49 protein-coding genes and 1 other annotated feature (1 of these 50 cut by a window edge) are annotated in these 57,671 nt (G+C 36.8%); of the genes, 43 read left to right on the top strand and 6 right to left on the bottom strand.

From position 1 onward, the window contains the following. The 3 genes in view from BM305_RS12420 to BM305_RS12410 are tightly spaced (at most 21 nt apart) and all read left to right on the top strand, a layout consistent with a single transcriptional unit that may run on beyond the window. Positions 1-1,189: the 3' portion of an adenylosuccinate synthase gene (locus tag BM305_RS12420; RefSeq protein WP_092561294.1), read on the top strand. The gene continues 89 nt to the left of window position 1, outside the view; 1,189 of the gene's 1,278 nt are visible here — the last part of the coding sequence; its start codon lies beyond the left edge, outside the window; its stop codon occupies positions 1,187-1,189. A gap of 10 nt (positions 1,190-1,199) precedes the next feature. Continuing rightward, positions 1,200-2,456, top strand: coding sequence for an HD-GYP domain-containing protein (locus tag BM305_RS12415; protein WP_092561292.1), 1,257 nt, complete (start codon positions 1,200-1,202; stop codon positions 2,454-2,456). Positions 2,457-2,477: 21 nt separating this feature from the next. Further along, positions 2,478-3,338, top strand: coding sequence for a metallophosphoesterase family protein (locus tag BM305_RS12410; protein WP_092561290.1), 861 nt, complete (start codon positions 2,478-2,480; stop codon positions 3,336-3,338). A gap of 43 nt (positions 3,339-3,381) precedes the next feature. On the opposite strand, the gene BM305_RS12405 is transcribed toward BM305_RS12410, so the two are convergent. Beyond that, complete coding sequence (locus BM305_RS12405) at positions 3,382-4,494, bottom strand: pyridoxal phosphate-dependent aminotransferase (protein WP_092561288.1); 1,113 nt, start codon at positions 4,492-4,494, stop codon at positions 3,382-3,384. A gap of 80 nt (positions 4,495-4,574) precedes the next feature. Here BM305_RS12405 and BM305_RS12400 point away from each other — a divergent pair, with 80 nt between their 5' ends. From BM305_RS12400 to BM305_RS12340, 14 genes are all read left to right on the top strand, one after another. Then, on the top strand, positions 4,575-8,120 hold the full coding sequence (locus BM305_RS12400) for a DUF5717 family protein (protein WP_092561286.1): 3,546 nt from the start codon (positions 4,575-4,577) through the stop codon (positions 8,118-8,120). A gap of 3 nt (positions 8,121-8,123) precedes the next feature. Next, a complete protein-coding gene (locus tag BM305_RS12395) occupies positions 8,124-9,398 on the top strand; it encodes a DUF5716 family protein (RefSeq protein WP_092561284.1) in 1,275 nt (424 codons plus the stop codon). A 19-nt stretch (positions 9,399-9,417) separates the two neighbouring features. Further along, entirely contained in the window at positions 9,418-10,254 is an 837-nt protein-coding gene (locus tag BM305_RS12390) for a hypothetical protein (protein WP_092561282.1), read from the top strand. A 25-nt stretch (positions 10,255-10,279) separates the two neighbouring features. Continuing rightward, positions 10,280-11,455 carry a hypothetical protein gene (locus BM305_RS12385; RefSeq protein ID WP_207649486.1) on the top strand — a complete coding sequence of 392 codons (1,176 nt, stop codon included), beginning with the start codon at positions 10,280-10,282 and terminating at the stop codon, positions 11,453-11,455. Positions 11,456-11,503: 48 nt separating this feature from the next. Next, positions 11,504-11,726 (top strand) — a binding site (T-box leader). 92 nt (positions 11,727-11,818) lie between these two features. Continuing rightward, the gene (locus tag BM305_RS12380; RefSeq protein ID WP_092561278.1) at positions 11,819-14,473 is read left to right on the top strand and encodes a valine--tRNA ligase; all 2,655 of its coding nucleotides are present in this window, start codon (positions 11,819-11,821) and stop codon (positions 14,471-14,473) included. Between the two features lie 165 nt (positions 14,474-14,638). Beyond that, positions 14,639-15,349 carry a polyphosphate polymerase domain-containing protein gene (locus tag BM305_RS12375; protein WP_092561276.1) on the top strand — a complete coding sequence of 237 codons (711 nt, stop codon included), beginning with the start codon at positions 14,639-14,641 and terminating at the stop codon, positions 15,347-15,349. Between the two features lies 1 nt (position 15,350). Further along, complete coding sequence (locus BM305_RS12370; RefSeq protein WP_092561274.1) at positions 15,351-16,025, top strand: DUF4956 domain-containing protein; 675 nt, start codon at positions 15,351-15,353, stop codon at positions 16,023-16,025. Between the two features lie 15 nt (positions 16,026-16,040). Beyond that, positions 16,041-17,960, top strand: a complete 1,920-nt coding sequence (locus BM305_RS12365; RefSeq protein WP_207649485.1) for a carbohydrate-binding domain-containing protein — start codon at positions 16,041-16,043, stop codon at positions 17,958-17,960. Positions 17,961-18,133: 173 nt separating this feature from the next. After that, positions 18,134-18,871 (top strand): HEAT repeat domain-containing protein, encoded by a 738-nt coding sequence (locus tag BM305_RS12360; protein WP_092561270.1) that lies wholly within the window; start codon positions 18,134-18,136, stop codon positions 18,869-18,871. Between the two features lie 200 nt (positions 18,872-19,071). Continuing rightward, positions 19,072-19,848, top strand: coding sequence for an alpha/beta fold hydrolase (locus BM305_RS12355; RefSeq protein ID WP_092561268.1), 777 nt, complete (start codon positions 19,072-19,074; stop codon positions 19,846-19,848). A gap of 1 nt (position 19,849) precedes the next feature. Beyond that, the gene (locus BM305_RS12350; protein WP_092561266.1) at positions 19,850-21,409 is read left to right on the top strand and encodes a UDP-N-acetylmuramoyl-tripeptide--D-alanyl-D-alanine ligase; all 1,560 of its coding nucleotides are present in this window, start codon (positions 19,850-19,852) and stop codon (positions 21,407-21,409) included. 17 nt (positions 21,410-21,426) lie between these two features. Further along, entirely contained in the window at positions 21,427-22,638 is a 1,212-nt protein-coding gene (locus BM305_RS12345) for a D-alanine--D-alanine ligase family protein (RefSeq protein WP_092561264.1), read from the top strand. A gap of 969 nt (positions 22,639-23,607) precedes the next feature. After that, entirely contained in the window at positions 23,608-23,772 is a 165-nt protein-coding gene (locus tag BM305_RS19160; RefSeq protein ID WP_177214713.1) for a cysteine peptidase family C39 domain-containing protein, read from the top strand. A 266-nt stretch (positions 23,773-24,038) separates the two neighbouring features. Next, positions 24,039-24,473, top strand: coding sequence for a hypothetical protein (locus BM305_RS12340; protein ID WP_092561262.1), 435 nt, complete (start codon positions 24,039-24,041; stop codon positions 24,471-24,473). A 222-nt stretch (positions 24,474-24,695) separates the two neighbouring features. On the opposite strand, the gene BM305_RS12335 is transcribed toward BM305_RS12340, so the two are convergent. After that, complete coding sequence (locus tag BM305_RS12335) at positions 24,696-25,235, bottom strand: DUF6512 family protein (RefSeq protein WP_092561260.1); 540 nt, start codon at positions 25,233-25,235, stop codon at positions 24,696-24,698. Between the two features lie 141 nt (positions 25,236-25,376). Between BM305_RS12335 and BM305_RS12330 the strand changes: the two genes are divergently transcribed. From BM305_RS12330 to BM305_RS12320, 3 genes are all read left to right on the top strand, one after another. Next, positions 25,377-25,907, top strand: coding sequence for a cysteine hydrolase family protein (locus tag BM305_RS12330; RefSeq protein ID WP_092561258.1), 531 nt, complete (start codon positions 25,377-25,379; stop codon positions 25,905-25,907). A 40-nt stretch (positions 25,908-25,947) separates the two neighbouring features. Further along, positions 25,948-26,805: an MYG1 family protein gene (locus tag BM305_RS12325; protein WP_092561256.1), complete on the top strand. Its 858-nt coding sequence runs from the start codon at positions 25,948-25,950 to the stop codon at positions 26,803-26,805. A 65-nt stretch (positions 26,806-26,870) separates the two neighbouring features. After that, a complete protein-coding gene (locus BM305_RS12320; RefSeq protein WP_092561254.1) occupies positions 26,871-27,464 on the top strand; it encodes an accessory gene regulator ArgB-like protein in 594 nt (197 codons plus the stop codon). Here BM305_RS12320 and BM305_RS12315 read toward each other — a convergent pair whose 3' ends face one another. The 3 genes from BM305_RS12315 to BM305_RS12305 are packed head-to-tail and all read right to left on the bottom strand — an operon-like array spanning position 27,465 to position 30,040. Next, the gene (locus tag BM305_RS12315; protein ID WP_092561252.1) at positions 27,465-28,199 is read right to left on the bottom strand and encodes an SDR family NAD(P)-dependent oxidoreductase; all 735 of its coding nucleotides are present in this window, start codon (positions 28,197-28,199) and stop codon (positions 27,465-27,467) included. Further along, on the bottom strand, positions 28,177-29,142 hold the full coding sequence (locus tag BM305_RS12310) for an SPL family radical SAM protein (protein ID WP_242940533.1): 966 nt from the start codon (positions 29,140-29,142) through the stop codon (positions 28,177-28,179). The genes BM305_RS12315 and BM305_RS12310 overlap by 23 nt, the downstream gene beginning before the upstream one ends. 52 nt (positions 29,143-29,194) lie before the next feature. Further along, a complete protein-coding gene (locus BM305_RS12305) occupies positions 29,195-30,040 on the bottom strand; it encodes a hypothetical protein (RefSeq protein WP_092561248.1) in 846 nt (281 codons plus the stop codon). Positions 30,041-30,180: 140 nt separating this feature from the next. Here BM305_RS12305 and BM305_RS12300 point away from each other — a divergent pair, with 140 nt between their 5' ends. The 8 genes from BM305_RS12300 (at position 30,181) to BM305_RS12265 (ending at position 36,383) form a co-directional block, all read left to right on the top strand. After that, positions 30,181-31,071, top strand: a complete 891-nt coding sequence (locus BM305_RS12300; protein WP_092561246.1) for a DUF2156 domain-containing protein — start codon at positions 30,181-30,183, stop codon at positions 31,069-31,071. Between the two features lie 5 nt (positions 31,072-31,076). After that, a complete protein-coding gene (locus BM305_RS12295; protein WP_092561244.1) occupies positions 31,077-31,931 on the top strand; it encodes a GNAT family N-acetyltransferase in 855 nt (284 codons plus the stop codon). A gap of 555 nt (positions 31,932-32,486) precedes the next feature. Beyond that, positions 32,487-32,681, top strand: coding sequence for a sulfur carrier protein ThiS (gene thiS / locus BM305_RS12290; protein ID WP_092561242.1), 195 nt, complete (start codon positions 32,487-32,489; stop codon positions 32,679-32,681). 4 nt (positions 32,682-32,685) lie between these two features. Further along, positions 32,686-33,489 carry a sulfur carrier protein ThiS adenylyltransferase ThiF gene (gene thiF, locus BM305_RS12285; protein WP_092561384.1) on the top strand — a complete coding sequence of 268 codons (804 nt, stop codon included), beginning with the start codon at positions 32,686-32,688 and terminating at the stop codon, positions 33,487-33,489. Positions 33,490-33,518: 29 nt separating this feature from the next. Further along, entirely contained in the window at positions 33,519-34,286 is a 768-nt protein-coding gene (locus tag BM305_RS12280) for a thiazole synthase (protein WP_092561240.1), read from the top strand. 59 nt (positions 34,287-34,345) lie between these two features. Next, entirely contained in the window at positions 34,346-35,485 is a 1,140-nt protein-coding gene (gene thiH / locus BM305_RS12275; RefSeq protein WP_334292823.1) for a 2-iminoacetate synthase ThiH, read from the top strand. 6 nt (positions 35,486-35,491) lie between these two features. Continuing rightward, a complete protein-coding gene (locus BM305_RS12270) occupies positions 35,492-36,079 on the top strand; it encodes a thiamine phosphate synthase (RefSeq protein WP_092561238.1) in 588 nt (195 codons plus the stop codon). Positions 36,080-36,143: 64 nt separating this feature from the next. Then, on the top strand, positions 36,144-36,383 hold the full coding sequence (locus BM305_RS12265; RefSeq protein WP_092561236.1) for a hypothetical protein: 240 nt from the start codon (positions 36,144-36,146) through the stop codon (positions 36,381-36,383). 110 nt (positions 36,384-36,493) lie between these two features. Here the strand turns inward: BM305_RS12265 and cysK are convergent, their stop codons facing one another. Then, on the bottom strand, positions 36,494-37,396 hold the full coding sequence (gene cysK, locus BM305_RS12260; RefSeq protein ID WP_092561234.1) for a cysteine synthase A: 903 nt from the start codon (positions 37,394-37,396) through the stop codon (positions 36,494-36,496). A 206-nt stretch (positions 37,397-37,602) separates the two neighbouring features. Here cysK and BM305_RS12255 point away from each other — a divergent pair, with 206 nt between their 5' ends. The 15 genes from BM305_RS12255 to BM305_RS12185 form a co-directional block, all read left to right on the top strand. Further along, entirely contained in the window at positions 37,603-39,441 is a 1,839-nt protein-coding gene (locus BM305_RS12255) for a glycerophosphodiester phosphodiesterase (RefSeq protein ID WP_092561232.1), read from the top strand. A 116-nt stretch (positions 39,442-39,557) separates the two neighbouring features. After that, the gene (locus BM305_RS12250) at positions 39,558-41,342 is read left to right on the top strand and encodes an aryl-sulfate sulfotransferase (RefSeq protein WP_177214711.1); all 1,785 of its coding nucleotides are present in this window, start codon (positions 39,558-39,560) and stop codon (positions 41,340-41,342) included. Between the two features lie 83 nt (positions 41,343-41,425). Then, positions 41,426-42,589 carry a galactokinase gene (locus BM305_RS12245; RefSeq protein ID WP_092561228.1) on the top strand — a complete coding sequence of 388 codons (1,164 nt, stop codon included), beginning with the start codon at positions 41,426-41,428 and terminating at the stop codon, positions 42,587-42,589. A gap of 28 nt (positions 42,590-42,617) precedes the next feature. Next, positions 42,618-43,610 (top strand): UDP-glucose 4-epimerase GalE, encoded by a 993-nt coding sequence (gene galE / locus BM305_RS12240; RefSeq protein ID WP_092561226.1) that lies wholly within the window; start codon positions 42,618-42,620, stop codon positions 43,608-43,610. Positions 43,611-43,747: 137 nt separating this feature from the next. After that, positions 43,748-44,206: a YaiI/YqxD family protein gene (locus BM305_RS12235; RefSeq protein WP_092561224.1), complete on the top strand. Its 459-nt coding sequence runs from the start codon at positions 43,748-43,750 to the stop codon at positions 44,204-44,206. A 95-nt stretch (positions 44,207-44,301) separates the two neighbouring features. Further along, on the top strand, positions 44,302-45,006 hold the full coding sequence (gene pyrH / locus BM305_RS12230) for a UMP kinase (RefSeq protein ID WP_092561222.1): 705 nt from the start codon (positions 44,302-44,304) through the stop codon (positions 45,004-45,006). A 34-nt stretch (positions 45,007-45,040) separates the two neighbouring features. Continuing rightward, positions 45,041-45,595 carry a ribosome recycling factor gene (gene frr, locus BM305_RS12225; RefSeq protein WP_092561220.1) on the top strand — a complete coding sequence of 185 codons (555 nt, stop codon included), beginning with the start codon at positions 45,041-45,043 and terminating at the stop codon, positions 45,593-45,595. Positions 45,596-45,650: 55 nt separating this feature from the next. After that, on the top strand, positions 45,651-46,358 hold the full coding sequence (locus BM305_RS12220; RefSeq protein ID WP_092561218.1) for an isoprenyl transferase: 708 nt from the start codon (positions 45,651-45,653) through the stop codon (positions 46,356-46,358). A 10-nt stretch (positions 46,359-46,368) separates the two neighbouring features. Next, entirely contained in the window at positions 46,369-47,172 is an 804-nt protein-coding gene (locus BM305_RS12215; protein ID WP_092561216.1) for a phosphatidate cytidylyltransferase, read from the top strand. 42 nt (positions 47,173-47,214) lie between these two features. Beyond that, entirely contained in the window at positions 47,215-48,372 is a 1,158-nt protein-coding gene (locus BM305_RS12210; RefSeq protein ID WP_092561214.1) for a 1-deoxy-D-xylulose-5-phosphate reductoisomerase, read from the top strand. A gap of 1 nt (position 48,373) precedes the next feature. Beyond that, positions 48,374-49,480, top strand: a complete 1,107-nt coding sequence (gene rseP / locus BM305_RS12205; RefSeq protein ID WP_092561213.1) for an RIP metalloprotease RseP — start codon at positions 48,374-48,376, stop codon at positions 49,478-49,480. Between the two features lie 30 nt (positions 49,481-49,510). Beyond that, complete coding sequence (gene ispG, locus BM305_RS12200) at positions 49,511-50,563, top strand: flavodoxin-dependent (E)-4-hydroxy-3-methylbut-2-enyl-diphosphate synthase (protein ID WP_092561212.1); 1,053 nt, start codon at positions 49,511-49,513, stop codon at positions 50,561-50,563. Between the two features lie 24 nt (positions 50,564-50,587). Beyond that, positions 50,588-54,961, top strand: coding sequence for a PolC-type DNA polymerase III (locus BM305_RS12195; RefSeq protein WP_092561210.1), 4,374 nt, complete (start codon positions 50,588-50,590; stop codon positions 54,959-54,961). A gap of 23 nt (positions 54,962-54,984) precedes the next feature. Beyond that, on the top strand, positions 54,985-55,746 hold the full coding sequence (locus BM305_RS12190) for a class I SAM-dependent methyltransferase (RefSeq protein WP_092561208.1): 762 nt from the start codon (positions 54,985-54,987) through the stop codon (positions 55,744-55,746). Positions 55,747-56,001: 255 nt separating this feature from the next. After that, a partial coding sequence (locus BM305_RS12185) for an endo-1,4-beta-xylanase (RefSeq protein ID WP_092561206.1) occupies positions 56,002-57,671 on the top strand: 1,670 nt, incomplete at its 3' end.

Here is a 57,671-nt window from a genome sequence, read left to right as displayed (position 1 = left end):
ACGGTTTCAAGGTGGAAGCAATGCAGGTCATACCATAATCAACAATTATGGAAAGTTTGCATTACATTTATTACCATCAGGAGTGTTTTATGAGCATACAACCAGCATTATTGGCAATGGGGTTGCCTTAAATATTCCTTATTTGTTTAATGAAATAAAAAGTATTGTAGAAAAGGGCGTACCAAGTCCAAAGATTTTAGTTTCAGAGAGAGCACAGATTTTGATGCCTTACCATATCCTGTTTGATCAGTATGAAGAGGAAAGATTGGGCGGAAAATCATTCGGGTCAACAAAATCTGGCATTGCACCATTTTATTCTGACAAGTATGCTAAGATTGGCTTTCAGGTTTCCGAATTATTTGCAGATGAGGAAGTGCTTCGTGAAAAAATTAGCCGGGTTTGTGAACAAAAAAATGTTATTTTGGAACATTTATATAAGAAACCTGCAATTGATGAGAATGAATTATATCAGACATTAATGGAATATAAGGAAATGGTAAAACCATATGTTTGCGATGTGGCTGCATTTTTACAGCAGGCAATTAAGGAAGACAAATCAATATTGTTGGAAGGTCAGTTAGGAACATTGAAGGATCCGGATTTCGGAATTTATCCAATGGTTACCTCTTCTTCCACATTGGCCGCTTATGGAGCAATCGGAGCTGGTATTCCGCCATATGAGATTAAGAAAATCGTGTGTGTGGTAAAGGCATATTCCAGTGCAGTGGGAGCTGGTGAGTTTGTTAGTGAAATCTTTGGGGAGGAAGCAGATGAATTAAGAAGACGCGGTGGTGATGGCGGCGAGTACGGTGCTACCACAGGAAGACCAAGACGAATGGGTTGGTTTGATGCAGTTGCTTCACGTTACGGATGTAGAATGCAGGGAGCTACAGAGGTTGCATTTACAGTGTTAGATGTATTAGGCTATTTGGATGAGATTCCTGTCTGCATAGGATACGAAGTGGATGGTAAGGTTACAAAGGATTTTCTAACAACGGTTCAGCTTGCAAAGGCAAAACCAGTGTACGAAGTATTGCCAGGCTGGAAAGAAGAAATCAGAGGAATCAGTAAGTATGAAGATTTACCAGAAAACTGTAGAAAATATATTGAATTTATTGAACGTGAGTTGGAAGTGCCAATCACAATGGTATCAAATGGTCCTGGAAGACATGAAATTATAAAGAGATGATGAGTAAGATATGGGCGTAATCAGTAGTAAAGATGTCAACAATATTATACGCAAGGCGTTAAATATTGTTGACGAAACAATTATGGAGCATGGTTCAATCGTTGGTTACATTTTATATAAAATGTTGGATTTTCAGTATAAGTATTCGTTGCAGGAGTTAATTGATTATACAATGATTGGAATTTTGCATGACATTGGTCTTTTTAAAGAGGGCAGTGATGTAGATATTAAACATAATGAAACAAAGAGTGTATGGAAGCATTCTATTTATGGCTATCTTTTTCTGCGTTACCTGTCGCCAATTGGCGAAAAAGCTGAAATTGTACTATACCATCATTTAGAATACCGCAAATATCATTTAATACGTTCAAAATACATGGAAATAGCAGAATATTTAAGCTTTGCAGATGTATTAGACTGGTATTTGCGAATGAATGATGGAGAAATGAAAGCAGATTTTTTTGTGAAGAACAGTAATATTAAGTTTTCTGAACGGGCAAAAGTACTTTTTTTACGGGCAGAAAAGAAATATAAAATTTTAGAAAAAATAAAAGATGGCAGTTATGAAGCTGAGTTAAACGGGCTTCTTGGTAAAAAACTGTTGTCAGAGGAATATAAACGGGAATTTCTTCAAATGCTTATTTATACCATTGATTTCCGTAGTGAATATACAGTAATACATTCCATGGCAACCACAGCATTTGCCACAGAAATTGCCAGATTAATGAGGGTACCCAATAAGGACATTTATATTTTATATTATGGAGCATTATTACATGATATTGGAAAACTGACAACACCGATAGAAATACTGGAGGCACCTCGAAAGCTGACCGATGAAGAAATGGTGATTATGAAGGCGCATGTCACCAATACAGTTGAAATACTAAAAAATGTTGTAAATGAAGAGGTTCTGGAGATTGCTGCAAGACACCATGAAAAGCTGGATGGTTCTGGATATCCGAGAGGATTAAAGGGAGAGGAACTGACAATTCCCCAGAGAATTGTTGCAGTAGCAGATATTATCAGTGCATTATACGGGAAGAGAAGTTACAAGGATTCATTTGACAAACAGAAGATCATTGACATTTTGGAAAAGGATGCAGAAAGCAATAAGCTTTGTCCCAAAGTGGTAGGCTGTGCGGTTCGGAACATGGATTATTTGTTCAAAAATTTCGAAAAGCAGAAAACGAAAACAATAGGTGTGTATATGACGATTAAAGAACAATATTCTATTATTTATGAAAAATTTAAACAGTTTGAATAGGTTCTAGAAAGAGGGAAAAAGATGAAACTTGCTGTTTTAAGTGATATTCATAGCAATTACATTGCTTTTGAAACATGTATTTCCTATATTGAACATAACCAGGTAGACGGTATACTATTTCTGGGGGATAATATTAGTGATTGTCCCAATCCGGAAAGAACGCTGGGACTTATAAAAGAATTAGATCATAACTATATGACGTTTCACATAAGAGGAAACAGGGAAGAGTATTTTATCGACCATAAGGACGGAAAAAGTGATAATTGGGAATATTCCTCTTACAGAGGAAGCCTGCTATACACTTATGAACATATAACAGCTGCTGACATTGAACATTTCCGGCAGCAGGAAAATTGCAGGGTAATTCAGATTGAAGGGACAGCGCCCATTACGATGGTACATGGTTCGCCTTGTTCTTCCAGAGAACTGCTATATGCGAATTCAGAAAAAACGAGAGAATATATGGAGGAGCTGACAACAGACTATTTGTTATGTGGCCACACTCACAGACAATTTTCTTACCAATATTGTAATAAATTATTGATTAATCCTGGTTCAGTAGGAGTTGCCATAGGATGTCCGGCAACTGCTCACTTTGCAATGCTGGAATGGAAACAGAACAAATGGGAATATCAGCTCATATCACTGCCCTTTGATTTTAAAGAAGTGGAATGTTTTTTTCTCAAAAGTTCTCTCATGGAAAAGGCGTATGTCTGGCCTAAGTGCATTTTGAAATCCATGGAAACGGGAATTAACATGGGACCGTTATGTGCCAAGGCTGCCTATGATATGGCAGTCAGCGACGGTATTAATGCTAAAAACAATAACATACCAGAACTTTATTGGAGAAGAGCAGCAAAAGAACTGGGAATCGTATCATAAAAAAAACACGTTTTATCAAGAATGATAAAGCGTGTTTTTTTCATTAAATCAAATCTAAAAGTAAGGTAGTAAGTTCATCATTTTTTTCAGGTGACATAAAACAAAAACGGATAAACTGGTCATTTAAAAAAGAGAATCCGGAGCAGTCACGTATCATAAGTCCTTTCCTAATGGCAGCATCAAATACGTCCTGTGAAGTAAGGGAGGTGTTAAGAAGCTTTACCAGTACAAAATTGCCATAGGGTTCAAAGACTTTCAAATTAGGATTTTCTCTTAATCTAGTTACAATTCTTGTTCGCTCATTATGAATTAATGTTCTGGTTGCATCAATATACTCCTGATCCTGAAACATAATTTCACCTGCAATTGCTGCTAAGGAATTAATTGTCCAAGGATTTTTCTTTTCATTTATCACGGTCAGAAGCTCAGGGCAGCTACAAACCCCATAGCCAAGACGAAGGCCAGGAGCTGCAAAAAATTTAGATACTCCTCTTAGCACAATCAGATTCTGGAACTGGCTTGTGAGAGGGATAGCAGTAATCGCACTAATATCAGGTGCAAATTCTACATACGTTTCGTCAATCATAACAAAAATACCATGTTCCCTGCATGTTTGTAAAATCAGATACAGCTGCTGGGTAGTTAACACAGAAGAAGTTGGATTGTTAGGATTACATAGAATAAATAAATCAATATCAGAAGTTAAGTGTTCTAGTAATGCATTTAAATCCAATTGAAATTCTTTATCCTCCTGCAAGGGAAAATATTCACAAATCCCATTTTGTAATGTAATCTCACGTTGGTATTCTGAATAAGTAGGACCAAGGATTAGTGTTTGCTTAGGTTTCCTTGACTGAATTAATATGGATATTAATTCAGTGGAACCATTTCCAACGATAATATGCTCTGAAGGGGCATTTACATATTGGCTGATGGAATTCCTGAGACTGGTATATTTTCTGTCAGGATAAGTTGCTATAGCATCAATATGGCTTGTCAGTGTTTCTCTTAAACGGAAGGAAATTCCCAGAGGATTCACATTGGCGGAAAAACTGGTAATAGATTCTTTCTTTATATGATAGATTTGCTCAATTTTTTCCAGGTCACTGCCATGAAAATGCTCTTTATGATTGGTTAATTGATTATGCAATGTCATCACCCTTTTTCTTTTCTTTTTTTTCGTGTAGTGTTATAATTATTATAGCTATTTTTCAAGAAAAAGCAAGGAGACATACCATGAAAGAAAAAATAACTAAAATAGCAAAAGGAATCATTGAATACGAATTGACAAAGGTTACGCTTTCCGAGGAAGCAATTGAATTTAGTATCGAAGCTGGGAAAAAATATAGTGGGTCTATTACGATGAGCAATCGTGATGGAGTTTATATGAAAGGATTAGTTTATAGCTCCAGCTTTTTTATGAAATTAAAAAATACAGCTTTTGCAGGTCAGGTTGTTACGATCGAATATGAGTATGTTGCAGTTAATCTGAATCCTGGTGAAACTCATTCTGGTATCATAACGATAGAAAGTAATTTAGGTGAGTTTGAGATTCCTTTTCTTGCAACGGTAGAAATGCCGTTTTTTGATACAACGATGGGGAAAATTCGTGATCTTTTTCAGTTTGCCAATTTGGCAAAGGCGGATTGGCTCCAGGCAATTAAAGTGTTTAAGGCAGAAGAATTTGAAACTGTTTTTTTAAGCAATGACAGAAAGAACCGGCTAATATATAGAAGCTTGAGCAAAAGCTTGTCAGCAAGCCATGGGTTGGAGGAATTTCTGATTGCAATACATAAAAAGGACAGGATACAGTTTACAATTGATAAGTCTTTTCTGGAATATGAAGAGGTACAGGAGACATTTCAGGATAAGCTTACCATTCGTAAAGACAACTGGGGTTATTCGGAGATTCGCATTACCACAGATTCCGATTTTATTATTCCAGAGCATAAAATTTTGTGGACAGATAATTTTATTGGGAACCAGTATATCCTGGAATATAGAATGGATCCTAGTCATATGCATCCAGGTAAAAATTATGGAAAGCTTTTCTTGAGAACGTCACATCAAAGCTTTACGATTGAGATTGTGGCTTATTGTTATAAAATGGACGGAACAAAAAGAAAAATACGGAATTATCACAGTGCATCCCTGGAGTTTACCAGGAGTTATTTAAATTTCCGTATGAACCGTATAGCGGTGGAACAGTATATGCTGGAGGTAAATCAGAGCATTCAGAACTTTTATGAACTGCATGGGCAGGAATACGAGTTGTTAAAGCTGCATCTGGCTATTATGGAGGAAAACGATGAGAAGGTTCAGACGCTGTTTGGACAGCTTCGGGAAAAAGAAGAACAATGGAAGGAAAGTGCTCCATTTATTTTATGTGCGTATTGGTACTTGAATGCTTTGTATCAAAAGGATCACGGGAGCATCGAAGAAGCAAGGGAGCGGATTGAAAAACAGTACCAGAAGAAAGAAGACTGCTGGCAGCTGTTCTGGTTTTTGTTATATTTAGATCAGAGCTATGAAGAAAATCCTGAAAAAAAGAAAAGGGCAATTTTGCAGAACTTAAAAAAGGGCTCCAAAAGTTCGGTTTTATATTTGGAATTAGCTAATTTGTACCGCATGGATGCTGGACTTTTGCATGAGCTGAACAGGGAAACGATTCAGGTGCTAAACTGGATGGTAAAAGAAAATTATATTACAGATGAAATCATAGAGCGTTATGTGTATCTGGCAGGGAGGATGAAAGGCTTTCATTTGGTTGTATTCCGTAATATGAAGCAGCTTTTTGAACGGGAAGAAAATGATGAAATATTACACACAATTTGTACAATGTTGATTAAGGCTCAAAAGGCAGCAGTTAAATATAACAGATGGTTTGCCCGTGGAGTGGAAAAGCAGCTGCGGATTACCCAGTTATATGAATTTTATATGGACTCTGTAGAGGAGAATTTGTTTTATATTTTTCCACAGGCTGTATTGCTTTATTTTTCTTTTCAAAGTAATTTAAATGAGCGGAAGGCTGCATTTTTATATGCTAATATGATTTATAACAAAGAACAGTATGGGGATATTTATTTACAATACGAGAAGAAGATAAAGGAATTTGCCATATGCCAGCTAGAGAAAAGGGCTGTAAATGAATTCTTAGCAATTATTTATGAAGAATTAATCAATAAAGATACAATATGTAAAGAATATGCGGTGTATCTGCCATATGTGATGTTTCGACATGAAATACAATGTCACAACGCAAATATGGTTGGTGTGGTTGTATGTCATAAGGAGCTGACAGAAGAAATATATGTTCCGTTAGAGGATGGCAAGGCTTATATTCATATTTTTACGGAAAATTCCAATGTATTTTTAGTTGACTCCCGAGAAAACCGATATTGCACAACAGTAGAATTTACGTTAAACAAACTTCTGCATTTGGATGAACTGGCGGATTATTGCATGCCGTATGCGGCTGACAACGGCATGCTTTTGTTGCATTTGTATGAGCAAATGGAAAGTTATCATAAGTACGCACAGAATGCGGTTTCTATGAGAAAAAAACTATTATTGATGGAAGAATTAGAGGATAATTTTAGAAACCATTGCATTGTTAAGCTGGCATCCTATTTCTATGATTCCATGCAGGGCGATGAACTGGACAGCTTGTTACAGACAATTGACTTTCATAAAGTATCCTCACAAGATCGTGTAAAGCTTATGGAATTATGTATGCTGCGTGATATAGACGATAATATGCTGGAACTGTTAGCACAGTATGGATATGAAAATAATTCAATGAAAAAACTGGTGCGTTTTCTGAAAAAATATATTCAGAAACAGGAAGAGCCAAATAAGCTGATTGTGAATATGGCATATGATACAGTGAGAATGGGAAAGCATAACCAGGAAATTGTGGAGTATGCAGCAAAGCATTTCAATGGAACAACGAAGGAAATGAAGCAGCTTTGGGATGCTGGAAGAATCTATTCTGTTGATATGTTACTGCTAGAGGAAATGTATCTAAGCCAGTGTCTGTTTACGGAGAAATGCAAGTCTCAGTCGGTTGATGTTTTTCTTTCCTACTATAAGAAACCGGAAAGGAATAAAATACTGGTGCAAAGCTTTCTAAACTATTTTGCTTACAAATACATGGTAAAGGAGCGGTTAATACCAGATTCCTTGTTTTCTGTTATGGAACAGGAATTGCAGTTTGAGGAAAACCAAATTTTATTAATTGCAGTTTTAAAATATAAGAGTACGTTACATCAGCTTAATAGCCAGGAATTAGAGTTTGTGGATGTCCATTTAAGTGGATTAGCACGAAAAGGCATTGTATTTTCATTTTTTAAGGAGTTTCAAAAAGTTATGCACATTCCTCATTGCATTGCCAATAAATATTTTGTGGAATACCGGACCAATCCTAACAACAAGGTGATGATTCACTATACAATTGAGTCTGACACTTCAGATGGAATGAAGTTCAGGCAAGAAGAAATGAAGGATATGTGCTATGGAATTTTTGTGAAGGAATTCATTTTATTTCATAATGAAAGGCTGATGTATTATATTACTGAGGATGACGGTATGGAGGAAACTATTACCGAAAGCATACATGTGCAGTATGAGCAGGATTTTTCATCAGAAGATAATAAGTTTTCGTTTCTGAATCTAATGCTGATGGCGAGGGAAGTACAGGACAGTAAAACGGTGATGGAGCTGATGAGGCAGTATTTGGAAACAGAAGCAATTGTTGCACAGATGTTCCAGCCATTAGAATAGGGGGTGTTTAAAATCGATAATCAGACGTTATATGTAGGATTTGATCTATGTAATGAGTTTACCCAGATAAGCTGCTATGATGAAAAAGCATTTGAACCTAAGTCCCTTTCACTATATACCGAGAAGGAAGTGTTTCTAATTCCTACTGTACTGGCAGTAAAAAAGGAAACAGGAGAGTGGTTTTATGGTGAAAATGCAATTTCCTATGGTAATCGAGAGGGTGTTCCAGTTTTAACGGACTTTATCCAGAAAATCCAACAGGGAGAAACTATTGTCTATCTAGATAAAACTTTTTCTTACGTAGAAATACTAAATAAATTTTTTCGTAAAAGTTTAAGCCTGTTAAAATTTTATTTTCCATCGGAAGCAATTCATAGAATGGTTATTACTGTTTCTGATATGAATGAAGTGCTTGTAAACGCAATTTATGCTGCACTGGAGGAGTTGGGGATTGGAACGGCTCGGTGCAGGGTAATTAGCCACAGGCAAAGCTACATTTATTATGCTCTCAGTCAAAAAAAGGAGCTTTGGATGAATGATGTAGGGTTATTTGACTATAATGAAAATGGACTAACTTTTTACCGGATTTTCATTAACCGAAGATTTCAGCCACAGACAATTGGCATAGAGGAAAAAAGTTTTCGTGATACCATTAGTTATGAGATGTACCCTGAATTTACAGAGGAGCCAGAGAAAGCCTATATTTTTGAATCCATTGCAAAAAGCGTGCTTCACAAGCGGGTAGTAACTACTATTTATGTAACAGGAAAAGGCTTTGAAGGAAGCTGGGCAAACTGGGTATTAGAAGATTTGTGTGTGGGACGGAGAATTTTTATAGGCCATAATCTATATACGGTTGGAGCTTGCTATGGGGCAAAAGAGATGGATGGGAACGGGAAGCTGAAAAATTATGTTATATTAGGGGAAGAAATGACATATGTGGAGGTTTCAATCCGAGTGTATAAAGATACTAAAATGGAGCGTGTATTACTTGTGGAGGCAGGAATTCCCTGGATGGATGCACATAGAATGATTTCAGTGATTGAAGATGACGAGACAGAGTTGGAAATAGAGGTTTATAGCATGATTGATCATGTGCGGACGAATTATTTTCTTCATATCGATCCAATAGAAGGAAGGCCAAATAGAACGACCAGACTGGAGGTTCAGGTACAGTTTTTAGAAAGAAAGACATTTTTAATAAAAGTAAAGGATAAAGGTTTTGGAGATTTTTATCCGTCCACCAACAGAGTATGGGAAAAAGAAATTCATTTGTAGAGTGATTTGGAGGGAAAATATGGGCAAATTTATATTGTGCAGTGGAGCAGAAGCTGCTGTGCCGTTTCATGTTGAAATGTCGGATATTTATCTTTATACAATAGAAGAGTTGTGTTATTACATGTATGAAAATATATATATTATAGAAGAAGAGTTTTTTAACCAGATGCTTTATGATTGGATTAAGAATCAGTTAGAAATGGACATGCTTGTTAAAAAACTGGAATCGGCGATGGAAGGCAAAATGGACTTAAAAAGTATTGTTGTGACAATTCTTTGCAGTACAGATTATTATACAGAAGGTGAAATAAAGGAACTGATTCTCGTTATGGATCAGCTGGCGGGTTTAACTAGTATAGAAAGAAGAAAAAAGAAAGCAGATCAGTATTTGAAAAATGGAAATTATGCATTTGCAGCAAAGGAGTACGATATTATTTTAAATCAGAAGGAGTCTTCTGTTTTTACGCAGGAGCAGTTGGGAAATTTGCTTCATAATTATGGAATTACCCTGCTGCATATTGCAACCTTTTGTGAGGCTGCCCAGAAGTTTGAACAGGCCTATTGTATGAATCGGAAGGTGGAAACTCTCAAATATTTTATTTTAGCACTTCAGCTTGGTGGATTGAAAGAAAAACTGGATAAAGTCACAGAAACATATCGAGTGGATGAAGGAACGATAAGTACCTATGAACAGGAAATGGAAAAGGTTCGGCAGGATGTTACAAGTCAGCAGGTGTTCGAACCGTATAAGAAACTGGAGGAATTTAAAAGAAATGGTGAAGCTGCTAAGTTTTTTGAGGAAGTGGATCGACTGCTTTTGTCTTGGAAAAACAAGTATAGAAAGGAAGTAAGTTAGTTGTGAAGGTGAAGCTATGAGTATTTTGAAGAGAAAAAAAACAGTAGAGAAAACAGATTTGCCTAAGGAAAACGAGATAGAAGAAAAAACAAGTCTGGATTTAGAGACCAGCACTGTGAATGTGAAATCTAAAAAAGACAGAGCCAGCTTTATAAAAGAGAGCTGTGAGCAAATTGCGGAGGCAGACAGGCAAATAGAGGAAGCAAGGATGGAATATCAGGCGGTCACATCCTATCTAACCGATATTCAGAAAATGGATTTGATGCCAGAAGATAATAGAAAGACACTAGAAGACGCTGCACGGAACATTATCTTGCTGACAAGAGAACGTTCCAAATATCAATCAAGCGAAATGAAATTGTCGGATTTACAATTTCGCAATGTTGCACGATATGAAAAGGACATGATAAAAGAAATAAAACACATGCGTGACAATGAGCAATATCAGTTGAAAATTGAAAACGACATGCGACATTTGGAAAAGGAAAAAAGTTCATGGAAGCGTAAAAAGAATGAGATTATTTATAACCAACAGTATTTAAAGCGTCTGGCGGTGGTAGCTGCTGTACTGCTTCTAATTTTGTTTGGAATGTTCAGCATAATTGCGGGACTGTTTGAACTGGATATGAAAATTCCTTTTATCATGTCAATTGTACTTGGTGTTTTGATTACAATTTATATTATTTACGAGGCAAGAAAAAACCAGTATGAGGTGCTTGTTGTGGGACAGAAGCTTAACAGGGCAATCAGTCTGCTGAACAAGGTGAAAATCAAATGTGTAAATAATACAAATGCATTAGATTATATGTATCAGAAGTTTATGGTTCAAAATTCCATGGAATTACAGCAGCTTTGGGAGCAGTATCTTCTTGCAAAAAAGGCAGAAGAAAAGTATCGGAGCAATACAGATTCTTTGAATTATTATAATACAATATTAATGAGTGAATTAAAGCAGGCAAACCTTCAGGATTGTGAAATTTGGATTTATCAGGCAGCAGCTATTATTGACAGTAAGGAAATGGTTGAAATTAGACATAAGCTAAATGTGAAAAGACAAAAATTAAGGGATAGAATAGATTTTAATTTTAAAGTGAAAAAGGAACAGGTGGATGCCATTATTGAGATTATGAATAAAAATCCAGAGTATAAGGAAGAGATCAGCCAGCTTTTAAAAACCTATGAGGTTGTATTAAAGGAATAAATAAAAATCTTGACAAAAAGGCGCTTTTTGACTAATATTAAGGTATATGTAAATGTATAGATAGAGAGGAGTAGGCATGTAACCTTTTACAGAGAGAATTGTCCCATGGCTGAAAGACAATTTACTGAAGTACACGCTGAAGGTAGCTCTTGAACAGTATTTTTGAACTGCCAGTGCATAGTAGAAAATGACGGGTTGCTTCGTTAACAGCTCTGAGGTAATGAATCATTCATTACGAATAAAGGTGGTACAACGGTTCTTCGTCCTTTGACGAGGGACTTTTTTTTGTGTGATAGATATTGTTCCGTATTTCCTGTCACACACTTTGTAAATGATAAGATATTTTAGGTAAAGGAGATTGCTATGAAAAAGGAACTAGAAAAGACATATAATCCTCATGAGATCGAAGGAAGACTATATGATAAATGGATGGGAAAGAAGTATTTTCATGCAGAGGCAGATCGGAGCAAGAAACCGTTTACTATTGTAATGCCTCCACCAAATGTTACAGGTAAGCTGCATATGGGACATGCACTGGATAATACTCTTCAGGATACATTAATCCGTTATAAGAGAATGCAGGGCTACAATGCACTTTGGATTCCAGGAACGGATCATGCAAGCATTTCAACTGAGGTAAAGGTTACGAATAAATTAAAAGAAGAAGGCATTGATAAGAGGGAGCTGGGAAGAGAAGGCTTTCTAGAAAAGGCATGGGAATGGAAGGAAGAATACGGCGGAACTATTATCAGTCAGTTAAAGAAAATAGGAAGCTCTTGTGACTGGGACAGAGAACATTTCACAATGGATAAGGAATGTTCTAGTGCAGTAGAAGAAGTATTCTTAAAATTATACGAGAAAGGGTATATTTATAAAGGTTCACGTATCATCAACTGGTGTCCAGTATGTCAGACGTCTATTTCAGATGCAGAGGTTGAGCATGAGGAACAGGCAGGGCACTTCTGGCATATAAAATACCCAATAGCAGGAACGGATGATTTTGTTGAGATTGCTACTACAAGACCAGAGACAATGTTAGGTGATACGGCGGTTGCAGTTCATCCTGATGATGAAAGATACCAGCATATTATTGGGAAAAACGTGGTGCTTCCGATTGTTAATAAAGAAATTCCTGTAGTTGCAGATAACTATGTAGAGCGTGAATTTGGAACAGGTGTGGTAAAAATAACACCAGCTCATGATCCGAATGACTTTGAAGTTGGAAAAAGACACAACCTGGAAGAAATCAATGTAATGAATGATAACGCCACAATTAACGAAAAAGGCGGAAAGTATGCAGGATTAGATCGTTATGAAGCACGTAAGCTGATTGTGAAAGAATTGGATGAATTGGGACTTCTTGTTAAGGTAGAGGATCATACTCATAATGTTGGTACTCATGACAGATGTGGTACTACGGTAGAACCTCTCATTAAGCAGCAGTGGTTTGTAAAGATGGAAGAAATGGCAAAACCAGCAATTGAAGCTTTAAAAACAGGAGAGTTGAAATTCGTTCCAGAGCGTTTTAATAAAACCTATTTAAACTGGCTGGAGAATATCAGAGACTGGTGTATTTCAAGACAACTTTGGTGGGGACACCGTATCCCAGTGTATTACTGCAAGGATTGTGGAGAGATTATGGTTGCAAAATCAGAGAATGCTCCAAAAACCTGTACGAAATGCAATTCACAAAATATTGTTCAAGATGAAGATACGTTGGATACCTGGTTTAGTTCCGCATTATGGCCATTCTCTACACTAGGCTGGCCTGAAAAAAATGAAGATTTTGATTATTTTTATCCAACAAACGTTCTTGTTACTGGATATGATATTATTTTCTTCTGGGTAATCCGAATGGTATTCAGTGGAATTGAACAGACAGGAACATGTCCATTTGATACAGTACTGATACATGGTTTGGTACGTGATTCTCAGGGACGTAAAATGAGTAAATCACTGGGTAATGGTATTGATCCATTGGAAGTTATTGATTCCTACGGTGCGGATGCACTAAGACTTACATTGGTGACAGGAAATGCTCCAGGTAATGATATGAGATTTTATTATGAAAGAGTAGAGGCAAGCCGGAATTTTGCTAATAAGGTATGGAATGCATCTAGATTTATTATGATGAATATGGAGAAGGCAGCGATTCCTGAGGAAATTAATCTGGATTCCCTGACTCAGGCAGATAAATGGATTCTTTCCAAAGTAAATTCTCTTTCCAAGGAAGTTACAGAAAACATGGATGGCTATGAGTTAGGGATTGCTGTTCAGAAAATTTATGATTTTATATGGGAAGAATTCTGTGACTGGTATATCGAAATGGTTAAGCCAAGACTATATAATGATTTAGATGAAACAAAAACGGCTGTCCTATGGACGCTGAAAACAGTGCTAATTAACTCCTTAAAGTTACTTCATCCATATATGCCATTTATTACAGAGGAAATTTACTGCACTCTTACCGGGGATGAAGAAGCGTCTATTATGACATCCCAGTGGCCAGAGTTTCAGGAAAAACTTCATTTTGAAGAGGATGAGAAGGCAGTTGAGGTGATAAAATCAGCGGTTAAGGGAATTCGTAATGTTCGTGCAGAAATGAATGTTCCGCCAAGTAAAAAAGCAACTGTTATTGTTGTATCTGAAGATGCTGGAATGCAGAAAATATTTGATACAAGCAGAGTATTTTTTGCAACTTTAGGTTATGCCAGTGAAGTAATGATACAGGGGGACAAAGAAGGTATAGAAGACGATGCTGTTTCCGCAGTTATTCCAGGGGCAACGATATATATTCCTTTTGCTGATTTGGTTGACAAGGATAAAGAAATTGAAAGACTGCAAAAGGAAAAGAACAGGCTGGAAGGCGAATTAAAGCGTGTAAATGGCATGCTAAGTAATGAGAGGTTTATCAGTAAAGCACCAGCAGACAAAATTGAAGAAGAGAAAGAAAAGTTAGCAAAGTATACGAATATGATGGAACAAGTTGTAGAACGTTTAGAAAATTTAATGAAATAAAAAAGAAGAGGCTTTTGCAAAATAGATGCGTAATCTATGGAGCAAGAGCCTTTTTCGTTCCTGTAAATGAGAGAGTAAAAAGACAAAGATTTTTCACAGGTAAATCACTAGTTAATCACAATTAATCTGTATACTAAAGAAAACAAAGCAATGGAGGAGAAAACAATGGCAGCAGAAAAGGCAAATGCGGTTTTTCAAAGAGTTGAGAAAAAATATCTACTGACAGAACAAAAGTACAAGGATTTTTGCGATAGAATTTCTCCTTATATGGAAATTGACCAGTATGGTAAACATACAATTTGTAATATTTATTACGATACAGATACTTATTGGCTCATACGCAATTCCATAGAAAAACCAAAATATAAGGAAAAGATAAGACTTAGGAGCTATGGAGTACCAAATGAAAGTTCGAAAGTCTTTCTGGAAATTAAAAAGAAATCCAAAGGAATTGTTTACAAGCGGAGAATCCAACTGACCTTAAAGGAGGCAGAGAATTATCTAGAAAGGGGAATAAAGCCTGGTGAAGATAGTCAGATCTTTCGGGAAATCGATTATTTTGTGAAATTTTATCATCCTGAAAAAAAGCTATATCTTGCCTATGATAGAATTGCCATGTTTGGCAAAGAGGATCCAGAAATTCGATTAACAGTGGATCAGAACATCCGGAGCAGACAGTATGATTTATCCTTATCAAAAGGAGATTATGGCGATAAATTGATGGAAGAAAATGCTTACCTTCTGGAAATCAAAGTAGCCAATGCATTTCCAATGTGGCTGGCAACTATTTTATCCGAGTTAGAGATTTATCCTAGTTCGTTTTCAAAGTATGGAAATATTTATAAAAAATCAATTATAAAAGAAGGAGTTGTTTAATATGTTTGAAAGTATTTTACAGGAGGCAGCAGCAAGTTTGGCTGTTACAGATGCACTTATATGCACAGGAGTATCGTTAGTATTGGGATTGGCAATTGCCTTTATCTATATGTTAAATAGTAACTATTCAAAGAATTTTGTAATCACACTGGCGCTATTACCAGCATTGGTTCAGATTATAATTGCACTGGTAAATGGTAATTTAGGAACAGGTGTTGCGGTAATGGGAGCCTTTAGCCTAGTAAGATTTCGTTCTGTTCCAGGCAGCTCAAAGGAAATTACAAGCATTTTCTTTGCAATGGCAATTGGCTTAGCAACAGGAATGGGATTTCTAACATTTGCAGTATTAATTACAGTTATCATTGGTGCCGTTTTCTTGGTTTTATCAAAATCAAGCTTTGGCGAAGGAAAAACACAAGAAAAAGATTTAAAGATTACGATTCCTGAAAATCTGGATTATACTAATATCTTTGATGATATTTTTGAAAAATATGCAAAAAAAGCTAGTTTGGAAAGAGCAAAAACAACTAATTTAGGAAGTATGTATGAATTATGTTATCGCATTACATTGAAGGATGCATTAAAGGAAAAAGAAATGATCGATGAAATCAGATGCAGAAATGGAAACTTAACCATTATTTGTGGCAGGCCACAAGTACAAAAAGATGAATTGTAGAAGGGGAAAATGGCTATGAGGATAAAAAAGAAGTTAATGATTATAGTATGTGTGTTATCCTTTTTATTAACAGCTTGTGGAACAAATGGTACAGTCAGCCAGCAATCAGAAACCCAGGTAGAAATGACAACAAAATCAACAGATACAACGGATACAGCTGAAGAAACAGAAGGCAGTGGAGTAACAGAAACCAGCAGTAGTGATACAGCAGCGGTATCTATCCCTGAGGTTTCTTTTGATGATGAAGATTTAGAAGAAAGCTGGGAGGAAGCAGCACAGTCTATCGTACTGAACAAAACGGAAATTGAATTTGCAGGAACAGGTGCTGTTGTAGAAGGTACTACTATTATAATTCAGTCAGCTGGCACTTATGTGATTACGGGTGAATTGACAGATGGGCAGATTATTGTAGATTGTGATGAAACGGAAAATGTTCACCTGATTTTGAATGGGGCATCTATTACGTGCAGTAATCAGGCACCAATTTATATTAAGCAGGCAGAAAAGACAATTATTACAGTAGCAGCGGGAACAGACAATACTGTGGAAGATGGCACAACCTTTGACTTGGAGAATGAAGAGGAAAATGTGCCCAATGCAGCTATTTACAGCAAAGATGATTTGACAATTAATGGAACAGGAACTTTAAATGTTACTGCAAATTATAACAATGGTATTAATTGTAAGGACAAATTAAAAATTGTGAATGCCAGCATTAACCTGACAAGTGTGGATGATGGAATTATCGGTAAGGATTATGTAGCAGTTCAAAACGGTAATATTGTATTAAACACAGGTGGAGATGCTTTAAAATCAACAAATGCGGAAGACGCTGCACTAGGCTTTGTATATATTGAAAACGGAACCTATGCAATTACAGCAGGAACCGACGGCATTCAGGCAGAAACAATTGTTTATGTTAAGGATGGCGATTTTAACATTACAACAGGAGGCGGCAGTGTTAATAGCAGTAAGAGTGCTGAAAGTGAGCAGGGCGGCTGGGGAAGATGGCAGGAGGAAAGTGTAGAAACTTCCACAGAAACTACCACAGAAGAAACAACCCAGAGCGCAAAAGCAGTTAAGGCAGAAATCAGTATTGTATTTGAGAATGGTAAGGTTGTAATTGATTCCTCCGATGATGCAATTCACAGTGGAAATCGCATAGATATACAGAATGGAGCTTTTGAAATAAGCTCTGGGGATGATGGGATTCATGCTGATGACACGTTAAACATTCAGAATGGTACAGTAAACATTATAAAAAGCTATGAAGGATTAGAAAGCTTATATATGAATATATATAGCGGTGATATTTCTATTACAGCAAGTGATGATGGAATTAATGTTGCGGGAGGTGCAGACAGTTCATCCGTAAGCGGAAGACCAGGTCAAAATGAATTCAGTTCATCTGGAAATGGAATACTTCATATTTACAATGGTTCCATAGCTGTAGATGCATCAGGAGATGGATTAGATGCCAATGGCGGTATTTTAATGGATGGAGGAACTGTAATCGTAAACGGGCCTACGAATGATGGAAATGGTGCAATAGATTATGACAGTGGATTTGAATTAAATGGTGGTGTCTTAATTGCAGCGGGGTCTAGTGGTATGGCACAAAATGTATCAGCAAGTGAATCACAAGGAAGTATTCTTATGACTTTCTCAACTCAGCAAAGTGCCGGAACGGTTGTATCCCTTCTAGATGAAGAGGGAAAAGAAATTGTTACCTTTACACCAGCCAAAGTGTTTAGTTCTATTGTAATCTCAACCCCAGATATTAGTATAGGATCTATTTATAAGATTGGCACAAATGGTAGTGAGGTAGTCCAATTCACTCTTTCGGAAAGTATAACTTACGTAAATGAGTCTGGCATTACAACAGGAAATCAAGAAGGATTTGGAAATGGAGAAATATCCAGGAAGCAATCATAAATTTTTAGGTCGGCCTCTAATGTGGAGTATAGCACAAGGGGTCGATTTTTTAACGGATATAAGAGTGCTGATAATGTACATTTGTTGAGGGATATGATAAAATAAGTAATAAATGAAACAATAATCGGAAGACCACAACTTTATACATATGAAATGAAAGGGATAGAGTGTAAATGAATAGTGATATTGAGACATTGAGAGCACGAGGTTATATTGAAGGGGACGATATCCATGATTACGAGAAGAAAAGCAAAGAAGAATTAATTGCATTGCTGGATGATAAGACACCATGTGTACGTTCCTCAGCAGCTAAAGAAATTTCGTTTGCCTATAATATGAATGAGATTGAAATTACAAAGATACTGTTGTCGAAACTGGTAAAGGAAAAAAAACTCTATACCCGTATTGAAATTGGTGCAGCATTAGAGCGCGGGGGTGAAATCACTGCCAAAGAGATGGTGCAGTACATTGGGAAAATTGGTAAGAATCAGCATAAAAGCTTACCAGACAGACCATCAAAGAAAATCAGCTTTCCTTTGCCACGAGATTTTATCATCAGAAGCTTAGCACGTATGGATGTGAAAATCATGCCAGTTTTGATAGAGGTGTTAGAAAGCCAGGATGAGGAAAAAATAGCGGAAATATTTGATGCAATTGGCTATATCGCTTTTTATAAAATAAAGGCTGCAAAATGGGAGTATACGGAGACTGTTTTAAAAGTGGTGGAAAAGTATAAAGGGAATGAAGTGATTTATTGGAAAGGCATTCGGTGTTTATCAGGATTTCCATGGCAGAAGGCAGCAGACTTCTTAAAAAAAGTAATTGAGACAGAAAGTCAGGAGCTTTTAGTAGAGGAAGCCAAACGTTCGTTAAGGCTAATGAAAAGACCCTTGTTGGATACTTATAATTGAAAATCATAAAGACTTGACAAATAAATAGTGTTGTTACTATAATTAGTAGATTGAACTTGTTTAAAGGTTCAATCTACTTTGTGTTTTAATCAAATTAATTGACGATGTTATGAAAAAGTATGAAAGTATTTTTTCTTTTGAAAATATACTAATACTAAAGTTTTAAGGAAAGGCTAGTTCTTTTAGTAAGGGATAATAAAGTGAAGGTTCAAATAGATAAAATAGATACCAATTATGTGATGCAGGGTGAAGGTGAAACCATTGTTATACTACCTGGGTGGGGATGTAATACTGCTGTATATAAGCAGATTACAGATAGCCTAAGTAAGCATCATAAAGTGATTTGCGTAGATTTTCCAGGAGCAGGAGATTCCAGTGAGCCAGAAGAGCCTTGGAATGTAGATGATTATGTGAATTTTGTAATTACATTCTTAAAAAAACTTCATGTGAAGAAAGCTTCTTTTATAGGGCATTCTAATGGCGGAAGGGTTTTGCTGAAATTAGTCAGCCAAAAGGAACTTCCATTTGAAGTGGAGAAACTGGTATTTATGGGTTCCGCAGGGATTGTTTCAAAAAAAAGCATGAAGCAGAAGTTTAAAATCCGTATGTTCAAAATAGCAAAGGTAATTTTTAGTATAGGAGTTATGAAGAAGCTATATCCAGATTTTATTGAAAATATGAGAAAGAAAAATGGCTCAGCAGACTATAACGCAGCCTCGCCTGTTATGCGTGCAACGCTGGTTAAGCTTGTGAATGAGGATTTGACACACCTTTTGCCAGGAGTGAAATATTCTTCCTTGCTGATTTGGGGAGAAAATGATTCTGCAACTCCTCTTACGCAGGGAAAGACTTTTGAAAAAATGATTCCAGACAGTGGCTTGGTAACCGTGAAAAATGCTGGTCATTATGCTTTTTTAGAACAGCCTGAGTTAGTTTTAAGGGTATTAGATTCTTTCTATGGAGTAAAAGGAGAGTAAGATGAGTTTATTTTTGACAGGTCTTTATTGTATAACTAGTATAATTGCCATGGTAATGGTACTAATCTTTCATATGCACATGTTTCAGCTGAATTCTTATAAAACAAAAGAACATACTGTGTGGATTAAAAAGAATATGGGAAGTATAATAGGAAAAACAATTGGGTTTTATCTTTCCATTCCCATTCTTTTGCTGTTTGGAAATCCAGGTTTAATCATTGCAAGTATCTTAAATCTTCTTACAGCAGCTGGAAACCGCCCGAAAAAGGCAAAAAAGCCGTTAGTATATACAAAACGTGTCCAAAGAATGTTTATTACATTGGGAATGCTATATGGTGCGGCAGCGATTGTTACATTTATTTTATACAAAATAGTTATTCTGACAGCACTTTTGCTGCCACTGATGGGGATTTTCTCCGGTGCGCTTATTTTACTTGCCAATACAATGAATAAGCCAGTTGAAACAGCTATCAATCAAAAATTTATTGAAGAAGCAAGGAAAATCATTAGAGAAATGCCAGACCTAAAAGTAATTGGTATTACTGGAAGCTATGGAAAAACCAGTGTAAAATACTTTTTAAATAAATTGCTTTCTGCTGACTACAATGTATTAATGACTCCAGGGAATTTCAATACTACCTTGGGGGTAGTGCGGACAATTCGGGAACATTTACGGGCAACCCACCAGATATTTATCTGTGAAATGGGAGCTAAAAATATTGGTGACATAAAAGAAATTTGCGATTTGGTAGAGCCAGATTATGGAATTATCACTTCGATTGGACCACAGCATTTAGAAAGCTTTGGTTCGGTGGAAAATGTTATAAAAACTAAATTTGAACTGGCAGAAGCTGTTTCAAAGGATGGAATTGTATTTCTGAATTATGATAATGAGTATATCGTCAACAAGACGATCCAAAAAAAATATATTACGTATGGTGTGGATAATAAAAATGCAGATTTTTTACCATATAATTTAACTGTGTCAAGGGAGGGCTCTGTATTTTCTCTAAAAACTCCAGATGGGGAAGAAAAAACTTTTTCAACCAGGCTCATCGGGAAACATAATGTTCTAAATATTGCTGGTGCAATTGCGGTGGCGTATCAGCTGGGGGTTTCTATGGAAACTTTGGCAAATCAGGTACGCAGGCTGGAATCGGTTCCACACCGCTTACAGCTTATTAACAGCGGAAGAGGCCTGATTATCGATGATGCCTATAATTCAAATCCAAGTGGAGCCAAGGCAGCTTTAGAAACACTGGGGGCATTTGACGGTATTAGAATTTTGGTAACACCAGGTATGGTAGAATTAGGAGAAAAGCAGACAGAGTTAAACCGTATTTTCGGGCAGCAGGCAGCAGAATACTGTGACTATATTGTACTGGTTGGAAAAAAACAGACAGAACCAATACAAGAAGGAGTTCGCAGTAAGGGATACCCTGAAAATCGTCTGTTTGTAGTAGATGATTTACAGGAAGGTCTTTCTAAGGTTGACGCCATAAAGTCAGAGGGAAAAGAAAAAATTATTTTATTAGAAAATGATTTGCCAGATAATTATTAAAGTGAAGGAGATAGGCCATGAAGATTAAGATTGGAGTTTTTTTTGGTGGACAGAGCGTGGAACATGAGGTGTCTATTATTTCAGGTATTCAGGCGGTGCATGCTTTTAACAGGGAGAAATATGATATTATTCCTGTTTATATAACAAAGGAAAATGAGATGTATATAGGTAATAGCATTTCAGACATTAAGGCATACAGAAACATACCATCTCTTTTGAGAAAAAGCCAGAGAATTGTTTTAGTAAATGAAGAAGGAAGGGTTGGGCTTGTTAAATATCCAATGAAAAAGTTTGGAAACAATACATATGATTGGATTGATGTGGCATTTCCGATTGTTCATGGAACCAATGTTGAGGATGGAACTCTTCAAGGGTGTCTGAGAATGCTCTGTATTCCGTATATAGGACCAGATGTAACTTCTTCTGCTATTGGTATGGATAAATATGTAATGAAAACTGTTTTAAAGGATAACCAAATCCCGGTCTTAGATTGTTGTGTATTTGATACGAAAAAATATGAGAAAGATACTGCTGGGGTAATCAAGCAGATTGAAGAACGCTTTCAATATCCAGTCATTGTAAAGCCAATTAATCTTGGTTCTAGTGTTGGCATTAAGATAGCAAGAGATAGTGAGTCACTTCAAGAGGCAATGGATCATGCATTTGAATTTGCCATGAAGGTATTAGTGGAAAAGGCAGTGACCAATCTGAAGGAAATCAATTGCTCGGTTCTGGGGGATTATGAAAGTGCAGAGGCTTCTGAGTGTGAGGAGCCAGTGAATTCAGATGAAATTTTAAGTTATGAGGATAAATATATGTCAGGCGGCGGAAAAACTGGTGGAAGCAAAGATGGTGGTTCAAAAAGCTCTGGAATGTCTAGCCTGACACGAAAACTTCCAGCAGATATTTTGCCAGAAGTACGGGAGAAAATACGCAAATTAGCAGTAGATACATTTCAGGTTCTGAATTGTAACGGAGTAGCTAGAATTGATTTTATGATGGATACCGTAACACAGGAAATTTGGGTTAATGAGATTAATACTATTCCAGGTTCACTGGCGTTCTATTTGTGGGAGCCGCTGGGAGTGTCTTATGAAGAGCTATTGGACAGAATGATTCAGTTGGCATTAAAGAGAGACCGTGAGCTTAATAATATTTCCTATAGCTTTGAAACGAATTTGCTGGCAGGGGTGAAACTTGGTGGAACAAAGGGTGGTAAGAAAGTATGATAATATGGGGAATTAAGTCAATTGCCTGATGCAGGAAAGCTTGCACTGGAAGATAAAAAGATGCATGATGATTAATAAAGGGAGCTTTTGCAAAATAGATGAGAATCTATGGAGCAAGAGCTCTTTTAAAAAGTTAATGGCAGGTTTCAAAAAACCTTGACCACTCTACAAGTGCAAGGACGTAACAGTTATTCCAAAACAGCTCCCTACGCTACTGTAATGCATATGAAAGAAGTTGCCTGTAGTTATATTTTGAGAATTAGCTTAATCTGTTAGGTGCATCCATTGATTTATTTAATATCCGTTTACCAGGTTTTGAATACAGGACATGTCGGCTCACTTTATGCAGGACATGCTAACCTTGTGAAGGATATGTTGACGTAGCTAAAAAGTCCATGATTACCCGGGTTTAGAATGTTTCGTATGTTTTGGGAAAGATTTACGGGGTAAGGTTGTGCTAAAAAGTTTGAACTAAATGGTAAAAGTAGAACAATAAATAAAACTAAAGAGTATTATTGTGTGCTAGGTATTGACATAAGTCCAAAGAGTAGATACAACTGACTAAATAATAAGTGCTAAACACCATAAAAAGAGAATATATTCATTATAAGGACTAAAAATTACAATAAAGTGATTAAAAACCGCACTGCTAATAATTTCGTATTAGGATGTGATAATATTTACATTGTATTTATGCTGGATTTGGCGCTTTTAAATAAAAGGAAAAAATTATGAAAAAAATTATGAAAAAAATATATCTATATCACAATGTTGGAATTGGCATTATTATTTAGGAGAACATCCAGGTTTTGACGATTTTGTTGAGAAACATTTGTTAAAGGAAGGACTGTTGACACCAAAGCCAACTAACATCTTTAAAAAAATTAAATTAAAGTCATTTAAATGTGTAAAATGTAAAATTATATTAATTCAAACAGATTAAATTAAAATTGCGAGTTGAGAGAATAGATGAAAAAGTACAGTCATGCTAATCCAGGAGAAGGAATTGTTAGGCTAAAGCCAGAAGAATTTTTTAGGAAAGTTAGGGAAGGAAATAAACCACCCAAATATCAATGGTCAGGAGTGTTGATTTTACTGGTGCCAGATACCAAATTTGATAAGGAAATGAGATAAAAGAGATTTTCCAGCGGTTTATTCATTTGTTAATACCGCAGAAGCGCTTATTAACTCATGTCTTTTTGGAGCTTCTTTTGCGAAAAACATCGGAACAGTATTTCTTTTGGAATAGATAAAAGTACGGGAAGTCCTTATTGTCATTGTGAGGAACTATTAAAAGTGTGGTGATATTATGATGGTTTCATTTTTGATTGGTGAAAATCCAAATAATTTTGTTTTGGATCATCCTAAATTGGTGGGATGCATGGTATATCGTAAGAATAGTGGCGTGTAATTTTTGGGAGGTGAAGGATAGTATTGATGAAAAGGATGTTCAAGAAATGACAGAATCTATAACAACAAATGAATCAGAAGAACCATTGCATACAAAATGGACGATAATCAAGAAAGAAAAATGCTATTGTATCGAAAAAATGGGGCTTCGTGAATATAACGATTATTATAGATGCTCGGTATACAATACAGAGCAAGAAGCTATTTATAGTGAGATATTGGGCGAATTTAACGATCCTCCACGTGTATCAATTTGTGATGATACAGTAAATATCCATTATGGCGTTGGAACAGGGACTTATTTGGATAAGTTTATTGATTACCAGAAAAATCTAAAATCAGAGTGGTTTGAAACTGTCAGGGCAATTGGTAAGGTGCATGTAGCGTATGTTAGAAATAAACAAGACGGAACAGAATATATATAAAAACACTGGTAATTGCAAAAAAATATGAACAAAATACAGAAAAAAAATATTTGTTTCCGCATATTACGAACGAATGGGATATTGATGTATGTGAATTTAGAAACAATGAAACGGAATTGTATATCCATTACATAGACAAGGACACAAAAGAGGCAGACGAAAAGACAATTAAACTAAGTAAATTTAAGTAGGGTTATTTCGCGATGCCTCCTCTACTCAATATTACGACAACCTGTTTATTCCAAAACTCTTAGTCACAGGATCTTGAAAGAGAGGAATTCTTGGAGGAGTAACAGTAAATAAAATAAAGAGCACAAGGTAACAGATAAAAAGGATGAAACCAATTTGCTCTGATATGAGAATTGTTTCATCTTTTTTTATGATTTTAAAACTTACAATATAGGAAAGCAAGGTTCCAAGGAAAAAAGAAAGCAAATCCATGAACAGACAGTGTTTTCCAATGACTCCTGTGTACGTATAATAAAAGCACACAACAAAAAGCAGACCAGCAGTTACGCCAAGTGCTTTTCCGGCCCAAATATGTTTGTAGTGATTTCTAAACTTATAATAAATAAAAAATGAACATATAAAATAGGGAACAAAAATCAGTTTTAAATGTTCCCAGACAGATTCGTTAACAGGGCAAACCATAGCCACAATGCGGTTATAATGACTCCATTCATAAACAAAGTGCATAATCACGCCAAGAACTAGTGAAATAACAAAGCAAATAATTTCAAAGTGAAGTAATCTTTTATTCATATAATACACCTCCTGACAATAATAGTATATTCAAAAAGTTAATTTTTAGAAAAAAAACTTTATCTTGAAGCAAAAAATTTGTATAATGATTTTATAAAAGCAAACTGGTAAATCTACTTAGTAGTAAAGGAGGATATGGTATTGAATACGTTATTAGTTGTTATTGATATGCAAAAGGATTTTATAGACGGAAGTCTTGGTACAAGCCAGGCGGTTGAATTGGTTCCCAAGGTAATACAGAAAATAAAAGAACATAATGGTGAACTAGTATTTACTCGGGATACCCACGAAAAAAATTACTTAAATACCCAAGAGGGGTATTATCTGCCTGTAGAGCATTGTATCAAAGGAACAGCGGGATGGCAGCTGGAAGAAGAGATTGGACGTCTGGCACAAGAAAGAAATAGTGTGATTTTGGATAAACCGTCCTTTGGTTCTATGGAACTTGCCGAATACCTCAAAAAAGTTGTGGAGTCAAAAGGTGTGGAAGAAGTTCAATTAATTGGATTATGTACAGACATCTGTGTGATTTCCAATGCAATGATACTAAAAGCCGCATTACCTGAAGTAAAAGTTTCAGTAGACGGAAGCTGTTGTGCCGGTGTAACGGTGGAGAGCCATCAAAAGGCACTAGAAGCCATGAAAATGTGTCAAATTCAGATTATTTGCTAATGTTTTCTATTAGTGGTATACTATCACTGAGGTGAAAACTATGAAAAAATTGATACAAATTGAGAAAGGCTTTACACATGCAGGAAAATTTCATGCAGATGATGTTTTTTCGTCGGCCCTTTTAACAATGCTAAATCCAGAAATCAAGATTGAAAGAGGATTTGAAGTGCCGGAAGCCTTTGATGGTATTGTATTTGATATTGGGATGGGAGAATTTGACCATCACCAACAGGAAAGAAGAGTGCGGGAAAATGGCATTCCATATGCTGCTTTTGGATTGTTGTGGGAAACGTATGGCGAATTGATTCTGTCCAGTGAGGAATCAGTTAAATTCGATGAAAAATTTGTACAGCCACTGGATCTAAACGATAATACTGGAGCAGATAACATGTTATCGGACATTATTTCCGTATTTAATCCGCCATGGGATTATGCCGTATCCTCAGATGGGGCATTTCAGGAAGCTAAAGAACTTGCAATAACCATTTTAAAAAAGGAATTTGAAAACATAAAGAGTATTAAACGGGCAGAGCATCTGGTGAAGAAAGCAATAGAGAAGGCAGAAGAGCATATTTTGATTTTGCCAAGATCTGCGCCGTGGAAAAAGTATGTCAAGGAAACAGAATTGTATTTTGCTATTTTTCCATCTAACAGGGGAGGGTATTGTGCTCAGGGTATACCCAAGGATGACAATACTGACCAATTAAAATGTGCTTTTCCAAAGGAATGGAGGGGAAGAGTCAAAGAGGAACTGAAAGAACTGACCAGTTTGGAAACATTACAATTTTGCCATAACAGCGGATTTCTAATTGCAACAGGAACTCAGGAGGATGCAGTGGAGGCGTGTAAGCTTGCCATGAAGCACCAGGAGGAGTTGAAAGAGCAGGAAAATAAATGATTGCAGAATATAGAATATCTGTTGTGATAAAAGATAGTTACTAAGAAAGTGTTTGAGGTGATTGGGTGAAGGTAGTAGATAAAATTGTTGAAAATTTGGTCTGCGATGGAACGATAGAAGCAGACGACAGAGAACTATATGCCTATGGATTAAATCAGGGAATTATAATGCTAATCAATATTTCTCTAACGATTGGGATAGGTATTTTGTTACAGATGTTTTTGGAAACTATTGTATTTATGCTTGTATATATGCCCCTTCGTTCCTTTGCCGGAGGAGTTCATGCGAAGACGCAAACCCGCTGTTTTATTTACTCTATGCTTTTAGTAGTAGGAGTATTATTAGCGATTAAATATTTTCCAGTTAATGAGATATTGATTATAGCAGCGGCAGCAGTGAGCAGTGCCATTATCTTTGTGCTGGCGCCAGTGGAGGACTTGAATAAACCCATTGACGATGTGGAGCGTAAGATTTATGGAGGAAAAGCAAGAAGAATACTAGGTATTTGCTTTGGGAGCATGATTCTTCTCTTGTTCCTGCCATTTGGTATGATTCTTAAAAAATTTGCGATTACCATCATGATTACGCTTTTGATGCTAAGTGTGGCATTAATTTTAGGAATTCGTAAAAATAAAATACTAAGAAGCAAGGGAGTATAATTACAGTATCCTCTTTGCAAGGCGGTGCTTTTGTGGCTGAATGGTTACATCAGACAGACAAAGCCCGCTGCGCAGCTTCAAAGTGAGGCTGACAAAGTCAGCTACTTCTTCTGCTAAAATGTGGCAGTCGGTTTCCTCGCTTTCTTTAAAATCAGCATTTCGATAAAAATTTGATTTAGTCATATCTGGGTGAACAGCAGTTACTGTAACGCCGTATTTCCGAGCCTCTTCAAACAGGCTAGATGAAAAACTTGTTAGCGCTGCCTTGGTTGCACCATATGCACAACCGTGGGGATTGTTCTTTTTAGCAGTAATAGAAGAAATATTAAAAAGAAAGCCAGCTTCCCTTTTTAAATCACGAAGTAAAAGCTGAGTCAGTACAAAAGGTACTTCTACATTTAGAGTAACCATTTCATGGATTTTAAGAGGATTTAATTCTTCGTGCAACCCAAAATATCCAATACCTGCATTATTGACTAGAATGAAAATCCTGTACTCTCTTTTTAACTCCTTTATTTTTTCCTGCAACTCATGAATATTGGTAAGATCCATTGATATGGGATGAAACTGAGGGGATGAGTAACTTGTTTTAGTAAAATCACGTCCAAATCCAAAGACAGAATACCCCAAGCTGACAATTTGTCTGCTGATTTCTAATCCAATTCCTGAGGAAGCTCCTGTAACAATAGCAATCTGCTTCTTCTCTTTATAGCTAGTTTCCTGCATTTGATTCATTAGGACACTCCTTCCATTGAAAAATAATCGATTCTGGTACATGGTTCGTAAGGTGCTTCAACATAAAGGCAGTCATTTCTCTTTCTAGTTGTTCTTTATATTGATAAACTCCTGCTTTCATTTCATAGGGATAGGCAAGAACAAGAGAATCCTTTCGTTGTTTTCTCATCCGCTTTAAATAGTCTTTAGACACCCGGAAAACGCCCAAACTAATATCCCGGACAGCATCTGTTGGAACATGAGAAAATACAGCGGTTATGAATGCGCTATAAGATTCCTTCCACGTATCGTGGTAAATAATAGGATCAAAGCATAGGCGGACACGATGACCTTTTTCTGTTAAAACTTTAATTGACTTCAATCTTTGGTTTAAAGACGGAGTTTTATGCTCAAAATGGGAGCTGACAAAATCAGGAGATAGAGTCCAGGCAAAAATAACATTATCCGATGGCTCCAGTGCTGTAAGAGCCCCAGTGTTGGCACTTTTGGTACGTATTTCAATTGTCAAATCTTTATGCTTTTTAGCAAAAGCAATCCATTTTTCGCAATAACCAAGAATTCCTTCTAGCGCCAGCAAATCAGTATCGTAGGAAATGCATAAGTAAACAGGGTGTTTTTGAAGGAGTAGTTCTATTTCCAGAAAAAAATCTTCCAAATTTACAAATACTGTAACATTTCCAGAGGAATACATTCCCTGAAGATAACAGTACTCACAATCGTAAATACAGTTCATAACATTAGAAGTATAGTAAAAATGTTTATTCCCAAAATCCTGGCACACAGGTGCCCCAGGATAAATAAGGGTACCTTCCTTTTTTGCCAGTATAAGCTTAGGTGATTTTTTCTGCATACAAAAATTTTGCTGGCTGCGGCAGAAGATATCTTTGTAATGGGGAATTTCTATTACGTTTGCTGTTGGAAACTTGTCTAAAATTCTTAACACAGAGGCTGAATTTCGTAGAGCAGTTTCCACATAAATATGTGAAAAGTGAGAGCTAAATAAGTTGTTGCTTAAATTGTTCAAAATAATTCTTCCCTTCTAGTTTGGTATTGCACTGAGCCGTTTTTTCTAAACAAAGTGAAAGAAGCTGTCCAGTATCCTTCCCTTTTAACTGACTATAATTCAGAAGCTGCTTTAACTGAGCTTTCATAGTAGCAGATAGTTTTAACTGACTGGCTAGTAAATGAAATTCGGGAATACTTTCAACGTCTAAAAGGGAGTTTGCACAGGCTGTCTGCATTGACTGCTGTATGTTTTCCAGCCATTGAAAGACAGCAGTCAGGTTACATTCTATACAAGAACGGACATGGATATCTGTAACACTTTGTGGTTCAAGATAGTCGGATACAATTTTTATAAAAAGCATCTGATGTATCTGAAAAAATAATTGCGCTGACTGATACAAACTGGCTGCTTCACAATCCACCAATGTTGTTCCAGCGTTAGAAGTAATTTGGGAATTGTCAGAAATATTTCCAGGATGTGTCTCCAGACAGCATTCAAGAAATGGGTGGGAAAATAAAACATCAGGGTAAAAAACTCGTCCTGTCAAGCTTTCATTTATCTGGGTGCATAAGCAGGGGGTACCAATGGGAATGGTAGTATCCGTACATCCACAAATGCCCAGATTCACAAAAAGATCTGTAGCTTCTGGACGCTGGCCGGATAAAACATAGGTGGAACCGATACAGCTTGCTATAGGCCCTGGATTTGTAATAAATAAAGTAAAATGCTCATTCCCAAAAACCTGATACTTACTGAATTGGGAAAGTTTATTGAGAGAGAAAGCCTGTATCATAGGACTGGCTTCCTGATAAAATGCTGTGCTAATATAAATCATGGGAGTACCTCGTCTTTATTCATATGATAATAGTATGATAATCCTTTCAGGTTGTCAAACATTTTCATTACTTTTCAACAGTTGCGGAATTCGGATAAAACTCGTATAATGTTATTATTATAATACGGAAAGGAAACAGTATGTTAACATTTAGAAAAATAGAATTATCAGATAAAGAATGGATTCAAGAATGCTTACGAAAATCTGATTTCAAAGGATGTGAGTATTCTTTTGGGAATAATTATATATGGAGAAATGTGTACCAATTAGAAATTTGCAATGTAGATGGCTTTTATTGCGTCAGATCAGGAAAGGGAGAAAAGAAAATGTATTCCTTCCCAGCGGGAAGTGGGGACTTAAAAGGAACACTGGAACTGCTTATGAGTGATGCCAAAGAAACAGGAAGGGAATTCTTTTTACGAGGTATTACAGAAAACCAGATTTCTGTTTTGGATGAGTTGTTTCCAGGCAGGTTTCAATATGAATTAATTCGTGATGACAGTGATTACATTTATACCGTTGAAAAGCTGTCAACTCTGTCAGGGAAAAAACTGCATGGAAAGAGAAATCATATTGCACGTTTTAAGGACAACCCTAATTGGATCTATGAGTCGATTTCCCATGAAAATATGGAGGATTGTAAAGATATGAACCGACGTTGGTGTGAGCAGTATTCTTGTAAGGACAATCCAGGCTTAAAAGAAGAAATATGTGCTGTAAAAAATGCACTTAATAATTTTAAGGAATTAGGTTTTGTTGGTGGATTAATTCGAAGAGATGGTGAGGTAATAGCCTATACAATTGGAGAACCACTATCCTCAGATACGTTTGTTGTTCATATTGAAAAGGCATTTCATGAAATTCAGGGAGCATATCCTATGATAAACCAGCAGTTTGTACTGCATGAATGTCAGAATTATAAGTATGTGAATCGTGAAGAAGATACTGGAGATGAAGGACTGAGAAAAGCAAAAATGTCCTATTATCCAGATATTTTGTTAGATAAGTATATTGCAAGTTATAAAGGGTGATAAAGTTGATTACATGCAGTAATGAAGAGATGATTCCCCAGTTGAAGGGAATTTGGAAAGAATGCTTTCAGGATGAGGATTATTATATTGATTTTTTCTTTTGGGAGAAGATACAAAAACCAAAGGCATATCATAATATGCTTGTATGGGTGGAAGATGGAGAGCCGGCAGCGATGTTGACCATGATGCCGGCTAAACTTTTGGTGAATAACCAACTACTTTCATTTTGGTATATTTATGGTGTTGCAACAAAGAGAAAATGGAGAAACAGAAGCTTTGCTACCAGACTAATCGAATATGCCAATGATATGACATATTCTGTTGGTGGCACTTTTCTTGTTCCTGCAACAGAGTCTTTATTGCGTTTTTATGGCAGAATGGGATATGAAAAAATGTTTTATCTAGACGTTATTCATATGAAAATAGAAGAGTGCAGAAAATCTGATATGGGATTGGTTCATTTTCAGCCAGTGACGGTACAGGAATATTTTAAAAGCAGGACAAACGAATTTTATCAAGATGGTTATGTCTTATGGAAAAAGGAAGAAATCCGTTATGCAATAAAGGAAAATGAACTATTGGGAGGCATTTGCCGGCAGATAAGAGTAAATAATCAGGTTTATGTGATTATGGCATATAAAAACAGGCAATGTCTTTATGTAAAGGAAACCACACTGCCAAAGGAACTGTTAGAGGGGACTTTACAATATCTGGCGGAAGAAATGGCTTGTAAAGAGATAATAGTTAGAGTTCCAGTGGAAGAGTGTGTACTTGGAAGAAGGAAAATATTTGGCCTTATCAGAACAAATGTTGGAATTTGTAAACAAAAAAAGGGCTATTTAGGACTTGCACTTGACTAAAATTTGTTGATTAAAGGAATATTATATCGGCTGAGAAGCCCGTATTTTCATAAAATTTTAAGTTTTGACAACAACGTATATCATTTTATTCATTTCACGGCACAAAACTAAATTTTATAGTATGATATAAAAAACAAGAGAAAGAGAAATTCTTCCTCTTGTGCTACATAGCTATATCTTGTAGAAAAGTGCGTATACAAAGGAGGGCAGAGTCTGTTGTGAATGATTAAGAACTTTAGGGGAGTTTCTTAATGATTTTGGTAATACAATACCGTAATGAATAGTGAAATTTTTGGTAGCTTTTTAACAAGTCATTTGTTCCATTAATTATATGAGGGGTATTTTATATATATAAAGTATCGGATGTGCTTTACCGCATAGCTGTATGGCGTGACCAGGTGCTTTGAAAAAAATACGTAATCAAGATCAATTGACAACTGTTGAATAATATGTTATAGTATTTGAAGTTGAATATTGAAGAACACAGAATGGGGGACACCACCGCGGGTGTCGCCCTTTTTGTGTTCTTTTTTAATGCATACTAGGAGGATTTTTATGAAATGGAATGGAAACGAAGTTATATTGGAAAAGGAAACGTTTCTTCTTGCTTTATTGGAGGAGAGGCAATATGCTCTTGGTAAAATTGCAGTAGAGCTGAATGGTGAAATTGTGCCCAAAAGCAGATATGCTGAAGTAATCATTCAAAACAAAGACATAATCGAGGTGGTAAGCTTTGTTGGAGGAGGATGAAAAATTGATAGTATTTGTGAATGGTAAAGAAGAAAAAGGGGACTGGAATACTGCCTATGAAGTGAGAGAACAATTTGCAAAAAAAAGTGATGTAGTAATTGTAAATGGATTTCAGATAAATGAGAATGTAGAACTAAAGGATCAGGATGAAATTGTTCTCATAAGAAAAGGGATAATGCCAAAAGAAGAGGAGTTGGAATGTATGCTGACTGCAAGGCATACGCCAGCTGTCCATGGGAAATTGAAAAAGGGAAAAGTGGCGATTGCCGGGTTAGGGGGGCTTGGTTCGAATATTGCAGTAAGCTTGGCACGAATTGGAGTGGGAATGCTTCGGTTAATTGATTTTGACGTGGTTGAGCCAAGCAATCTGAACCGGCAGAATTATGACATAAGACATCTGGGGCTTTTAAAAACAGTTGCATTGAAGCAACAGCTACAGGATATTAACCCATATATACAGATAGACACTGTGAATAAAAAAATAACAGAAAAAAATGCGGCTGAACTATTAAAGGATTGCGAAATAGTGTGTGAAGCATTTGATAATCCAGAGAATAAGGCAATGCTGATTAATACCGTACTGACACATTTGCCAGGAATAAAAATTGTATCTGCCTCAGGAATGGCTGGTTATAAAAGTACCAACTTAATTAGGACCATACATCCTATGAAAAATTTGTATCTTTGTGGCGATTTTGAAACAGAAGCTATGGCAGGATGCGGGCTGATGGCACCAAGAGTAATGGTCTGTGCAGGACATCAGGCAAATATGGTGCTTAGACTGCTGGCAGGAGAAGAAGAGGTTTAAAAATAAGAGAAAAACAGGAGGATGCTAAAATGAGTGATTTATTAGTGATTGGGGGACATGAATTTCAGTCCAGATTTATTCTGGGATCAGGAAAATTTTCTTTAGAAATTACCAATGCTGTTATTAAAAATGCCGGAGTGGAGATGGCAACTTTAGCTTTAAGACGCGCCAATGTGGGAGGTGAGGAAAATATTTTGGATTATATGCCAGAAGGAATTACACTGCTTCCCAATACATCTGGAGCCAGAAATGCAGCAGAAGCTGTAAGGATTGCAAGACTAGCAAGAGAGATTGGCTGTGGTGATTTTGTAAAGGTTGAAGTGATACATGAATCCAAATATTTAATGCCAGATAACTATGAAACTATAAAGGCTACCGAGCAGCTGGCAAAGGAAGGATTTATTGTTATGCCATATATGTACCCGGATTTAAATGTGGCACGTTCCCTGGCGGATGCAGGAGCGGCGGCAATTATGCCTCTGGGTGCACCAATTGGAAGTAATAAGGGGCTGCTAACAAAAGATTTTATTAAAATGCTGGTGGATGAAATCAACCTTCCTATTATTGTTGATGCTGGGATTGGACGGCCTTCACAGGCTTGTGAGGCAATGGAGATAGGTGTGGCTGCGGTTATGGCCAATACCGCCATTGCAACGGCAAAGGATGTAGCGCTAATGGCAAAAGCATTTAAGTTGGCGATAGAATCGGGACGTGCTGCCTATCTGGCAGGTCTTGGGAGAGTTCTGGAGTATCATGCAGAGGCATCCAGCCCGTTGACAGGCTTTTTGCAGGACTAAGAGGAAGTCAGGAATACTAAAAGATTGGAATGGTGCAGGATATGGTAAAAGAAAATAATATGGATTTTATGAGATATATGGAGGATATGGAACAAATAGACTCTGTAATTATGGAAGAAGTGTTGGAACAGGTAAAGCATTTTCATTACAGTGCTTATACAGAAAATGATGTGAGGTACGTACTGGCTAAGGACGAGATAAACAGCGAGGATTTTCAAGTCTTGCTTTCTCCAGCGGCACAGCCTTTTTTAGAACAGATGGCAAGAAAGGCTACAGATGAAACAAGAAAACATTTTGGTACTTCTGTGTGCTTATTTACCCCATTATATATTGCTAATTATTGTGAAAATTATTGTGTTTACTGTGGGTTTAACTGCCATAACAAAATACAAAGAGGGAAGCTGAGCCTAGAAGAGATAGAACAAGAAATGCAAAAAATCAGTGAGACAGGTTTACAGGAAATCCTGCTGCTTACTGGTGAATCTAGAAATATGTCAGATGTTGCATATATTGGGGAAGCGGTAAAGCTGGCAGCCAAATACTTTTCTACAGTGGGAATAGAAATTTATCCGTTAAACTCAGAAGAATACAAATATTTGCATGAATGTGGAGCAGACTTTGTATCGGTATATCAAGAAACGTATCATCCAGAAAAGTACGGTCAAGTTCATCTGAGCGGGCATAAGAGAGTATTTCCGTACCGCTTCTATTCCCAAGAGAGAGCTTTACTTGGGGGAATGAGGGGAGTTGCATTTGGAGCATTGCTGGGATTAGATGACTTTCGCAAAGATGCCTTTGCAACAGGACTGCATGCTTATTTGACGCAGAAAAAATTTCCGCATGCCGAAATTTCCTTTTCCCTTCCAAGACTAAGGCCTTACATCAATAGTGAAGAAACAAATCCAAATGATGTTCATGAAACCCAGCTTTTACAGGTAATGCTGGCATACCGCCTGTTTATGCCATTTGCGGGAATAACGATTTCAACTCGTGAAAGGGCAGGATTCAGGGATCACGTTATTGGAATGTGTGCAACTAAAATATCTGCTGGCGTAAAGGTAAGTGTAGGTGGTCACGACGAAGAGGCCAAGGGAGATGAACAGTTTGAAATTCAAGATCCGAGAAATGTTGACGAGGTACACAAGGCGATTGCAGGGAGAGGATTGCAGCCTGTGTACACAGATTATATAAGGGTTTAGAAGGATATGGATAAAAAAATAATATGTGTGACAAACAGAAAATTATGTAAAAAAGATTTTTTGTTTCAAATGAAAAAAATAATAGATGGAAATCCAGACAGGATTATAGTTAGAGAAAAGGATTTGTCAGGAGAGAAGCTAGAAGAACTGGTTTTGCAAATTTACAGACTGTGTCAGGGAAAAAGAACTTCTTTGTATTTACATTCAGATTTTGAAACAGCTAGAAGATTAGAAATAATGAAAATACAGCTGTCCTTTCAATTGTTTAAGGAAAAACGAGATTTGATTTATCCAGATTTTCAGGTCGGGGTTTCTGTTCATAGCCTGGAGGAGGCAAAGGAGGCAGAAAGCTTAGGCGCAGAGTATGTAATAGCAGGACATATCTTTGAAACAAGCTGCAAACAAAACCTGCCGCCAAGAGGACTTGGTTTTTTAAATGAAATCTGTCAGAATGTTTCCCTGCCAGTCTTTGCAATTGGAGGGATATCTAAAGATAATTTTACTAAGGTAATAGAAGCAGGAGCAGCAGGAGCCTGCCTTATGTCTTCTCTTATGGAGGCAGATAACCCAAAAGAATTGCTAAACCAGATATAAAACTGGTAATATATCAATAAATATGATAAAATAAAGACAAAATGAGTCACGAGGAGGATGGAAAATGAAAAAGTATATTACCACCTTTTTTGAAAAAGACTGGTCAAGAGATGATAAAATTCTGTGGACCATTTCTGTAGCAGGTTTATGTATTTTGACAGGCTTGATTTTGTCTATTATGAAAAACGGAATTTTTATTTGCAGCCATAATGGTAACAATAATGGCAACAATAATGGGAATCATGATCGTTCCTTAGAAAGAAAAAAGATAGCTGGAAAAAGAAAACATGTTGTAAGAAATTAAATCAAGATAAGAAATAGAAACAGATGCCCATTGTCTGCTTATAGTCAATTGGACATCTGCTTTTAAGTGACAAGAAATTGTGTGGAACATATTACACATTATTTGTAAATTTATAATAAACCAGTACTAAAATATCGTTCCATACGATCGGCCAGGATTGTAGCAACAATACACTCTTTTCCGTATTTTTCGGTTATGTATTTACTTGCCCATACATTTGCACCAGAAGAAGTCCCACAAAGCAATCCTTGTACCTGAGCCAGTTCTCGTGTAGTGGAAATGGCGGCCTCATCGGTTACCTCTACAATATCATCAATAAGAGTGGTATCCAGTACGTCTGGAATAAATCCGTCACCGATACCTTGAATACTATGAAGACCAGGTTCATGACCGAGAAGAGCAGAAACATTTTTAGGTTCTACTGCAACGATTTTAATATTAGGATTTTGGGACTTTAAGTATTTCCCTATTCCTTGTAGTGTGCCTCCACTTCCAAGCCCAGATACAAATATATCTATTTTCCCATTGAGCTGATCGTAAATTTCTTTACCCGTCGTAAGAAAATGAATCTCTGGATTATCTGGATTCTGAAACTGCTGTGGCATAAAATATTCATCAGAGCTGTTAACAATACGTTGCGCTTCCTCTACAGCTCCACCTATGCTTAAAGTTGCTGGTGTCAAGACTAGTTCTGCACCTAAAGCGCGAATAATTTTTTTCCGTTCCTCACTCATATTTTCAGGCATTACAATTATCACTTTATATCCTTTGCGTACACCTGTTAAAGCCAAACCAATACCTGTATTGCCAGAGGTCGGCTCTACAATAGTCATACCTGGTTTTAAAACTCCTTTTTTTTCAGCCATTTCAATCATATTTTTTGCTACGCGGTCCTTGATACTGCCGCCAGGATTCAAAAATTCGGCTTTTGCAAAAATATTAAGTCCAGTAGTTGACTTCAGGCTGATTAAAGGTGTGTTCCCGATTAAATCTAATATATTTTCTGTATACATAATATATCTCCTTTTAAATTCATATAAAAAACGATCACTTATTTATTTTACTATTATTTTCTGAAAAAATCTAGACTTAGTGTGTGAGAATTCTTATTAAGAAATTGTTCTTCGGAAAGGTCATTGTTAATTGCTTTCATTCGTAGTATATTATATAGTATTAATAATGATATTGAATCATTACAAATTTAGATAGGGGCTTTAAGATGAAAGTTAAAAACCGGAGACCAGGGGGTCTGTTTTTCGATACCATACATTTATTGGTGAAGGCAAAGAATCACTTTGTCTTTTATCAGATAGTGGCAATAGTGCTGACAATTCTATGTGTAATACCAATCTATCATTTTTTGCTAAGGATGTCCATTCAATATTCTGGATACAGCTATATTACAATGGAGAATTTTTCAGTTTTTATTAGAAAACCAATTACTATTGTTTCTATTACCATTATGTTTGTTATAGGCGGTTTCTTTCTTATATGGAATTTTTCACTCATGCTGCTTTTTTTGCAATTTGGAGTGCACAACGAAAAGAAGGCAGGAGCAGTGCTATTTATAAAAAGTATTTTCAAAGCACTCAGTTGCATAAGATATAAGAAGGTTGTTTCCGTTCTGCTTGTATACGCTGTGTTAATTGCAAATAATGTGACCGTAATATATGGCATTTTAACACGTACCAGAATTCCAAGAGATTTGGTGGAATCTATTAGTGACATTCCCACAGTTAAAGTACTTATTTGCTGTTTGGTATTTGTGATTACAATTGCATGTATCAAAAACTTTTTCACATTGCCTTATATGATTTTAGAGGGAAAGGATACAAAAAGCAGTTATTCAGCCAATCATCATTTAGTGAGAAAAAGATTAATTAGAACGATTCTGCTTTTTTTATTATGGAATTGTTTTGTCATTATATTATCAGTGGGAGTATATATGGCAATTCTGGTGCTGGAGGCTGTATTCGTAAATTTATTTATTGAAAAAAATATGGCAACAGCAGTATTTTTAACAATTTATGAACAATACAACATATATACAGGTATTTTTTTGGCATGGCTGGGTGTTTATATGAATACCGGCTTGCTTATTGTTATTTTTCGGAAATATAGAATAGAAGAAAATGAGGAATCTTCCCTGCTTACGGAGGAAGAGGAAATTATTTCGGCAGATAGAAAGCGGTACCGTATGTTTATACTTACATTTATTTTATGCATTATTATGGTAGATGGTATTTACACCTATGACAGTGTTCAAAGGGGTATAGGGATTATACCCGATGCTTTGGGGAATATGCAGATTACCGCCCACAGAGGTTCTTCCTATGAGGCACCAGAAAATACGATGGCAGCAATTGAAAAGGCGATTGAGAACATGGCAGATTATGCAGAAATTGATGTACAGGAAACGAAAGATGGAGAAGTTATTTTGCTTCACGATTCCAATTTACTGCGTACTACAGGATATAATGCATTTATATGGGAGGTTACGCTGGAAAAATTGCGAACACTGGATGCAGGAAGCTGGATGTCCGAAGAATATGCGGGTACACAGATTCCGACTTTGGAAGAGGTACTAGCTTATTGTAAAGGAAAAATCAAATTGAATATCGAAATAAAATCTAATGGGAAATTTAATGATTTGGAAGGAAAAGTTGCTGCTTTAATTGAAAAATATGATTTTCAGCGTCAATGTGTGGTATCCTCAGTAGCATACAGGACGTTAGAAAAAGTAAAGGAGGCAAATCCAGAAATAAGAACAGGTTATATTGTTACAGCATCCTTTGGTGAATATACAGATAAAAGCGCAATTGATTTTTTTAGTATGGACTCTACTTATTTAAACCGGAATAAAGTGGAAGAGGCACATAAAAATGGTAAAGAAGTTCATGCGTGGACGGTGAATACAAAGAATGAAATCAGACGTATGAAGGTAATCAAAGTAGATAGTATTATTACAGACAGACCGATTCTGGCAAGGGAAATAATTTACAAGGAGGATTTTAATAAAAATATTGTCAATATTCTAAAACTGGTGCTGAAAGGCTAAAAATTCATATGTTTGAGAAAAAAGAGTTAGATAGTTCAATCTGACCCTTTTTTTTAATGGTCTTATTTGATATAATACTAAATATACATAAATTCTTATCAATTAAGGAGATATTTATGAAAAAAATAGTAACTACAATATTGATTACAAGTATTATAATGGCAGGAATTCTCTTTGGAACCCTTACGCTGCTTACCAATAATAAAAAGGAAGATACAGGAAAGAAACGGGAAGAGCTAGATCTTTTGCTGCCAGAGGATGAAAAGGAAATTATTAATGCAGCGGCCGCTAAGCCACTTTCGATGGGAAAAAAGGATTCCGATATTTTATTGTTAAAGGAAAAATCAATTAAGGAGATTTATAAAGTAGAAACATCTGAAACAGTTAAAAAGCGATTAGAACAGTTAAAAAAGCAGGAGGAATATTCGGCGGAAAATCCGCTGATGGTATGGAATCCATTTGGAACCAATGACTTATCACTCTATCTATATTTGAAATCTTCAGAGCTATGTTATTTAAAATATACAATTCAGGTTGAGGATGCTGAAATTCCCGACTTTAATCGTATATTGCTGAATGGGGAAGAAGGGAATCTGACACGGAAGCATGAATACCAACTGGTTGGATTTGTTCCAGGATATGTCAATTATTTAACCTTGAGGATGTATAATGCCAATGGTAATTTAATAGATAAGATTACGTATTCTTTTAAAGTGGATAAGCTTGAAATGAATATACCAGTCAAACTTGCGAAAACAAATGGTGAGAGTGAGGAGCTGATCTCTAACGGACTTTTTTTCATTATGGGTATGGATGCGTCTGGTGATGATTCACCTAATGCAATACCAGCTTACGATAACTCAGGGGTTTTAAGAAGTGTTATTCCGTTAAAAGGATATCGCAGTGACCGGCTGGAGGTTATTGACGGGCAGCTTCTGTATTCTTTTTCAAAACAGGATTTTGCCATGGTAAGTGCTATTGGTCAAGTGATGAAAGTATATCATATGAATAATTATGAGCTTCATCATGATTTTATTTATAATGGATATGGACAGCTTTGGATGCTGACATCTTCAACCAGCAGTAAGGCAGAGACTGTTGAAGATTATGTAGTTTCTTTGGATTTAGATACAGGGAAGGTGAAAAAGCTGGTTGACCTTAAAAAATTGTTTCCCAAAGTTAAGAAAAAGGCTAATAAGCCAAAGGGAGAGGATAGGCTGGACTGGATTCATCTGAATTCGTTAACACAGATAGGAAGCAGTGATATTATTATAAGCTCCAGAGAATTGTCAAGTATTATTAAGATAAATAATATTACAAGTATAAAACCTACAGTAGGCTATATTATTGCAGATCCAGTATTATGGGAAGACTCTGGGTATGAGGATTTACTTTTAAAGAAAGGCTCTTATGAAGGGGACAGCTGGGTAAATCTTGAAACAGATTCAGCCGATCAAGAAACAGCTGATGTTTTTACCTCCCAATTTGGACAACATTCTGTTACGTATCAGCCAGGATATAATTTAGAAGATGAACAATACTATCTAAGCATGTTTAATAATAATTTTGGAAGATGGTCCACAAGAAAGTCTTTTGACTGGAGCATAATGGAAGGTATTGGAACAGATAAGAAGGAGGCGGAGCATTCCTATTATTACAAGTATATGGTTGATGAATCAGCAGGATATTATGGCTTAATTAAGTCAATAGAGGTACCATATTCCAACATTGTTAGTAATGTACAGGATAGCAATAAGAATTATGTTATTAATTCGGGGAAAAAGTTGATATTTGGGGAGTATGATAAAAATGGGGTATTAATTAGTCAGTTTATGACAAAGGGTACAACGTATAATTATCGAGTTTTTAAATATGATATGAAAAATATCTGGTTTTACTAAATAAAAGGGGAAAAAGTACTTTACTTTTTTCCCTTTTTTGATAAAATTCAAGATAGAATCTATGAACTGAAAAGGAGACAGGGATGAAAGAAAAATTAATTCAAAGATTTTATGATGTATTTAGTGCAGAAGGCAGTGTTGATGTTTATTTTGCACCAGGGAGAGTAAATTTAATTGGGGAGCATACAGATTATAACGGAGGACATGTTTTTCCGTGTGCATTAACAATTGGAACTTACGCAGCAGTACGTAAGAGAGAAGATCATAAGATTCGGTTCTATTCTATGAATTTTGAACAGCTAGGTATTTTGGAAAGTAGTTTGGACGAGTTAATAAACAAAAAAGAAAATGATTGGACAAACTATCCACTGGGAGTTTGTTGGGCAATAAAAGAGAAGGGATTTTCCATTCCTTGTGGTTTTGATATTCTGTACTTTGGTAATATTCCAAATGGTTCCGGGTTATCCTCTTCTGCATCCATTGAAGTTTTAACAGCTTATGTGCTGAGAGAGATGTTTTCATTTGATATATCCTTAATTGAGATTGCTAAGTTATGTCAGTACTCTGAGAACAAATTTAATGGTGTTAATTGTGGAATCATGGATCAGTTTGCCATTGCCATGGGTATGGAAAATAAAGCGATTTTCTTAGATACAGCAGATTTATCTTATGAATATGCAGACATTCTGTTAGAGGATGCTAAGATTGTTATTATGAATACCAACAAGAAGCGTGGACTGGGAGATTCAAAATATAATCAGAGAAGAAGCGAGTGTGAAGCTGCTTTAGAACAGATAAAAAGTGTAATTCCAGTGTCCTCTCTGGGTGAGTTGACAGAGGAGCAGTTTGAAGCCAATCAAAATGCAATTACCGATGAAATTCAGAGAAAGCGAGCAAAGCATGCAGTTTATGAAAACCAGCGAACGATAAAAGCGGTAGAGGCATTGAAAAATAAAGATATTGAATTATTTGGGAAATTAATGATTGATTCTCATACTTCATTAAAGTATGATTATGAAGTAACAGGAACGGAGTTAGATACACTTGTAGAGGAAGCACTGAAAATAGAAGGTGTAATTGGTGCTAGAATGACAGGAGCTGGTTTTGGAGGATGTGCGGTCAGCATTGTGAAAGAACAGGTGATAGACAGCTTTATTGAGAATGTTGGCAAAGCATATAAAGAAAAGATTGGATACGAAGCGGATTTTTATATTGTTTCAGTTGGTGGTGGACCAGTAAAATTATAATCAAATTGTCAGGAAAGGAATTGATAAAATGAAGGTATTAGTATTAGGAGGAGCAGGTTACATTGGATCTCATACAGTATATGAGCTGGCAGACAGTGGAGCAGAAGTGGTAATTGTGGACAACCTTGAAACGGGACATTTAGAAGCAGTGCATCCTGCTGCAAAGTTTTACAAGGGAGACATCCGTGACCGTGGGTTTGTGGACAGTGTTTTTGAACAGGAAAAGGTAGATGCAGTAATTCATTTTGCCGCAAATTCTCTTGTTGGAGAAAGTATGACTAATCCTTTGAAGTATTATGATAATAATCTTTGCGGTACTAAGGTGTTATTAGAATCTATGGTAGCACATGGAGTAGATAAAATTGTATTTTCCTCAACTGCTGCAACCTACGGAGAGCCAGAGAGAGTGCCTATTATGGAAACAGATAAGACAGAACCTACGAATACGTATGGGGAAACAAAGTTAGCTATGGAAAAAATGTTTAAATGGACTGGGAAAGCACATAATCTGCGTTTTGTGTCATTGCGCTATTTCAATGCCTGCGGTGCGCATAAAAGTGGAATAATCGGGGAAGCGCATAGTCCTGAAACACACCTGATTCCGTTAATTCTTCAGGTACCAAATGGAAAAAGAGATGCCATTCAGGTGTTTGGAGATGATTACGATACTAAGGATGGAACTTGTATTCGTGACTATATCCATGTTACTGATTTGGCACAGGCTCATATACTTGCCGTAAAATATTTAATGGAAGGCAATGAAAGCAGTATTTTCAATTTGGGAAATGGTGTTGGATTTACGGTAAACGAAGTGATTGAGGCAGCAAGAAAAGCAACTGGTCTTCCAATTAAGGCGGTTGTTTCTCCTAAGAGAGCTGGAGATCCAGCCAGATTAATTGCATCTAGTGATAAAGCAAGAACTGTTTTGGGATGGAAGCCAGAGCATACAGATTTAGAAGAAATTATTGCATCTGCATGGAAGTGGCATAGTACTCATCCAGATGGATTTGAGAAGAAATAGATTATAGTAAAAATAACTGGAAGACGGTATGCTGTCCGTATAACCGCATAATAGTATATCTATTGTGGTTTTGGGTATATACCGTCTTTTATATGCGCCATGATGACAGATAATTTCAAAAAGGATGGTATCTGAATATGAGAATTCTAGTAGATGCGGACGCATGTCCGACAAAAGAAATTGTGGAACGAACTGCACAGGAATATAAGATACCGCTTTATTTTTTTATTGATACAAGCCATGTATTGTCTGTGAAATACGGAGAAGTTATAACAGTAAGCCAGGGGGCAGATGCAGTCGATTTTGCTTTAATTAATTTTCTGTTAAAGGGTGATATCGTTGTTACACAGGATTATGGAGTGGCTGCCATGGCACTGGGAAAGGGTTCCTTTGCAATTCATCAGAGTGGGAAGGTTTTTACCAATGAAAATATCGATCAAATGCTATTTGAACGTCATTTGTCCAAGGTGCAGCGACGGGCATCTAAGAAATTTCATGGGAAAGGACCGAAAAAAAGAAGTCAAGAAGATGATATTCGATTTGAGGAAGCATTTCGTCGGCTGATTTTACAGATTCTTGGTGAGGAAGCGAAATAGGAGAAATTCCTATGAAAAATATATTTGGAAAATGACTAAAAGTGTGATAAAATATTTAGTAATGTTAATTGAAATTAAATCTAAGGAGTTATGATATGGCTGAATATAACAGGGTATTACTGAAACTTAGTGGTGAAGCCTTAGCAGGAGATAAGAAACATGGATTTGACGAAGCTACTTGTATTAAGGTTGCAGAGCAGGTGAAATCTATAGTGGAAAAAGGAATACAGGTAGGTATTGTCATTGGAGGCGGAAATTTCTGGAGAGGAAGAACAAGTGAGACAATTGACCGTACCAAGGCAGATCAGATTGGAATGCTGGCAACGATAATGAATTGTATTTATACTTCTGAGATTTTCCGGTCAGTAGGAATGAAAACTCAGATTTTGACACCGTTTGAATGTGGAAGTATGACCAAGCTTTTTTCGAAAGACAGGGCTAATAAGTATTTTGAAAAGGGGATGGTTGTTTTCTTTGCTGGAGGCACTGGTCATCCATATTTTTCTACAGACACAGGTATTGCATTACGGGCAATTGAAATGGAAGCAGATGCTATTCTGCTGGCAAAGGCGATTGACGGAGTATATGACAGCGATCCAGGGAAAAATTCTGATGCGAAAAAGTATGATGTAGTGTCAATTGAAGAAGTACTGGATAAAAAATTGCAGGTAATTGATTTGACAGCAACGATTATGTGTATGGAAAATAAAATTCCATTACTTGTTTTCGGACTGAATGAAGAAAATAGCATAATTAATACTGTATCAGGGGTTTTTACAGGTACAAAAGTTACCGTGTAGAAGATGAAATGTAAAGTATAAAGGAGGAATAGAAATGGATGCAAGATTAGAACAATTTGAAGGAAAAATGAAAAAAACATTACAGACATTAAATGAGGATTATACTACCATTCGTGCAGGAAGGGCTAATCCACATATTTTAGATAAATTAAAGGTGGACTATTATGGTCAGCCATCTCCTTTACAGTCGGTTGCCAATATTACAGTTCCAGAGGCAAGAGTAATTCAGATTCAGCCTTGGGAGTCCAGTTTAATTAAGGAAATTGAGAAGGCAATTTTAACATCTGATTTAGGGTTAAATCCAAGTAACGATGGTAAAATTATCCGTTTGGTATTTCCGGAGCTGACAGAGGAAAGAAGAAAAGATTTAGTGAAGGATGTGAAGAAGAAGGGGGAGAATGCTAAGATTGCGGTTCGAAACGTTCGTCGTGATGCCAATGATTCATTTAAGAAAATGAGTAAGGCCAACGAGATTTCCGAAGATGAATTTAAGCAATTAGAAGATCAGGTTCAAAAAATGACGGATAAATTCGTTGTAGAAATTGACCAGGCAATCGAAGCAAAATCAAAAGAAATTCTTACAGTATAATGAATTGGACGTATTTTGATTTTCAAGGTACGTCCTATTTTTGGAGGTAATTTTCATGGAGGATTTAAAGATCCCAAGACATATAGCAGTTATTCCGGATGGAAACGGAAGATGGGCAAAGAAAAGATTTATGCCAAGAAATTATGGTCATGTACAAGGTGCCAGGGCAGTAGAAAAAATGTGTGAGGATGTGTACAATATGGGAGTAGAGTATTTGACGGTATACGCATTTTCTACTGAAAACTGGAGGCGTCCCACAGAAGAAGTGGATGCAATAATGAAATTGCTGCGTAATTATCTTAAGGACTGCCTAAAGAGAAGTGAAAAGAATAACATGAAGGTAAGTGTTCTTGGAGATAAGGAAATGCTAAGCCCAGATATTAAGGCTTCCATTGAAGAGCTAGAACAAAAATCTGCCAGCAATACAGGCTTGAAATTTCAAGTGGCATTAAATTACGGGGGACGGGATGAATTGCTGCGTGCATTCAAGAAAATGTCAGAGGATCTTGCAAATAATCAGTTTACTGTGAATGAGATAGATGAAAAAGTAATTAGTTCCTATTTAGACACAAAGGGTATTCCCGATCCGGATTTGCTGATTCGAACAAGCGGTGAACAGAGAATTTCTAATTATCTTTTGTGGCAGCTGGCATATACAGAATTTTATTTTGCTGATGTATTATGGCCTGACTTCGACAACAAAGAATTAGAAAAGGCAATTGCATACTATAATAGAAGAGAACGACGCTTTGGTGGTGTATAGGGGGATGAATATGTTTGTAACTAGATTGATAAGCGGTATTTTTTTGTTAGCAGTAATGATTTTTACAACGGCCATAGGAGGGAATTTACTATTATTATTTCTTGCTGCGTTGGCACTGGCTGGTGAATTTGAATTGTATCGTGCAGTCAAAATGGAAAAAACATCATTAGCTCTGGTTGGGTATGCTGCGGCCATGGGATACTTTATATTACTATATACAAATAAAGCAGAATATATTACTATATATTGTGTACTATGTTTAATTGTTATGTTAAGTTGTTTTGTAGTTAGTTTCCCTAAATATGTAATAGAACAGGTGTCAGTTATATTTTTTGGATTTTTGTACATTCCGGTACTGCTTAGTTATATTTATCAGGTGAGAATCGGAGAACTAGGTGCTTATTCTGTCTGGCTGCTGTTCATTTGTGCATGGGGTTCAGATACTTGTGCCTATTGTGTAGGTATGTTAATTGGAAAACATAAGCTGCCGTCACAGCTCAGTCCTAAAAAGACTATTGAAGGCTGTATTGGTGGTGTAGTAGGTGCTGGACTAATTGGTTTTATCTATGCAACAGTTTTTACAGAACATTTAACTACTTTTGGAAACCCTCAGCTGGCCTATACCGTAATTGGATGCTGTGGATCGGTTGTTGCACAATTTGGAGATTTGGCGGCATCTGCCATTAAAAGGAATCATAATGTGAAGGATTATGGAAAATTGATACCAGGACACGGTGGTGTTTTAGATCGATTTGATAGTATTTTATTTACAGCACCTATCGTATACTTATTAATAAGTATTTTTAGGCTGTAAAAGAAAAATTAATTGACTAAAAGTTGTCTGGATGGTGAAAAAATGAAGAAAATAGCAATTTTAGGTTCGACAGGTTCGATAGGAACACAGACTCTGGAAATTGTCAGACATAATAAAGATTTACAGGTAGTCTGTTTATCAGCAGGATCTAACATTGATTTATTAGAAAAACAGATATTGGAATTTAGTCCAAAGCTTGTATGCGTAGGAGAAGAAGAAAAAGCAAAGGAATTGTCCAAAAGAGTAAAGCATCTGCCTGTCAGAGTAGTGGCGGGAATGGAAGGATTAATTGAGTGTGGTACTTATAAGGAAGTTGAGCTTGTTGTAACAGCAATTGTTGGTATGATTGGAATAAGACCGACTATAGAAGCAATTAAGGCAAAAAAGGATATTGCATTAGCCAATAAAGAAACCCTTGTTACGGCTGGACATATTATTATGCCTCTTGTAAAGGAAAAGAACATTTCTCTATTACCTGTTGACAGTGAACATTCTGCTATTTTTCAGGCATTGCAGGGAGGAAAAAAGGAAGAACTAAAGAAACTTATTTTAACGGCATCTGGCGGACCTTTTCGCGGAAAAAGCTGGGGGGAGCTGAGAGGAATTCAGCCAGAGGACGCGTTGCAGCATCCTAACTGGTCCATGGGCCAGAAAATTACTATTGATTCTTCTACCATGGTGAATAAAGGGCTTGAAGTAATGGAAGCACACTGGCTGTTTGACGTGGAGTATGATAAGATACAGGTTGTAATTCAGCCTCAAAGTATTATTCATTCTATGGTGGAATATGTGGATGGAGGAGTTATTGCACAGCTTGGTACACCAGATATGAAGCTGCCAATTCAGTATGCATTGTATTATCCAGAAAGGCGCCATTTGCCAGGAGACAGACTTGATTTTTATGAGCTGGGGCAGATTACCTTTGAAAAACCAGACCTAGATACGTTTCCAGCATTAAGGCTTGCATATGAGTCTGGAAAAAAGGGCGGCAGCCTGCCTACTGTGTACAATGCGGCAAATGAAATGGCAGTGAGATTATTTTTGAATAAGGAAATTGGATATTTAGATATTATAGAAAGTATTGAATATGCTATAAAAATGCATACGTTTATGGAAGAGCCTTCTCTAGAGGATATTCTGAAAACGGAGCAGGAAACATATCAATGTTTATTTGAAAAATGGAGAAAGAAAGAGGGATAGTATGAAAATTGTAATAGCTCTTATTGTATTTGGTGTTATTATTGTAATCCATGAATTAGGTCATTTTCTGCTGGCGAAAAAAAATGGTATTGGGGTTACTGAATTTTCTATAGGAATGGGACCGAGGATTATAACAGTTGTGAAAACAGCACAAGGAATGTCTGTCAAGTTTTTCGCCAAAATGGATGACTGTTTAAACCGTAGTGACTGGGCAGGAAGAACAAAGTATTCAGTTAAATTACTTCCTTTAGGAGGCTCCTGCATGATGGTAGGGGAAGATGAGGATCTTCAGGATGAAAACGCATTTAATAATAAGGGAGTCTGGGCAAGAATCAGTGTGATTTTTGCTGGACCATTTTTCAATTTTATTTTGGCGTTTCTGTTTGCGCTAATTGTAATTGGCTGTGTCGGCTATGACAGACCAGCTGTTTATCAGCTCCATGAAGGACTGGTGCAGGAGGGTGAGGCGCTTCAGAAAGGAGATGTCATTACATCTATTGATAATGTGAAAATTCATGTTTCCAGAGAAGTGGACTTATATTATCAATTTGAAAAAATTACGGAAGAACCTGTAGAGGTAACGTTTGAGAGGGATGGTAAAAAATATGAAGTAACCATTACCCCATATCAGACAGAAAGTGGTGCTTATAGCATTGGGTTTGTTACAAGCTATCAAAGAATTAAGGTTGGACCATTACAGACGATTCAATATAGTGCTTATGAAGTGAAATTCTGGATTTCTACTACGATTAAGAGTTTGGGACAGATGATTAGAGGCAGAGTGAGCCGGGATGATATTGCTGGTCCAGTGGGTATTGTGGATATGATTGGAACAACATATAATGATAGTAAGTCAGATGGCTTGTATTATGTATTTTTAAACCTGGTGAATATTTGTATTCTTCTGAGTGCCAACCTGGGGGTTATGAATCTTCTGCCAATTCCAGCATTAGACGGAGGAAGACTTGTGTTCTTATTTATAGAAGCAGTCAGAGGAAAGCCGATTGACAGGGAAAAAGAAGGCATGGTCCACCTGATTGGTTTAGTTGCATTGATGATACTGATGGTGTTTATGGTATTTAATGATTTTAGCCGGATTATTGGCTAGAGAAAATGAAAAAGTCAGGAAGGCAGTATTATGATTCGAGAAATGACAAAGGTTGTGAGAATCGGAGATAGAGTAATTGGAGGAAATAATCCAGTTTTAATACAATCCATGACCAATACAAAGACAGAAGATGTAAAGGAAACTGTTGAGCAGATAGAACGTTTGACACAGGCAGGGTGTGAAATTATCCGATGTGCGGTACCTAACATGGAGGCAGCAGAGGCTGTGAAGGAGATAAAAAAGCAAATCAAGATTCCTCTGGTTGCAGACATTCATTTTGATTATAAGCTTGCAATCCGTTCGATAGAAAACGGAGTGGATAAAATCAGGATTAATCCTGGCAATATTGGATCCGAAGATAAAATTCGCCAGGTAGTAGATTGTGCCAAGGAACGGAATATTCCTATTCGTGTTGGTGTAAATAGTGGTTCTCTGGAGAAGCAGCTGATTGAAAAATATGGCGGTGTAACTGCTGAGGGGATTGTAGAGAGCGCACTGGATAAAGTAACAATTGTGGAAAATATGGGATATGATAATCTTGTGATTAGTATAAAATCGTCAGATGTGGTGATGTGTATCAAAGCACATCAGCTGCTGGCAGGAAAAACTCCGTATCCTCTCCATGTTGGTATTACTGAATCAGGTACGGTGTATTCAGGAAATATTAAGTCAGCGGTCGGATTAGGTGCAATTTTATCCCAAGGTATAGGAAATACAATTCGTGTGTCTCTGACAGGAGATCCAGTAGAGGAAATTAAGTCAGCAAAGCTGATTTTAAAAACACTTGGTCTGCGAAGGGGAGGAATTGAGGTTGTTTCCTGTCCTACCTGTGGACGGACACGTATAGATTTAATATCTCTTGCCAATCAGGTGGAAGATATGGTGAAAGATTTTGATTTAGATATTAAGGTTGCAGTTATGGGGTGTGCGGTGAATGGACCTGGTGAGGCAAAAGAAGCAGATATCGGAATTGCTGGTGGAATTGGAGAAGGTCTTCTAATTAAGAAAGGTGAGATTATTAGAAAGGTGCCTGAAAATATGCTTCTTGCTGTGCTAAGGGAGGAATTATTAAACTGGAAATGATTTTATAAGAAAGGTTTGATTAGAATGCTGTTTTTTGAAGCTTTTGATCGTCTCACTGTGAAAGGAGAGCTGCAGCAGTTATTTGAGACAGTTCAGGTTGAGCGGGTGGTTATGAGCAGAAAGTGCCAGAAAATAAAACTATATACCATTAGTGATCATATTCTGGAATATCAGATTCGGAAGAAAATGGAGATTGAGTTAAAAAAGCAGATATTTCAAGAAGCACCGGTATCAGCAGAAATTATCGAAAGGTATACGCTTTCCAAGCAGTACACACCTGAAAAAATAATGCCAGTTTATTTTGACAGTGTGCTTCTTGAATTACGTGAAAATAGTGTGATTGATTACAATTTAGTCAGGGAAGCAAGGTTTGTTTTTCAGGAGGGGGCAGTACAAATTTTTGTTGAGGACTCAATTGTTGCAAGAAAAAGAGTGGCGTTTATAAAGGAAAAGCTGGATGATATTTACAACAACCGCTTTTCTTTTTCTGTTGCTATTCTTTTTGAGTTTTTAGAGCAGAAAAAGTGTGAGGACAAGGTTCAGCGTGAAGTAGTTGTGACCCATCAGAGGCAAGAGGAAAAGCTGGCGGAGCCAGTTTCCCAAAAGAAAGAAAAACCAGCTGATGTAGAAACGAAGAAGGAGAAAAGGGAAGCTGGCTATTATGAAAAAAGTAAATACAGAAAGCTTCCAGAGGATCCAAATTTAGTTTACGGACGTAATTTTGAAGGCGAGAGTATTCCAATTTCTGATGTACAGGATGAAATTGGTGAAGTGGTAATTAGGGGTAAGATAATTGCAACCGAGGCAAGAGAATTGAGAAATGAAAAAGTTCTGCTTATTTTTTCAATAACGGACTTCACTGATACAATTTCCTGTAAAATATTTTTAAAGAGTGAGCAGGCGCCAGAGGTAACGGACGTAATAAAAAAGGGAAGCTTTATTAAGTTGAATGGTATGGCACTAATGGATCGGTATGATCATGAAATTTCAATTAGCTCCATTGTAGGAATTAAGAAAATAGAAGACTTTACAGAAACCCGTATGGATCATAGCGAAGCAAAGAGAGTGGAGCTGCATGCCCATACGCTGATGAGTGATATGGATGGGGTAGTGGATGTAAAAGCCCTGGTGAAAAGAGCCAAGAAATGGGGGCACAAAGCAATTGCCATTACAGACCATGGCGTGGTACAGTCATTTCCTGAAGCCAATCATGCAATTGAAAAAGGTGATGATTTTAAAGTAATATATGGAGTCGAGGCCTATCTGGTGGATGATCTGAAAGAAATCATTGAAAATGATAAGGGGCAGTCTTTAGATGATCCTTGTGTTGTTTTTGACATTGAGACAACAGGATTTGGGCCAGTGAATGACCAAATTATAGAGATCGGTGCAGTTAAGGTAAAAGAAGGGAAAATAGTAGATAAATACAGTACTTTTATTAATCCTGATATTCCAATTCCCTATGTGATTACTCAGCTGACTGGAATACAGGATGAAATGGTGATGTCTTATCCTAAAATTGATACAATTCTTCCTGAGTTTTTAAATTTTTGTGAAGGATGTATTTTAGTTGCTCATAATGCTTCTTTTGATGTTGGATTTATTAACAAGAAGGCAGAGTTTTTAGGAATAGAAACAGAATTTACGGTAATTGATACAGTAGGTATGGCGCGGCTTTTACTGCCACATTTGAATAAATTTAAACTGAATGTGGTAGCAAAGGATTTAGGGATTACTTTGGAAAATCATCACAGAGCAGTAGACGATGCGGGAGCAACAGCGGAGATTTTTGTCAAGTTTATTGAAATGCTGAAGGAGCAGAATATACATACGTTGCAGGAACTGCAAAAACGGAATGTAATGACACCTGAAATGATTAAGAAGCTTCCCACCAATCATGCTATTATTCTGGCGCAAAATGATACAGGCAGGGTGAATCTATATCGTCTTATATCAAAGTCTCATATTGACTACTATGCAAGAAAGCCAAGAATCCCAAAATCTCTTTTTTTAGAAAATAGAGAAGGACTTTTGATTGGTAGTGCTTGCGAAGCGGGAGAACTTTATCAGGCATTGCTTCGAAACCGTCCACAGGAGGAAATTCACCGCCTTGCCCAGTTTTATGATTATTTTGAAATCCAGCCCCTTGGAAACAATAATTTTATGATTGAAGATGACCGCTATGATGTTAAGAGCAGGGAAGATTTAATTGATCTGAACCGTAAAATTATTGCATTAGGGGAAGAATATAACAAATTAGTGGTAGGAACCTGTGATGTGCATTTTTTAGATCCTGAGGATGAAGTCTATCGGCGGATTATTATGGCAGGAAAGGGATTTAAAGATGCTGATAACCAGGCACCTCTCTATTTTCGCACTACGGAGGAAATGGTTCAGGAATTTATGTACCTTGGTCGGGAAAAAGCCGAAGAAATTGTAATTACCAATACCAATAAAATTGCTGACATGATTGAGAAAATTTCGCCTGTCCGTCCAGATAAATGTCCTCCTGTCATTGAAAATTCAGATCAGGAGCTGCGAAACATCTGTTATGATAAGGCTCACTCTATGTATGGACCAGATTTGCCGAAACCAGTTGAAGAACGGCTGGAAAAAGAACTGACCTCCATTATTGGAAATGGGTTTGCGGTAATGTACATTATTGCACAGAGGCTTGTATGGAAGTCCAATGAAGATGGCTATTTAGTTGGCTCCCGTGGTTCAGTTGGTTCTTCTTTTGCAGCCACCATGTCTGGTATTACAGAAGTAAATCCATTGTCAGCACATTATTATTGCACCAATTGCTTTTATTCTGATTTTAATTCTGAGGAGGTAAAAGCATTTGCTGGGAAATCTGGATGTGATATGCCAGATAAGCTTTGCCCTGTGTGCGGGCAGCCTTTAAATAAGGATGGTCACGAAATACCCTTTGAAACATTTCTTGGCTTTTACGGAGACAAGGAGCCGGATATTGATTTGAACTTTTCTGGCGAATATCAAAGCAAGGCACATGATTACACAGAAGTTTTATTTGGAACAGGACATACCTTCCGTGCAGGAACCATTGGTACGTTGGCAGACAAAACAGCATATGGATTTGTTATGAAATATTATGAGGAACGGGGAATTCATAGAAGGAAGGCTGAGATTGAACGGATTTCTCAAGGCTGTGTAGGGGTTAGAAGAACCACAGGCCAGCATCCAGGCGGAATTGTGGTATTGCCGCATGGAGAGGAGATTTACTCGTTTACACCCGTACAGCGGCCTGCCAACGATATGACAACAAAAACCATTACCACTCATTTTGATTATCACTCTATTGATCATAATTTATTGAAACTGGATATTTTGGGGCATGACGATCCGACGATGATTCGTATGCTGGAGGATTTAACAGGGGTGGACGCAAAGACCATTCGGCTAGATGAGCCAAAAGTTTTGTCATTGTTTGATAACCTAAGTGCCCTTAGCTTGCAGCCAGAGGATATTGGGGGATGTGATTTGGGATGTCTTGGGATTCCAGAGTTTGGAACAGATTTTGTTATGCAGATGCTGCGTGATACCAAACCAAAAACATTTTCAGATTTGGTCCGCATATCGGGACTGTCTCATGGTACAGATGTGTGGCTTAACAATGCCCAGTATTACATTCAAAGAGGGGATTGTACGTTGTCAACCGCAATTTGTACCCGTGATGATATTATGACGTATTTAATTCATACAGGAGTGGAAAATGGTCTGGCATTTAAAATAATGGAAAGTGTACGTAAGGGCAAGGGACTCCAGCCTCAGATGGAGGAAGCCATGATTGCTGCTGGTGTACCAGACTGGTATATTGAGTCTTGTAAGAAGATTAAATACATGTTCCCAAAGGCTCATGCGGCTGCATATGTTATGATGGCATTTCGGATTGCTTATTTTAAGGTGTATTATCCCCTTGCTTATTATGCTGCATTTTTTAGTATTCGTGCCTCTGCCTTTAGCTATGAGCTGATGTGTCTGGGCAGAGAGCGGCTGGAATACTATATGGCAGATTATCGAAGGCGTTCCAACGAACTAACCAAGAAGGAACAGGATACGCTAAAGGACATGAAAATTGTCCAGGAAATGTATGCCAGAGGATTTGAGTTTATGCCGATCGATGTTTATCAGGCAAAGGCACACAGTTTTCAAATTATAGACGGAAAGTTAATGCCGTCGTTAAGTACTATTGAAGGTCTTGGGGATAAAGCCGCGGATGCAGTTGTGGAAGCGGCTGGACAGGGCAAATTTTTATCAAGAGATGATTTTAAACAGCGGTCTAAGGTAAGTGGTACGGTTGTGGAATTAATGGCTGACTTGGGCATCTTGGAAGATTTGCCGATTTCAAATCAGATGTCATTAATGGATTTTTTATAAAGAAAAGTATTGGAGGCAGGAATATGAAGGTAAGGAAAGCTGATTGGTATAAGGAAGGATGGACATTAGGTATTAAGAACCACTCATGGGTAGAAGATACGGTGAGGCAGGTTGAATTTCTGATTAAAATAATGGAACTGACGGGAAAGGAAAAAATCCTGGACTTAGCCTGTGGTTATGGTAGACATAGCCTGGAGTTTGCAAGGCGTGGTTTCCAGGTAGTTGGTGTGGATATAACAAAAGATTATATTATGGATGCGAGGGAGTCGGCTGAAAAGGAAAACCTTTCAGCCGTATTTATGCAAGGGGATATTAGGGAAGTGGGTTATGAGCAGGAGTTTGATGTTGTTCTAAATATGGCAGATGGAGCCGTTGGATATTTAGAGAATGAAGCAGAAAATTTAAAAATTTTTGATATAGTGGCAAAGGCGTTAAAGCCGGGCGGAAAGCATTTTATGGATATTGTCAGTGCTGATTATGCAGACACACATTTTCCATGCAGCTTATGGGATGCGGGAAGTAATGGTCTTACGCTATCTAAGTTTGAGTGGGATAGAGAAAGTAATATTATGCTGTATGGCCAAGAGGATTATAAATATGGAACAATTCTCAATAAGCCGGTTTTTAGTGAGGGCTGTCCGACTCGTTTATATCATAGGAATGAAATTTATGACATTATGGAGCAGCGACATATGCAGGTAGTTCAGATGTTTGGAAAGTTTGATGGTACACCGGCATCTGCCAGTGAAATTCAGATGATGGTATATTCAAAGAAATGCGAGTAGCTGATTTTTGAAAGGAATGTACTATATGATTAATGGAAAAATGTAAGTATAATTTAAGAAAAAAATGTAATTATAGAACTAATTTATTCAGCAGTATAATTAAAATAATTTAGAAATATTTTAGTACAGAAAAAGCTACATATTAGTCAATCTATATAGAAATGATAGGCATATTGAGATACTATAAAAGAAGCTAATTATTCTTGCGAAGAATATGAGCGAGTAAAATAGTGTAAATCAAATAGGAGGTATAGTATGAAGAAAAGCATGAAAAAGATTAGTTTAATGCTTGCGGTATTATTGATGGTCGTAACGTGTCTTGGACCTGCCCAGAGTGGTAAACTAGTAAATGATGCAGTTGTAAAAGCTGCTGATGGAGTAGTAGTAAAAAGCTATGATTTTGAAGAAGGTTTAGAGGGTTGGGGTGCAAGAGGTTCTGAAACCGTTGAACTTTCAACAGCAGCAAGTCATACGGGAAGCCAGTGTGCGGCTATCACAAACAGAACATCTACATGGCATGGTATTGCAAATGACATAACAAGCTTATTAGAAGACGGTTTAACTTATACATGTGGTATATGGGTTATGTACAATGGAAGCAATGCTGGAAGCCAGCAGACATTAACAATGTCAGTTGCTGAAACGGTTGGAACTACTATTAGCTACAAAAATTTAAAATCTGTTAACGTAACAAAGGGACAATGGACTTTAATTCAAGCTAGCTATACATACAGCAGCACTACAGATGCTGTCAGCCTATATATTGAAGGCGGCACAATCGATTTCTTTGCAGATGATATTACAATTCAGTTAGATGCTCCACAGGAAATCGAGACAGACATTCCATCTTTAAAGGATTTATATGCAGATTATTTTAAAATGGGAACTGCTGTAACAGCAAGCAGTTTAAATTATACTGAAAAAGAAATTATTAAAAAACATTTCAACAGTATTACTTGTGGAAATGAAATGAAAGCAGATTCTACTCTTGACTATAATGCAACAATTGCATATATGGAAGAGACAGGAGATCAGACTTCTCCAAAGGTTAACTTTAACCAGGCAGCTTCTATTTTAAAATTTGCTGGAGAAAACAACATTCCAATGCGTGGTCACTGCTTAGTATGGCATTCACAGACTCCACGTTGGTTATTTACAGAAAATTATTCTAAAGATGCAAATGCAGCATTTGTTTCCAAGGATGTTATGCTTCAGAGAATGGAAAACTATATTAAGGCTACATTTGAAACATTGGCAGCACAATATCCTAACGTTCAGTTCTATTCTTACGATGTAGTAAATGAAGCAATTGATCCAAGCCGGTCAGACGGATATAGAGCTGGTGGAACACAGGCATATACAAGCACATCTTTATGGATGCAGGTAATTGGTGTTGACTATATTGAAAAGGCATTTGAATATGCTAGAAAATATGCTCCGGAAGGAACATTATTGGCTTACAACGATTACAATGAATGTGAAACAGCAAAGAGTCAATTTATTTACAATATGTGTAAGAAAATTGTAGAACAGGGAAATCTTGATGTTATTGGTATGCAGCAGCACAACAATATGTGGACACCATCTGTTTCTATGTACGAAACTGCAATCCGCAAGTTTGCATCACTTGGTGTAAAAATTGAAATTACAGAAATGGACATTACAACTACAGATACTTCTGAATATGGATTCACACAACAAGGTGCAAAATACAAACAATTCTTTGATAAATTAAGAGAATTAAAGGAGGAAGGCATTGATATTAATGCTGCTGTTGTATGGGGAATTTCAGATGCATTATCTTGGAGAAGTACTCAATATCCATTATTATTTGATGCAAATTATATGGCAAAACCAGCATTCTGGGGCGTTGTTGGGGATATGAATTCTGCAACACCAACACCAGTGGTAACACCAACACCAGT

Origin of the sequence: Anaeromicropila populeti (assembly GCF_900112775.1) — a bacterium.
Classification (GTDB): Bacteria; Bacillota; Clostridia; order Lachnospirales; family Lachnospiraceae; genus Anaeromicropila_A; species Anaeromicropila_A populeti.
The sequence above is the reverse complement of the archived record's forward strand: the minus strand, read 5'-3'. Positions and strand labels throughout refer to the sequence as shown.

Excerpts from the sequence above, each read along its gene's own strand:
- BM305_RS12245 (WP_092561228.1), top strand. The coding sequence starts at position 41,426 with ATGAAAGAAAAATTAATTCAAAGATTTTATGATGTATTTAGTGCAGAA.
- BM305_RS12255 (WP_092561232.1), top strand. The coding sequence starts at position 37,603 with ATGAAAGTTAAAAACCGGAGACCAGGGGGTCTGTTTTTCGATACCATA.
- pyrH (WP_092561222.1), top strand. The coding sequence starts at position 44,302 with ATGGCTGAATATAACAGGGTATTACTGAAACTTAGTGGTGAAGCCTTA.
- BM305_RS12315 (WP_092561252.1), bottom strand. The coding sequence starts at position 28,199 with ATGAATCAAATGCAGGAAACTAGCTATAAAGAGAAGAAGCAGATTGCT.
- BM305_RS12350 (WP_092561266.1), top strand. The coding sequence starts at position 19,850 with ATGAGTTTATTTTTGACAGGTCTTTATTGTATAACTAGTATAATTGCC.
- BM305_RS12380 (WP_092561278.1), top strand. The coding sequence starts at position 11,819 with ATGAAAAAGGAACTAGAAAAGACATATAATCCTCATGAGATCGAAGGA.
- BM305_RS12345 (WP_092561264.1), top strand. The coding sequence starts at position 21,427 with ATGAAGATTAAGATTGGAGTTTTTTTTGGTGGACAGAGCGTGGAACAT.
- frr (WP_092561220.1), top strand. The coding sequence starts at position 45,041 with ATGGATGCAAGATTAGAACAATTTGAAGGAAAAATGAAAAAAACATTA.
- BM305_RS12335 (WP_092561260.1), bottom strand. The coding sequence starts at position 25,235 with ATGAATAAAAGATTACTTCACTTTGAAATTATTTGCTTTGTTATTTCA.
- BM305_RS12410 (WP_092561290.1), top strand. The coding sequence starts at position 2,478 with ATGAAACTTGCTGTTTTAAGTGATATTCATAGCAATTACATTGCTTTT.
- BM305_RS12190 (WP_092561208.1), top strand. The coding sequence starts at position 54,985 with ATGAAGGTAAGGAAAGCTGATTGGTATAAGGAAGGATGGACATTAGGT.
- BM305_RS12265 (WP_092561236.1), top strand. The coding sequence starts at position 36,144 with ATGAAAAAGTATATTACCACCTTTTTTGAAAAAGACTGGTCAAGAGAT.
- rseP (WP_092561213.1), top strand. The coding sequence starts at position 48,374 with ATGAAAATTGTAATAGCTCTTATTGTATTTGGTGTTATTATTGTAATC.
- BM305_RS12235 (WP_092561224.1), top strand. The coding sequence starts at position 43,748 with ATGAGAATTCTAGTAGATGCGGACGCATGTCCGACAAAAGAAATTGTG.
- BM305_RS12370 (WP_092561274.1), top strand. The coding sequence starts at position 15,351 with ATGTTTGAAAGTATTTTACAGGAGGCAGCAGCAAGTTTGGCTGTTACA.
- BM305_RS12400 (WP_092561286.1), top strand. The coding sequence starts at position 4,575 with ATGAAAGAAAAAATAACTAAAATAGCAAAAGGAATCATTGAATACGAA.
- ispG (WP_092561212.1), top strand. The coding sequence starts at position 49,511 with ATGATTCGAGAAATGACAAAGGTTGTGAGAATCGGAGATAGAGTAATT.
- BM305_RS12250 (WP_177214711.1), top strand. The coding sequence starts at position 39,558 with ATGAAAAAAATAGTAACTACAATATTGATTACAAGTATTATAATGGCA.
- BM305_RS12210 (WP_092561214.1), top strand. The coding sequence starts at position 47,215 with ATGAAGAAAATAGCAATTTTAGGTTCGACAGGTTCGATAGGAACACAG.
- BM305_RS19160 (WP_177214713.1), top strand. The coding sequence starts at position 23,608 with ATGAAAAAGTACAGTCATGCTAATCCAGGAGAAGGAATTGTTAGGCTA.
- BM305_RS12300 (WP_092561246.1), top strand. The coding sequence starts at position 30,181 with ATGTTAACATTTAGAAAAATAGAATTATCAGATAAAGAATGGATTCAA.
- BM305_RS12405 (WP_092561288.1), bottom strand. The coding sequence starts at position 4,494 with ATGACATTGCATAATCAATTAACCAATCATAAAGAGCATTTTCATGGC.
- galE (WP_092561226.1), top strand. The coding sequence starts at position 42,618 with ATGAAGGTATTAGTATTAGGAGGAGCAGGTTACATTGGATCTCATACA.
- BM305_RS12195 (WP_092561210.1), top strand. The coding sequence starts at position 50,588 with ATGCTGTTTTTTGAAGCTTTTGATCGTCTCACTGTGAAAGGAGAGCTG.
- BM305_RS12415 (WP_092561292.1), top strand. The coding sequence starts at position 1,200 with ATGGGCGTAATCAGTAGTAAAGATGTCAACAATATTATACGCAAGGCG.
- BM305_RS12365 (WP_207649485.1), top strand. The coding sequence starts at position 16,041 with ATGAGGATAAAAAAGAAGTTAATGATTATAGTATGTGTGTTATCCTTT.
- BM305_RS12360 (WP_092561270.1), top strand. The coding sequence starts at position 18,134 with ATGAATAGTGATATTGAGACATTGAGAGCACGAGGTTATATTGAAGGG.
- BM305_RS12375 (WP_092561276.1), top strand. The coding sequence starts at position 14,639 with ATGGCAGCAGAAAAGGCAAATGCGGTTTTTCAAAGAGTTGAGAAAAAA.
- BM305_RS12220 (WP_092561218.1), top strand. The coding sequence starts at position 45,651 with ATGGAGGATTTAAAGATCCCAAGACATATAGCAGTTATTCCGGATGGA.
- BM305_RS12215 (WP_092561216.1), top strand. The coding sequence starts at position 46,369 with ATGTTTGTAACTAGATTGATAAGCGGTATTTTTTTGTTAGCAGTAATG.
- BM305_RS12325 (WP_092561256.1), top strand. The coding sequence starts at position 25,948 with ATGAAAAAATTGATACAAATTGAGAAAGGCTTTACACATGCAGGAAAA.
- BM305_RS12280 (WP_092561240.1), top strand. The coding sequence starts at position 33,519 with ATGAGTGATTTATTAGTGATTGGGGGACATGAATTTCAGTCCAGATTT.
- BM305_RS12390 (WP_092561282.1), top strand. The coding sequence starts at position 9,418 with ATGGGCAAATTTATATTGTGCAGTGGAGCAGAAGCTGCTGTGCCGTTT.
- BM305_RS12305 (WP_092561248.1), bottom strand. The coding sequence starts at position 30,040 with ATGATTTATATTAGCACAGCATTTTATCAGGAAGCCAGTCCTATGATA.
- cysK (WP_092561234.1), bottom strand. The coding sequence starts at position 37,396 with ATGTATACAGAAAATATATTAGATTTAATCGGGAACACACCTTTAATC.
- thiH (WP_334292823.1), top strand. The coding sequence starts at position 34,346 with ATGGATTTTATGAGATATATGGAGGATATGGAACAAATAGACTCTGTA.
- thiS (WP_092561242.1), top strand. The coding sequence starts at position 32,487 with ATGAAATGGAATGGAAACGAAGTTATATTGGAAAAGGAAACGTTTCTT.
- BM305_RS12270 (WP_092561238.1), top strand. The coding sequence starts at position 35,492 with ATGGATAAAAAAATAATATGTGTGACAAACAGAAAATTATGTAAAAAA.